Here is a 56,347-nt window from a genome sequence, read left to right as displayed (position 1 = left end):
TCGCAGTAAAAGCGCGTCATCGCGGCCATGTCCGTCACGCGCAGTACCACGTGATCGATCGCGCGGATGATCGGTTTCATGGGCAGGCACTCCTTCGCGGTCCACGAGCATCGAGTGTAGACGCATCGCGCCTGCGCCGCCGGCTGGAACGCGGCACAATCGACGGACGAAAAAAAGCCCGTTCACGCAGAGCGGAACGGGCTTAATCCATATCAGGAGGAGACATGGAGGAGACAGTTCCAACTATACACACGGCGATGGTGCGACGCAATATTCCGAATGCAAAAAAACGTCAGGACGGCGATTTGTCGCATCCGCAGTGCAGCAAAATGGTGACAGGACGATGACGAAAACCGCGCTGGAACAGCCGGCGCGCGGTTTGCCGAATCTATTTTTAGTCGATGCGTCCCCGATTATCCGGGGCGAATCACAGAGCAAGATTCAGGGCGCGACGGCACGTGCCGATGTCTAGAGTAGGCACCATCTACACTAGAGAGTGCGAGGTTCAGATGAAAACCGCCTATCCGACCGATGATGCCCGCTGGGGCGCCGTCACCGAGCGCGATCCGCATGCGGACGGCGCGTTCTTCTACGCCGTGAGCACGACCGGCGTGTTCTGCCGCCCGACCTGCGCGTCGCGGCTGCCGCGTCGCGAAAATGTGTCCTTCTTCGCCGATCCGGCCGCCGCGCGTGCGGCCGGCTTCCGGCCCTGCAAGCGCTGCCAGCCGGAGGGGCTGCCGCGCGAACTCGAGATCGTCAATCGCGCGTGTGCGGTGCTCGATGCGCATGCCGAGCGGCTCACGCTGCGGCAACTGAGCGATGCCGTGCACGTCAGCCCGTTTCATCTTCAGCGGCTTTTCAAGCGCGTGGTCGGCGTGTCGCCGCGGCAGTACCAGGCCGCGCAGCGCGGCGCCGCGCTGCGGCAGGCGCTGCAAAGCGGGCAGCCGGTCACGCAGGCGGCCGTCGACGCGGGCTTCAACTCGCCGTCGCGGCTCTATGCGTCGGTGCCGCGCGAGCTCGGGATGGCGCCGTCGGCGTTCCGCCGCCAGGGTGCTGGTTTGCGGATCGACTATGCGACCGCATCGACGTCGCTCGGCACGGTGCTCGTCGCGGCAACCGAGCAGGGCATCTGCCGGATCGCGTTCGGTGACGAACCGGCAGCGCTCGTCGGCGAGCTGAAGGACGCGTTCGCGCGCGCCGAGCTGGCCGAAGCGCCGGGACGACTCGCGCCGTTCGTCGCGCAGATTCGCGCGTACCTGGACGGCACACGGCACGCGTTCGACCTGCCGCTGGACATCGCGCCGACCGCATTCCAGCAGCGCGTGTGGGAGGCGCTGACGCATATTCCGTACGGCGAAACGCGCAGCTATTCGGAGATCGCCGAGGCGCTGGGTTCGCCGCGCGCGGTGCGCGCTGTCGCATCCGCGTGCGCATCGAACCCGGTCGCGCTCGCGATCCCGTGCCACCGTGTCGTGCAAAAGGGCGGCGCGCTTTCCGGGTATCGTTGGGGTGTGCGCCGCAAGGCGACGCTGCTCGCGTCTGAAGCGCGTCATGTGCACGACGATCAAACCGAATCCGTTGCGGAGGGCAGCGCAGTTTGAGCATCGCAAAAACAACGATCACATCCATCGTGAACGGCGGCCATGTGCCGCCGTCCGCGCAAATGGAACTGCGCTTCAATGCGCCTTACGACTGGGCGCGCGTGCTGCGCTTCTTCAGCGGACGCGCGATTCCGGGCGTCGAGCAGGTGGCGGACGGCGTGTATCGCCGCATCGTCGACCTGCACGGCGACGCCGGCCGGCTCACGGTCGCGAAACATCCGCGCAAGCATTGCCTGGTCGCGACGGTCGAAGGCGCGGTCGTGCGTCATGTCGATGACGCGTTCGCCACGCGCGTCGCGACGATGTTCGACCTCGGCGCGGATCCGGATGCAATCGGCAGCGGGCTGGCGCGCGATCCGTGGTTCGCGCCGCTCGTCGAGGCCGCGCCGGGGCTGCGCGTGCCGGGCGCCTGGTCGGGGTTCGAGCTGGCCGTGCGCGCGATCGTCGGCCAGCAGGTGAGCGTGAAGGCTGCGACGACGATCGTCGGCCGGCTCGTCGAGCGGGCCGGAGAGCGCGTGATTCATGAAGACGATGGCGCGCCCGCATGGCGTTTCCCGACGCCCGATGCGCTGGCCGCCTGCGATCTCGACAAGATCGGGATGCCCGGCAAGCGGGTGGCGGCGCTTACGGGCGTGGCACGCGCGGTGGCGGCCGGCGACGTGCCGGTCGATCGCGAGCACGCCGATCTCGCGACGCTGCGCAGTGCGTGGCTCGATCTGCCCGGTATCGGCCCGTGGACCGTCGAATACATCGCGATGCGCGCGTGGCGCGATCCGGACGCATGGCCGGCCTCCGATCTCGTGCTGATGCAGTCGATCGCCGCACGCGATCCGGCGCTCGACCGGCTCGCGACCCAGAAGCACCGCACCGAGGGCTGGCGGCCATGGCGCGCGTACGCGGCGCTGCATTTGTGGAACGAAGTGGCCGACCGGGCGGGCGGCGCGCGCGGCGGGTGAGGGCGGCGGCCCGCAGCCGCGTGCGATTTGACGAGGCCGCAATGCAACCCGTTGCGCCGATCGTGCCGACGCTCATCGGTTACCTGCCGGAGCGCGGCCATCACGGCCATTCCGTCAATCCGTCGCCCGCCGGATGCGTGGCGCGCACGTGTCCCGCTTTTCGCAGTCGGTTCGGCGGCAGGGTTGCACTTGCCGCCACCCGTCCGCGTGTCACGTTCCGTCGGACGAATTCGCGTAACCGGCGCGCCCGTTGCCGCCGCCTGGAACCGGTCGCAGAGGCGGCGACTGCCGCGGCCGGCCCGCCCGGCGGCCCGCTCCGGCCCGCGCACCGCGCCCGGAGCCACCTCAAGCGCGTGTTTCGGCGAGATGTTAAAGTGCCCGCTACCAACGAAGCGACCAACAATCCAGCCGGCCGCGCGCGGCGTTCTGCGCGCGGCCGTCACGCACTTGCGTCTCCATGTCGAACACCATGACTCACCGCCAGTCCGAACTGCTGCTGAATCGCCTCGAAGCGCTGAGCTCGGGCCCGACGCGGCAGCATCTGCCCGACGGCCTGCGCGGCATCGAAAAGGAAAGCCTGCGCGTGACGCGCGACGGGATGATCGCGTTCACGCCGCATCCGCGCGCGCTCGGTTCGGCGCTCACGCATCCGTCTCTGACGACCGACTATTCCGAAGCGCTGATCGAACTGATCACGCCGGCCGAAAGCGACGCTGCGATCACGCTCGAACGTCTCGACGATCTGCATCGCTACGTGTATGCATCGCTCGGCGACGAGATGCTGTGGAACGACTCGATGCCCGGCCTGCTGCCGGCCGACGACCAGATTCCGATCGCCAACTACGGCACGTCGAACATCGGCCGCCTGAAGACTGTGTACCGGCGCGGCCTCGCGTATCGCTACGGCCGCACGATGCAGTGCATCGCCGGCATCCACTACAACTACTCGCTGCACGAGGAAGTGTGGCGGCGCCTGCACGCGGAAGAAGGCTCGACGGCCACGCTCGTCGATTACCAGTCGGAGCGCTATCTTGCGCAGATCCGCAACTTCCGCCGCCGCAGCTGGCTGCTGATGTACCTGTTCGGCGCGTCGCCCGCGCTCGATACGAAGTTCCTGCGCGGCAAGCCGCACAAGCTCGACACGTTCGACGCCGATACGCTGTACCTGCCGCATGCGACGAGCCTGCGGATGAGCGATCTCGGCTACTCGAACACGACCGCGCAGGCTGCGCTGCACGTCGACTACAACACGCTGCCCGGCTATCTCGACGCGCTGTCGAAGGCCGTGAGCGAGCCGTATCCGGCCTACGAGGCGATCGGCACGCATCGCGACGGCGAGTGGATCCAGATCAACACGAACGTGCTGCAGATCGAGAACGAGTTCTACTCGACGATCCGGCCGAAGCGCGTCACGTATTCGGGCGAGCGGCCGCTGCATGCGCTCGCGTCGCGCGGCGTGCAGTACATCGAAGTGCGCTGTCTCGACATCGATCCGTTCGAGCCGACCGGCATCGCACTGGAAACCGCGCGCTTCATCGACGCCTTCCTGCTCGCGTGCGCGCTCGACGAGAGTCCGGCGCTCGACTGCCCCGCGTACCAGGAAGCGAACGCGAACTTCGGCAGCGTGACGATGGAAGGGCGCAAGCCGGGGCTCACCCTGCAACGCGACGGCCAGCCGGTCACGCTGCAGGCTTGGGCGGACGCGCTGATGGCCGATATCGAAACCGTCGGCCGCCGGCTCGACGAGATCCGCGGCGGCGACGAGCACGTGCGCGCGATCGCCGCGCAACGCGAGAAGCTCGCCGATCCGGAGCGCACGCCGTCCGCGCGCGTGCTGCGCACGATGCGCGAACGCGGTCAGTCGTTCCTCGGGTTCGCGCTGGCGCAGAGCGAAGCGCATGCCGCGCATTTCCGCGCGCGTCCGCCGTCGGCGGATACGCTGCGCGCCGAGCAGGCCCTTGCTGCGAAATCGCTGGCCGAGCAGGCCGAGCTCGAAGCGAAGGAGGCCGGATCGTTCGACGCGTTCGTCGCGGCCTATCGTGCCTATACGCTGAACCGCTTCAGCGTGTGATGCCGGCGCACGTGCGCCGCGTCGGCCGGCGCGGTGCGCGATGCGTATCTCCGTCGCCGGTCGGGGCGCACCGTGGTGCGCTCGATCCGGTTCGATCAGCCGTCAATGGTGTGCGTATGTGCCGCGATCGATTGCGTGCGGCAGCGCCGGCTTGCCCGATTCCACGTTTGCCCCGCCCTCGCTGCCGTAGCCGGCGTTGCCGCCGCGTGCCTGTGCGGCACGGTGCATGATCGCCTGCATGTTGCCCGGAAAGTCGGGACTGCTGGCGAGGCTCGTCCGGTAGCCGGCGGCCTGCAGCTCCGCGAGTTCCTGACGGACCTCGGCGCGCGTCAGCGTCGACGCGGCCTGCGCGTGAGCGGCGAAGGCCGCGCCGATCAGCACGCATGCGCATGCCGCCTGTTTCATCGTCTTCATCGTGCCCACTCCGAGGGGTTCCGGCGCCGTGCCGTGACCGGCGCGGGCGGAATCGATGCGGCCAGTCTAGGCTTCGGACGCCAAACGAAACATCCCGCCTGCCGTCAGGCACCTTTGCCGCATGTGCAACATTGCGCGGGTGGCGGTGCCGCGCTGCGCCGGCGAGCCGCGCGTGGCGGGCTTGCTGTCGAACGCGACAGCGGGCCGCCCGCTGCCGGTCAGCGTGCGGCGGCTGGTTCGAATCGGGTCGGCACGCATCGGGCTTGTCCCCCTTGTACAAGCGCCGTGCGCCTCCTAACCTCTTTCAAGCAACCGATCGGTTGGGCGTGAGACGTCGTTGCGTGCGCAAGCGCCTGATCGCGGTCATGACCGCAGGACATCGCCTTGTACCGAACCCGGGGCATCCCGATGCCAGCTCGGGTCGACTCTGGAGACACGATGAATCCGACCGACGCCCTACCGCGCGGCATCGTCTTCGCACAGCCGTTGACGCCAGTCGCCCACTCGCTGCTGCTGTCCTTCCTTGTCGCCGCGATCCCGATCGCGGTCGCGCTGATCGCACTCGGCGTGTTGCGCCGCCCCGCATGGCAGGCCTCGCTCGCCGGGCTCGTCGCCGGCCTCGCGGTCGCGATCGGCGCGTGGGGCATGCCGGCCGGGCTCGCGTTCAATGCGGTCGGCGCGGGCATGGCGCTCGCGGTCGTGCCGGTGATGTGGATCGTCTTCAACGCGCTGCTGCTGTACAACATCGCGGTGAAGTCGGGCCGCTTCGACCAGTTCCGGCAATGGATGCTCGACAACCTGCCCGACGATCGCCGCCTCGTGCTGCTCGTCGTCGCGTTCTCGTTCGGCTGCCTGCTCGAAGGGATCTCGGGATTCGGCACGCCGGTCGCGATCACGAGCGCGCTGCTGATCGCGCTCGGCTTCCCCGCGCTCGAAGCGCTCACCTACACGCTGCTGTTCAACACGGCGCCGGTCGCGTTCGGCGCGCTCGGCGTGCCGATCACCGTGCTCGGCGCGGTGACGTCGCTGCCGCCCGCGACCCTCGCGCAGATGGTCGGCCGCCAGTTGCCGTTCTTCGCGCTGCTGCTGCCGTTCTATGTGGTCGGCGCGTATGGCGGGCTGCGCTCGATCTCGAAGCTGTGGCCCGCGCTGCTCGTGTCGGGCGGCAGCTTCGCGATCGCGCAGTTCGTCACGTCGAACTTCCTCGGCTACCAGCTCACCGACGTGCTGTCGTCGCTCACGTCGCTGATCGTCACGATCGGCTTCCTGCAGGTGTGGAAGCCGCAGCCCGATCCGCAATACGCGCTCGCGCGCAGCGTGCCGGCAACGGCCGGCGCCGCGCGTGCGGGCTTCGGCGGCTGGCTGCCGTGGCTCGTCGTGTCGGTGGTCGTGATCGTGTGGGTGCACGCGAACATCGCGGCGATCGGCGACGTGAAGATCAAGTGGCCGGGCCTGCACAACGCGGTGTTCGTGTCGCTGTACCACAAGCCCTATGCGGCGATCTGGGATTTCCAGCCGCTCGGCACGGGCACCGCGATCCTGGTCTCGGCGATCATCACGGCCGCGTTGACGCGCACCGGCGCCGGCGCATTCCTCGAATGCGTGGTCAAGACCTGGCGGCAGACGTGGATCGCGATCGTCACGGTGATGATGATCGTCGGGCTCGCGTACCTGCTGAATTACTCGGGAATCAGCTACACGCTCGGCACCGGCGTCGCGTCGACGGGTGCGTTGTTCCCGCTGGTGTCCGCGTCGCTCGGCTGGATCGCCGTGTTCCTGTCCGGCAGCGACACGTCGGGCAACGCGCTGTTCGGCAACCTGCAGGTGGTCGCCGCGCGGCAGCTCGGCCTCGATCCGGTGCTGATGGCCGCGACCAATTCGTCGGGCGGCGTGATGGGCAAGATGATCTCGCCGCAGAACATCGCGACGGGCGTGTCGACGACGGATCTGAAAGGGCAGGAAGGTGTCGTGTTCGCGCGCACGTTTTGGCACAGCGTGATCCTCACGCTGCTGCTCGGTGTGCTGGTGTTCCTGCAGCAGCACGTGCTGACATGGATGATTCCGGTACTGCCGAAATGATGTGAGCGCAACGACAGAAGGAAGGCACGAGGAAAAACGAGGGAAGGCGCGGGAAAAGCGCCGCTAAAGTGCGGAACCGGCGAACGCGCGGCAGTTCAGCGCGCGTTCGCCCGCCGCGCCGTGTGTCCTGCTTCATCCGTCCCGGCCGCGTTGCTGCCGGCCGGCAGGATGCACGCGAGGAATGCGTCGATCGCCGGGCTCTGGCGGCGCGCCTTCAGGTAGTACACGTATTCGTCGATCGTCGTGTCGACGCCGCGCAGCGCGATCACGCGCAAATCGGGATGACGTTCGGCCTCGCCGAGCGGAAACAGGCTGCCGCCCACGCCATGCAGGATCGCCTCGCGAATCGCTTCGCGGCTGCCGATCTCGGCAACCGAGACGGCCGCGACACCTGCCGTTTCGAGGATCGTCTCCGCGCAGCGGCGCGTGACGGATCCTGCTTCGCGAATCAGCAGCCGCACATCGGCAAGCTGCGCCGGATCGATCGCGTCGAAACGCGCGAGCGGATGCGTGCGATGCACGACGAGCACGAGCGGGTCGGTCGAGATCACCTGGCGTTCGAGGCCGTCGGCATCGTTGCGCTGCGACGAGACGGCGAGGTCGATGCGGAATTCCTGCAGCGCCTGCAGGATTTCCTCGGAGTTGCCGATCCGGCACGTGAGCGCGATCGACGGATGCGCGTTCGAGAAGCGGCCGACCGCGTCCATGATGTAGTACGGCCCCGTCGCACCGATCCGCAAATGGCCTTCGAACAGGCCGCCGACGTTGCGCAGCATGATGTCGGCCTGCGCCTCGAGCGCGATCATCTGCTCGACGAGCGGCAGCAGCTCGATGCCCGTCTCGGTGACCTCGAGCTTGCGCCCGCTGCGGTAGAACAGCTCGACGCCGTATACCTGCTCGACCTGCCGAATCTGCGCGGCAATCGTCGGCTGGCTCACGCCCAGGTGGCGTGCGGCGCGCGTGATGCTGCCCTGCCGGACGGTCGCGTGGAACGCCTTCAGCTGATCGAACACGACTCGGCTTCTCCCCTCGGTATCGGGCGTCAGCGTAGCGCATGCGTATGTCGGCCGGATGAAAGGCGTGTCGTGCGCCGCTTCAAAAAAATCTTGTGGATAACCCAAAGAAACCTGCGGTAACCGGTCACGTCCGGGACACGCCGGTGCGGGGTAATAACGGCATCGCACCAGCGCCGGCCCCGCTCGACCGGCGCCCCACTCCTACCGACCACAGGGTTCTCTTCATGTCCTCGAACAATCGACGCGATTTCCTGCGCCTCGCCGCGCAGTCGGCCGGCGCGATGGCCGCCTACGCGGGCTTCCCGCCCGCGATCCGCAATGCGCTGGCGATGCCGGCCGCCTATCGCACGGGCACGATCCGCGACGTCGAACACGTCGTGATCTTCATGCAGGAAAACCGTTCGTTCGACCATTACTTCGGCGGGCTGCGCGGCGTGCGCGGCTTCAACGACCCGCGCCCGCACCTGCTGCCGAGCGGCGCACCGGTGTGGCAGCAGCCGCCGGCGTCGGTGTTCACGAAGAACTACCATTCGCGCGGCCTCGATCCGTCGGCGCCGTACGTGCTGCCGTTCTACCTCGATCCGAAGCAGACGACCGAATTCCAGCCGGGCACCAACCACGGCTGGAGCAGCGGCCACCTGTCCTGGAACAACGGTCAGTGGGACCAGTGGGTGAACCAGAAGCAGGACGTGCTGACGATGGGCTACCTGAAGCGCCAGGATCTGACGTATCACTACGCATTGGCCGACGCGTTCACGATCTGCGATTCGTACTTCTGCTCCGCGCACGCCGACACCGCGCCGAACCGCATCTACCTGTGGACCGGCACGGTCGACTCGCGCAACATCTACGGTAACCCGCCGAACGGCCCGGGCATCGGCGAGCGCGACGACGTGAACGGCTACACGTGGACGACCTACGCGGAGCGCCTCGAGAACGCGAAGATCAGCTGGAAGGTGTACCAGGGCGGCACCGGCATCCCGGGCGACCCGACCGACAACTACACCGACAACTCGCTGATGTTCTTCAAGCGCTTCCAGGTGAAGGAAGGCGCGAGCGGCCCGCTGGTCGACAAGGGCGCATCGGACCACACGCTCGCCGAGCTGAAGGCCGACGTGCAGGCGAACCGGTTGCCGCAGGTGTCGTGGATCGTCGCGCCGTACAAGTACAGCGAGCACCCGCAGGCATCGCCGACCGACGGCGCGTTCTACATCAACATGGTGCTCGAGGCGCTGACGTCGAACCCCGAGGTGTGGGCGAAGACGGTGTTCATCCTCAACTACGACGAGAACGACGGGCTGTTCGACCACGTCGTGCCGCCGGTGCCGCCGGTCACCAGCGGCGTGGGCGGCCAGGGCATCGTGTCGTCGAACCTGCTGTCGAACCTCGGTGACGAACTGCTCGACCTGAACAAGTACCCGGGTGAAATGAGCCCGCTCGTGCCGGGCGCGGACCCGGGCGGCATCCAGCCGATCGGCCTCGGGCCGCGCGTGCCGCTGATCATCATCTCGCCGTGGACGAAGGGTGGCTGGGTGTGCTCGGAGACGTTCGACCATACGTCGGTGCTGCGTTTCCTCGAAGCGCGTTTCGGCGTGAAGGAGCCGAACATCAGCGCATGGCGCCGCTCGATCTGTGGCGACCTCACGTCGGCGTTCGACTTCTCCGCACGCCCCGACACGCGCACGGTGAGCTTCACGGTGCCGCAGCACATCGCGACGGCCGGCCAGGCGTACCAGGTGCCCGCGCAGCAGTCGATGCCGGTGCAGGAGCCCGGCACGCGTCCGGCACGTGCGCTGCCGTACGAGCTGTTCGTGCACAGCCGCGTGAGCGGGCACGACGACTCCGTGTCGCTCGACTTTGCGAACACTGGTGACGCAGGCGCCGCGTTCTACGTGTACGACCGCCGCAACCCGACGACGCCGCCGCGCCGCTATGCGGTGTCCGCGCACGACCGCTTCGTCGACACGTGGAACACGTCGGCCGCGCGCGGCGACTACCATCTCGCGGCATATGGCCCGAACGGCTATCTGTGCGAGTTCCAGGGCAACACGCGGCTCGCGGCGGACGGCCGTCACGCGAATCCCGAAGCGCGGATCGGCTACGACGTGCGCAACCGCCACGTGTACCTGCAACTGCGCAACAGCGGGCGCGCGACGTGCCGCGTGACGGTCGACAACGCGTACAGCCACAAGCATGCGCGGACCTACACGCTGGAGCCGGGCGAGCGCATCGAGGATCATTTCGAGCTGTCGTCGAGCCACGGCTGGTACGATCTGACGATCACCGCGACGTCACTGCGCGGGGGTGACGACAAGGTCGTGCGCCGCTTCGCGGGCCACGTCGAGACGGGCCGGCCGAGCCACAGCGATCCGGGGCCGGTGAAGCACGTGACGGCCTGACGGCCGGCACGCGTCGCACGAGGCGGGCGAGGCGGGCGAGGTTGGCCCGCCGCGCGCCGGCTGCGTCCAGGTTGCATTCCGGCAGGCGGAATGGGTCTTTGGAAACTGAAAACTGTTGACAATGTGTCGGGCCGACGGTATAGAAGGATCATTCGCCGACATGGCGCCCTCGTTCTCTACCGCAGCCTTGCTGCCTGCCCGACCATGACAGCCCCGAACGCGCTCAGCGCCATCGAACTCCTGCAAAGCCAGTCGCTCGCGATGATCGTCCAGGACATGCTCGAGCGCGCGATCGTCTCCGGCGAATACGCTCCCGGCGAGAAGCTCAACGAAGTCGAGATCGCGACCAAGCTGAACGTGTCGCGCGGCCCCGTGCGCGAAGCATTCCGCGCGCTCGAACAGGCCGGCCTGCTGCACAACGAGAAGAACCGCGGCGTGACCGTGCGCATCGTGCCGCTGCGCGAGGCCGAGGAGATCTACGAAGTGCGCGCGATGCTCGACGAGTCGGTCGCGCGTGCACTCGCAAAGCGCATCTCGCCCGACACGCTGAAGGTGCTGAAGGGCATCGTCCAGTCGATGAAGGACGCCGCGAAGACGCACAACGTCACGCGCTACACCGAGCTGAACGTGCAGTTCCACGACGCGATGGTGGTTGGCGTCGGCAATACGCACCTCACCGATACCTACCGCCGGCTCGTGCGCCAGCTCGGCCTGCTGCGCCAGGCGGCGATCGAGGCCGAGGAGGATGCGATCGCCGTGTCCGCGGCCGAGCACGACAGGATCGTGCAGGCGCTCGCGGGTGGTGACGAGGAGCAGGCCGTCGCGCTGGTGCGCGAGCACGTCGCGCACGGACTCGCGCGGATGCGCCGCACGCATGAACAGGGGCTGCCGGCAGCAGGCAAGGCGGCGCGGGAGAAAACCGTGCGCGCGTAAGCGGCCGGCAATGCCCGCGCGGGTCGCCGCGCACCGCACAAAGCAAAGGGACGCTTTTCAGCGTCCCTTTGTCATTGCATCGTCAGGTCCTGCAGGTCAACGCGTCGTCACGCCTTGTCGGCCTTCCCGGCCGCGCTCGCGAGTTTTGCGAGCCATGTGTCGACCGCCGACGGCCGCCGGCTCTCGTCCTCCGCACGTTCCTTGCGGCGGATCGCATTGCGCACGACGTGCGCGCCGACATAGCGGATCGGCTCCGGCGGGAACGCTCCAAGCGGGCCGCGCACGAGCGGGCTGCGCGTCCACGCGTTGTCGAGGCCGAGGACAAGCGACGACAGGATTTGCCCGCCCATGTAGGTCGGCCCCACGCCGTTACCCGAGTAGCCGAAGCCGTAGAACACGTTCGGCGCGTCGTCGAGGCGGCCGAAGAACGGGAAGCCGGTGACCGAGCGATCCGACGGCCCGTTCCAGCTCGCCGTGACCGGTACGCCCGCGAGCGACGGAAAGAACGCGCGCAGGCTTTGCGTGAGCTGCGCCTCGTACGGCGAGCGCTGGTCGAACACAGGCGCGATGCGGTTGCGCCACGAGAACGTGTTGCCGCCCTTGCCGAGCATCAGCCGCCCGTCGGCGGTGGTGCGGTAGTAGTAGACGAAGATCCGTGAATCGAGCACCGACACGCCGTCCACGAGCCCGGTCTTCGCGAGCAGTTCCGGGCATTTCTCGGTGATGACCATGTCGCTCGACACGACCGCGATCGTGCGCTCGAACTGCGGGAAGCGGCTCGCCATCCACGCGTTGATCGCGAACACGAGCTTGCCCGCGCGCACGCTGCCGGACGGCGTGCGCACGACGGCCGGCTGCCCGGGCGTGAAGTCGAGCATCGGCGTGCGTTCGTAGATCCGGATACCCATCGCGAGCGCGACGCGGCGCAGCCCGCGCACGAGCTTGCCGGGATGCACGGTCGCGGCGATCGGCGAGTAGACGCCGTCGAGATTGCGCGCGGAACCCGAGCGGCGCGCGACTTCGGCGGGCGGCAGCGGCTCGTAGCTGTGGATGCCGCATGCGGCGAGCGCGTCGAGTACCGGCGTGAGCGTGCCGACCTGCGCGCGCGACGTCGCGGTGTACAGCGTACCGTCGAGCCGCAGCTCGGCATCGATGTCGTGCGTGCGGCAGAAATCGGCGATGTGCTGCACGGCCGCTTCGGATGCCTTGACGAGCCGGATCGCCTCGGCTTCGCCGAACAGCCGCCGCAGCGTCAGGAATTTTGCGGACCACGTGAGCAGGCAGCCGCCGTTGCGACCGCTCGCGCCGGCGCCGCACAGGTCGGCCTCGACGATCGCGATGTCGAGCGCGGGATGCTGCTGCTTCGCCTGGATCGCGGTCCAGAGCCCGGTGAAGCCGCCGCCGACGATGCACACGTCGGCCTGCGTCGCGCCTTGCAGTGCGGGGGCGAGATCGCCGTCGTTGAACAGCGCTTGTTCGATCCAGAAGGGTCGCATCGGGTGTTTCTTCAATAAGGGGCGAGCCGTGCGCACACGGCGGGAAAAGCGGGCCGCCGCGTGGCGACATACGGAGGTGTCGGCCGCGCATGGCCGCGCGGCCGGGTGCATTGCTTCATGTCACGTCACGTCGGGCCGGCGCTTCGGCCAACACCACGCGACGTACGCCCATCGCCCGCAACGTGTCGGCGATTGCCGCGACGGCGCCCGGGATGCCGGCGTCGCCGACATGGCCGATGCACCCGGCGCGCAACGTCCCGGTTTCGGTGAGCTTGCCTGGATACGGAACGTCGCCGCGCTTTCCGACCTCCCGATAAAACCGCTTGAAATCGTCGTTCGAATCATCTTCGCCCTTGTCCGTGACGCCGCGCCACGCGGTGGACGAGTGGAGACCCGCCCGCTTTCCGCTACGTCGTTTTGCTTTCTGTTCTCTGCATGTTGTTGACAATATACAAATCATCAATTGTAATGTCAAGCATGGAGAGCACCTCCTTCGGCGCGACGCGGGCGCCGACGGCTCTACCCTTCGAACTGAAAGGAATGAACGTCATGAATGAAACGCCTGTATCCGTGGAAGTGAACGGCCGCCGCTACAACTGGATGAGCCGGCCCGTGGTGGTCGTCTGCGTCGATGGCTGCGCATACGAATATCTGGAAGAAGCGGCGGAGGCTGGCGTCGCGCCGTTCCTGCGCACGCTGCTGAAGCCGGGCACGGCGCTCAAGGGCGAGTGCGTGGTGCCGAGCTTCACGAACCCGAACAACCTGTCGATCGTTACAGGCGTGCCGCCGTCGATCCACGGGATTAGCGGCAACTACTTCTACGATCGCGACACCGGTGCCGAGGTGTTGATGAACGATCCGAAGTACCTGGTCGCACCCACCGTGCTCGCGACCTTCGCGGAGCAAGGCGCGCGTGTCGCGGTCGTCACCGCGAAGGACAAGCTGCGCCGCCTGCTCGGCAAGGGGCTGACGGGCATCTGCTTCTCGTCGGAAAAGGCCGACGAGGCGAGCCTCGAGGAAAACGGCATCGACAACGTGCTCGAACTGGTCGGCAAGCCGGTGCCGAGCGTGTACAGCGCGGATCTGTCGGAATTCGTGTTCGCGGCCGGCGTGCGCCTGCTCGAGACGCGCCCGATCGACCTGATGTACCTGTCGACGACCGACTACGTGCAGCACAAGTGTGCGCCCGGCACGGAAGGCGCGAACGCGTTCTACGCGATGATGGACACGTACCTGCAGCGCCTCGACGCACTCGGTGCAATCGTCGCGATCACGGCCGACCACGGAATGAACGCGAAGCACGACGATGTAACCGGCGAGCCGAACGTGATCTACCTGCAGGAGCTGTTCGACGAGTGGCTCGGCGAGGAGGCGGCGCGCGTGATCCTGCCGATCACCGATCCGTACGTCGTGCATCACGGCGCGCTCGGTTCGTTTGCGACCGTCTACGTGCCGGCGACTGCCGATGCCGAGGCGCTGCGCGCACGGCTCGCCGCGGTCGACGGCATCGAGGTCGTGCTGACGGGCGCCGAGGGTTGCGCGCGCTTCGAGCTGCCGCCGGCGCGGATGGGCGACCTGATCGTGATCTCGAAGCAGGACGTCGTGCTCGGCACGCGCCGTATCAGGCACGACCTGTCGGGGCTCGACGTGCCGCTGCGCTCGCACGGCGGGATCTCCGAGCAGATCGTGCCGCTGATCTTCAGCAAGCCGGTCGCCGGCGACGTCTCGGGCCGCGCGCGGCTGCGCAACTTCGACATCATCGACATCGCGCTCAACCATCTGCAGTGATGCACACGCATCCGCAAGGGGACACACTCATGAACGCCATTGCGGCATCGACGGACGTCCGCGAGATTCGTCGCGAAGCACTGCGAATCGACGGCGAACGGATTCATCGGGATGCGGTAATCGAAGTGCGCAACCCGTACGACGGCTCGCTGGTCGGCACCGTGCCGAAGGCGACACTGGACGACGTGCGGCGTGCCTTCGCGGCCGCGCGTGCATACCGGCCGACGCTCACGCGTCACGATCGGGCCGCGATCCTGCGTCGCGCGGCCGACATCGTGCGTTCGCGCACCGCCGAGATTGCAGCGTTGATCACGGCCGAGTCCGGGCTGTGCGTCAAGGACACGACATACGAAGCCGGCCGCGTGGCCGACGTGCTGACGTTCGGCGCCGGTGAAGTGCTGAAGGACGACGGTCAGATCTTCTCGTGCGACCTGACCCCGCACGGCAAGAAGCGCCGCGTATACACGCAGCGCGACCCGCTGCTCGGCGTGATTTCGGCGATCACGCCGTTCAACCACCCGATGAACCAGGTCGCGCACAAGATCGTGCCGTCGGTCGCGACCAACAACCGGATCGTCGTGAAGCCGTCGGAAAAGGTGCCGCTGTCGTGCTACCTGTTCGCGGACATCCTGTACGAAGCCGGCCTGCCGCCGCAGATGCTGCAGGTCGTCACCGGCGACCCGCAGGAGATTGCCGACGAGCTGATCACGAACCCGGCGATCGACCTGATCACGTTCACGGGCGGCGTATCGATCGGCAAGTCGATTGCATCGCGGATGGGCTACCGGCGGGCGGTGCTCGAACTCGGCGGCAACGATCCGATCATCGTGATGGAGGACGCCGATCTCGACGAAGCGAGCACGCTCGCGGTGTCGGGTTCGTATAAAAACTCGGGCCAGCGCTGCACGGCGATCAAGCGGATGCTCGTGCACGAGTCGGTGGCCGATCGCTTCACGGCGCTCGTGGTCGAGAAAACCAAGGCGTGGTCGTACGGCAATCCCGCCGATCCGTCGGTCGACATGGGCACGGTGATCGACGAGGCGGCCGCGAAGTTCTGCGAGCAGCAGGTGAACGATGCGATCGCGCGCGGTGCACGGCTCCTGGTCGGCAACGTGCGCGACGGCGCGCTGTATTCGCCGACGGTGATCGACCGCGTGACGCCCGACATGCCGCTCGTGAAATACGAAACCTTCGGCCCGGTGTCGCCGATCATGCGCTTCAGCAACATCGACGAAGCGATCCGGATGTCGAACAGCACCGACTATGCGCTGTCGTCGTCGGTCTGCACGAACCGCTTCGACACCATCACGCGCTTCATCACCGAGCTGGAAGTCGGCAGCGTGAACGTGCGCGAAGTGCCGGGTTACCGGCTCGAACTGACGCCGTTCGGCGGCGTGAAGGATTCGGGGCTCGGCTACAAGGAGGGCGTGCAGGAAGCGATGAAGAGCTTCACGAATACGAAGACGTATTCGCTGCCGTGGTAAGTGGCGTGTCAGCCGCGCGCACCGGTTTCGCAGCCGGTGCGCGCGTTATTCGATCGGCTCATATCGATAGCCGATTTGCGTTTTTGCCGGGCCCCGGCGCGTCGGTAGAATTCGCGGACCTCTCGAACGGCATCCATGTGCCGCGGGAAAATTCCGTCCAATCATTCGGGGTCCGCACCATGAAATTCCTTCGCTCCATCCTGGTCGTTGCCATGCTGCAGGCCGTTTCGGTCACGGGCGCACTGGCTGCCGACGACCTGTCGCAGATCAAGTCTTCCGGCGTGTTCCGGGTCGGTACCGAAGGCACGTACGCGCCGTTCACGTACCACGACGAAACCGGCAAGCTGACGGGCTTCGATGTCGACATCGCGACCGCGATCGCGCAGCGCCTCGGCGTGAAGCCGCAGTTCGTCGAAGGAAAGTGGGACGGGCTGATCGCGGGCCTCGACGTGAACCGCTACGACGCGGTCGTCAATGAAGTGTCGATCACCGATGCACGCAAGGCGAAATACGATTTCTCGACGCCGTACATCACGTCGCGCGCGGTGCTGATCGTGCGCGCGGACAACACGACGATCCGCTCGTTCGACGATCTCAAGGGCAAGAAATCCGCGAACACGCTGACCAGCAATTTCGGCAAGCTCGCGGCCGCGCACGGCGCGGACGTCGTGCCCGTGCAGGGCTTCAACGAATCGATCGACCTGCTCAGCTCGGGGCGCGTCGACGCGACGATCAACGATTCGCTGTCGTACCTCGATTTCCGCAAGCACAAGCCCGACGCGAAACTGAAGATCGCGGCGACCGACACGGGGGGCGCGAGCGACGCATCGGGCGTGCTGCTGCGCAAGGGCAGCCCGGCGCTGGTGGCCGCGATCGACAAGGCGCTCGCGGACATCAAGGCCGACGGCACCTACGCGAAGATCTCGCAGAAGTATTTCGGCCGCGACGTGTCGCAGCCGTGACGCGAGGCTGAACGATGCCGGCCTGGCTTCACCTGATGGCGGAATCGCTGCGGCCCCTGCTCGTCGCGGGGCTCGTGTTCACGGTGCCGCTCACGCTCGCGTCGTTCGCGATCGGCCTGCTGCTCGCATTCGGCGCGGCGCTCACGCGGCTGTTCGGGCCGCGCTGGGCGCAAGCCGCCGTGCGCTTCTACATCTGGCTGTTTCGCGGTTCGCCGCTGCTCGTGCAGCTGTTCGTGATCTTCTACGGCCTGCCGAGCGTCGGCATCGTGCTCGATCCGCTGACGGCCGCGGTGATCGGCTTCTCGCTGAACGTCGGCGCGTACAACGCCGAGGTGATCCGCGGCGTGATCGAATCGATTCCGAAGGGGCAGTGGGAAGCCGCGTACTCGATGGCGATGACGCGGCCGCAGGCGCTGCGCCGCGCGATCCTGCCGCAGGCCGCGCGCGTCGCGCTGCCGGCGCTGTCGAATTCGTTCATTTCGCTCGTGAAGGACACATCGCTCGCGGCCGTGCTGACCGTGCCGGAGATCTTCCAGGCCGCGCAGCGGATCGCAGCCGTGACCTACGAGCCGATGATTCTCTATACGGAAGCCGCGCTGATCTATCTGCTGCTCAGTTCGGTGCTGTCGACGCTGCAGCGTCGCCTCGAAATTCGCTTCGGTCGTCACGCGCTGTTCCAGGCGGAGTGGCGATGATCCGGCTCGAACGCATCGACAAGTCGTTTGGCGCGCATCGTGTGTTGCACGGGATCGACCTCGCGTTGCAGCCCGGCAGCGTGACGGCGCTGATCGGGCCATCCGGTAGCGGCAAGAGCACGCTGCTGCGTTGCGTGAACCTGCTCGAAGTGCCCGAGGCTGGCACGCTGACGGTCGGCGATGCACGCATCGACTTCTCGCCGGCGTACCGCCTGGCGCGTGACGCCGTGTTCGCCGTGCGCCGCCAGACCGGCATGGTGTTTCAGAACTTCCAGCTGTTTCCGCACCTGAGTGTCGTGCAGAACGTGATGGAAGGGCTCGTCACCGTGCAGCGCTGGCCGCGAGAGCGAGCCCGCGAACGCGCGCTCGCGCTGCTCGAGAAGGTCGGCATCGCGGACAAGGCCGACGCCTGGCCCGGCACGCTGTCGGGCGGCCAGCAGCAGCGCGTTGCGATCGCACGTGCGCTCGCGCCGTCGCCGCAGGTGCTGTTGTGCGACGAGCCGACGTCGGCACTCGATCCGGAGTTGTCCGTCGAAGTGGTCGAGGTGCTGCGCCAGCTTGCACGCGAAGGCACGACGATGCTGATGGCCACCCACGACCTGCGCCTGGCCGCGTCGATCGCGCACGACGCGGTGTTTCTCGCGGAGGGGCGCGTCGTCGAAGCCGGTGCATCGCGCGACCTGTTCGGCGACCCGCGCGATCCGCGCACCGCGAAGTTCATCTCGACGCTTGCGCAGGGCGTGCCGGTGTTCTGACGCGACAGGCGAAAAGCGGCATGCGGTACGGCGGGCGTCAACCTTGCCCTGGCCTGTCGAGCACCGCCGCGACGATCGCCTCCGGCGCATCTTCCTGCACCAGGTGGCCTGCACCGGGCACCCTGATCAGCGTGCCGCTTGCGATGCGATCAGCCAGCGCCTGCCCCTGTTCAAGCGGAATCCACGCGTCGTCCTCGCCCCATACGATGCGCACCGGAAAGTCCGGCGGCGCGTAACGAGCCTCGGCTTCCTCGATGTAGCGCTGGCGCATCTGCGCGATCTGGCGATAGAACGCGGCCTGACCGGCAGGCGTGAGCCACGGCGCACGGTAGATCGACAGCGCCTCGTCGCTCAGCGGCCGGGCGACCGCATGGCCGAGATAGGCCGACACGAGCGCGTGATGCGCATACGCAGGCAATCCGGTGAATGCGGCTTCGTGCTGCGCGACGTGGCGCACGAACGGCGAACCCTGCGGCGCGATCGCGACCGGATTCACGAGCGTGAGGTCCGCATATGCGACCCCGTCGAGGAAGTGCGCACGCAGCACGGTTGCGCCGCCGTAGTCGTGCGCGAGCACGCGCGGGCGTGAGATTTTCCACGCGTCGAGCATCGAGGCGAACAGCCCGTTCTGGCGGCCGAGCGACACGTCCGCGTCCGGCATGTCGGATTGACCGTAGCCGAGCAGGTCGTAGAAGAACACGCGATGACGTCGCGCGAGCCACGGTGCGATCCGGCGCCACACCTGCGACGAAAACGGCGTGCCGTGCACGAGCACGAGCGGCGGGCCTTCGCCGAGCGTTCCCCAGGCAATCCGGTGGCCTTCGAAAATGAAGCGATTGGCGAGTTCGAGCATCGGCCTCTCCGTGCTAACCTGTTTTGGTTGTTAATAGGTTACTCCGGATTGCCCGGACGTGAAACCGACAGGTGCAAATAAATGGTTACTCGAAACGAACCCGCGCGACCCGCGCACGAATGGGGCGCAGCCGATTTCGTCGGCGGCCATCCGGCGCTCGACTTCCTCAACACGGTGGCCGACACGGGCAAGACCCGCGACGCGGACAAGCTCGTCGACTGGCCGGCCGTGCATGCGTGGGCGCAACGATCGGGGCTGGTGGCGCCAGCCGATCTGTCGCGGCTTCTGCGTCATGCGAGGCGGGACGACGCCGATGCGCTGGCGGCGCTGCATCGCTTTCGGGAGGATGCTTACAGCGCGATCGCACACCTGACGGCCGGAGGCGGCGGCATGGCCGGCGCGCGCGCGGTGGACCGGCTCGCTGTCGCGATTCGCGACGCGATCGGGCGCAGCGCGTTCGAGGCGGTCGACGGCCGGTTCGCGTGGCGGCCCGACGCGCGCGCGACGTCGCGCTGGGTCGATGCGGCCGCACTCGGCTTCGAGCAGCTGCTGCGCAGCGACGACTTCGCGCGCGTGCGTCAGTGCGGCCGGTGCACGTGGTTCTTCGTCGATCGCGGCCGCGGCGTCGGGCGCCGCTGGTGCGACATGCGCACGTGCGGGAACCGCGCGAAGGTGGAGGCGTTCAGGGAGCGGTGACGCGCGCGTCGTGACGGTGGTCGCGCCACACGATGCGCGGCCGGCGCGCGAGCGTCATGGGGCGGCTTCGTGCGCGGGGTGTTCCGGCCACAGCGTCACGGCGATGAACAGCCCGGCCGCGAGGAATGGTGCGCCGATCGCGAACAGGATGGCTGCGAGGCCCCAGCGATCCCAGAAGCGGTCGACGACCGCGCGCTCCGGTGTGACGGGGTCGTACAGCACGTTGACCGCTTCGCCTTCGCGCAGGCCCGGATGGGATGACGCCGAGCCCTGGGCGAACGTGATCTGGCGTCCACTGTCGGTCGTGAACGCGACGATCGCCGAATACAGCGACGTGCGCGATCGGGACGCGCGCGCGTTTTCCGCGATCTCGACGACATGGCCGGTCGAACGCGCGTAGTGATGGGCGATCTGCCACTGACGCAGGCCGGCCGCACCGGCGCCGGCGACGAAGCCCGTGCCGATCGCGATCGGAATCAGCGCGATTGCGATATCCCAGCGTCTTCGCGCGTGCTTGCGGGCGGGGCGGGCCGGTGGTGGTTCGGATGACCGGCGGCGGCGCCCGCCGACGATCAGGAGGCCGCCGATCGCGAACGATGCGACGGCGAGCAGCGCCGCCACGGCGGCCGGAAACCAGCGTTGCGCGAAATCGTCGATCAGTGCGGGGCGTTCGGGGTGGCTGGGGTCGAGCCATACCTCGACGTTCTCGCCGATGTCGTAGGCGGGGACGGTCGATGCGGTATTGCCGGCGATTTCGCGACGCTGGCCGTCGTTCGCGAGGTACGCGACGATCGGCCGGTACGCGCGCATCGCGTCGCTGTCCTGGACGATGCGCACGACCGTGCCCGGCGCACGGACCAGCTGGCCGGTCGCTTGGCCCGCCGTGACGGCAAGCATGCCGGCCAGCACGAGCAGCACGACGCCGAGCGCCATGGCGACGAGCGCGTCCTTACCCGCCATGACCGGATCCGGTTCGTGCGTCGCACTGCGGATGCCGGCGTGATCGTGGGAGTGGCGTGTCCCGACGGACTCGCCGATATCGGCGCAACCAGGCTCTCTGAATGGTCGCGTCTCGGTTACATGCTTCCATGTCTGACGTCCCATGTTCTCTCAGTGCCGGCGGGCAAACGGCAATGCCTGCGCCGGTCGTGTGATATTTGTCGGACGATTCTAGCGGAAACGATGCGGAACGGGCGGGCGGTGGCGTACTGCGACAGGTCGCGCGCGGCGAGTGCGGCGGCGGAAAAGGAAAAAGCCCGGTTAGCTTTCGCTAACCGGGCTTCGGAATTCCTGGTGGGGCGTGAGTGACTCGAACACTCGACCTACGGATTAAGAGTCCGCTGCTCTACCAACTGAGCTAACGCCCCCAACAGAAGAAAGATTATGCCTGGGTATTTCGGACCTTGCAAGCCCTTTCTGCGGATTTCCTGAAAATATTTCGTCACGACAACGGCGGCTGTCGGTCCGATAACGAGCGATCGGAGATTCCGCGCTCCCGGTATGATGACGCCACACGTGTTGCGCGGCGGTCGCGCAACGCTTTCTGGGCTTTCGAAGATGGACGAAAACGCAGTCCGCGAATTGCTGGATCGCCTGCTGGCCCCCTGGGTCCGCTCGCTCGGTCTGGTCCCCGTGTCGATCGGCGACGACAGCGTCACGCTGCGCCTGCCGTTTTCCGGCGAATTCCGTCATTCAGGCGGCGTGATCTGCGGCCAGGTGTTCACGGCGGCCGCCGACACCGCGATGGTGGTCGCGATCTCGGCCGCGCTCGGCGAGTTCCGGCCGATGACGACCGTGTCGTTGAACACGAACTTCATGCGGCCCGTGCGCAAGGGCGACGTGCTCGTCACCGCGCGCGTGCTGCGGATGGGCCGCAACCTCGTATTCGGCGAAGTCGAGCTGTTCGACGAAGACGGCAAGATGGCCGTCCACGCGACGTCGACCTACGCGCTCGTCAGCTGAGCGGCGCGATGTTCGACCAGATCGTCTTTGCGGGCGGCGGCAATCGCTGCTGGTGGCAGGCCGGCTTCTGGGACGTCGCCCAGCCGGCGCTCGACCTGCGCCCGCGCGTGATCACCGGCATCTCGGCCGGCGCGGCGACCGCGTGCATGCTGTATACGCGCGACGCCGCATGGGTGATGCGCTATTACGAAGAGGCGCTGCGCCACAACCGGAAGAACGCGTACTGGGGCAACCTGTTCGGGCGCGAGCCCGTGTTTCCGCATTACCGGATTTACCGTCAGGCGCTGCTCGACATCTACGGCGAGCCGTTCGCGAAGCTGGCCGCGGCACCGGAGATCCGCATCGGGGTGTCGCACGTGCCGCGCTGGCTCGGCGCGCGCAGCGCAGTGGCCGCCGGCCTCGTCGCGTACAACATCGAGAAGTATGTGCGCAAGACGCTGCACCCGACGCTCGGGCGCACGCTCGGTTTTCGGCCCGAATTCGTGCGCGCGCAGGCCTGCACGCGAGTCGACGAACTCGCCGACCTGATCCTGCAGTCATCCTGTACGCCGCCGTTCACGCCGGTGCTGCGCCGCGATGGCCGGCCCGTGCTCGACGGCGGGATGGTCGACAACGTGCCGGTCGACGCGCTCGACCCGACGCCGGGCGATGTGCTGGTGCTCGTCACGCGGCTGTACCCGCGCCCGCAGATGTTCACGGTCGCGCACGGCGAGCAGCGGCGGCAGTACGTCCAGCCGTCGAGCAAGGTGCCGATTTCGAGTTGGGATTACACGAGCCCGTCGCAGATGCGGCATGCGTACGACCTCGGGCGGCGCGACGGCGAGCATTTCCTCACGCGCGTCGGCGCGATGACGGGCGGCCGCGCGGCCGCCTGAAGACGGGAAGCAGGAAGCGGGGCCGCGCTCAGCGCACGCGGCGCGGCGTCAGTGCTTCCGGGTTGACGACGCTCGACATGTCGCCCTGGTCGAACGCCAGGATGTTCCTGAACGCCGCGCTGAAGTAGAGCTCGTAGCTTTCGCGCTCGACATAGCCGATGTGCGGCGTGCAGATCACGTTTTCCATCCGCAGCAGGCTGTAGCCCTGCAGGATCGGCTCGCTTTCGAACACGTCGATCGCGACCATCCCCGGACGGTTGTGCGACAGCGCGTTGACCAGTGCATTTTCCTCGAGCAGCTCGGCGCGGCTCGTGTTGACGAGCAGCGACGTCGGCTTCATCCGCATCAGGTCTTCCTGCTTCACGATCCCGCGCGTGTCGTCATGCATGCGCAGGTGCAGCGACAGCACGTCGCTCTGCTCGAACAGCGCTTCACGGCTTTCGGCAGCCGTGTAGCCGTCGGCCCGCGCGGCCTCGAGCGAATGCTCGCGGCCCCAGATCAGCACGTTCATCCCGAATGCCTTGCCGTAGCCGGCGACGAGCCGGCCAATCTTGCCGTAGCCCCAGATGCCGAGCGTCTGGCCGCGCAGCACCTGACCGAGGCCGAAGTTCGGCGGCATGGCCGACGTCTTCAGGCCCGACTGCTGCCAGGCGCCCTGCTTCAGGTTCGCGACGTACTGCGGAATGCGGCGCTGGGCGGCCATCACGAGCGCCCAGGTGAGCTCGGCGGGTGCGATCGGCGAACCCGTGCCTTCGAGTACCGCGATGCCGCGGTCGGTACAGGCTTCGAGATCGATGTGGCTCGAAATGCGGCCGGTCTGGCTGATCATTCGCAGGTTCGGCAGCTTGGCGAGCAGTTGCGATGAAATCGGGGTCCGTTCGCGAATCAGCACGAGCGCCTCGACTTCCGCCAGACGGCTCGCGAGTTGTCCCAATCCGCGCACCGTATTGTTGAAGACCTTCACGTCGTGGTCGGCAAGCAGCTCGAAGCAGTTCAGCTTGCGGACGGCGTCCTGGTAGTCGTCGAGGATGGCAATTTTCATGGTGAGCGGGTGTCGCGCGTTGAAAGCGGCAGTGGCGGCGGCGCACGTCGCGCACCCGTCCCGCCCGGCCGGGGCCGACATGATGCTACGTCGGCCGCCTTCATGGTGTCTTTTTAACAGGTTGTTACGCTCCGCCGCAATCGGCGTCAGCCTGACCCGGAGCCGCTCGCGTGACGGGCGCAAGGGTGCGCTGTTGTGTCGCATCAAACACGTCCTTCCTGATTCGGACGCTTACTCGACGAGGTTCACCCAATTGTTGCTCCAATCAGAATAATTGGATCAACTATCCGCATAGGGCGAGGATTTTTGACTATTTTTATCGTCAACAGGGGCCTTGTTGAGCAACTCTGCATCATTTCCGCTGTCGTAGGAGAATTACGCATTTGCTTCATCTTTTTGAAGTTGTACTAGCGGCAGGAGTCGTTTATGGATCACTTGCAGTCGATGCGCGTGTTCGTCAAGGTTGCAGATCTCGGCAGTTTCGCGCGGGCCGCGAGCGCAATGGATATCTCCAACGCGGTCGCGACGCGTCACGTCGCCGACCTCGAAGGTCGGCTCGGCACGCGCTTGCTGAACCGCACCACGCGCAGTCTCTCCCTGACGGAGTCAGGCCAGGTCTATCTGGAGCGTGCCCGCCAGATCCTCGATGAGCTCGAGGACGTCGAGCAGATGGTCGTCGCGCGCAATCACGAGCCGGTCGGCACGCTGCGCATCGTCGCGCCGGTCGTGTTCGGCCTGCACAACCTCGCGCCCGTGTTGCAGTCGTACACGGAGAATTTCCCGAAAGTGGTGCCGGATCTCACGCTGGTCGACCGGCAGGTCGATCTCGTCGAGGAAGGCTTCGACGTCGGCATCGTCGTCACGCGCCAGATGCGCAGCGCGAGCATCGTCACGCGGCGCCTGACCACGGGTTGCATGACCGTGTGCGCGACGCCGAGCTACCTGGAGAAGCACGGCGTGCCGACCCACCCGGAACATCTCGCCGAGCATCCGAGCCTGAGCCTGCCGACCGAATACTGGGGCGACGAGCGTGTGTTCACGGGGCCGGACGGCGAAGTGCGCGTGCGCCCGACCAACGTGATCGTCGCGAACAACACCGCGATGCTGCGCCAGTTCGCGCTGCTCGGGATGGGTGTCGCGATCCTGCCGAGCTACCTGATCGGCGGCGACATCGCGCGTGGCGCGCTCGTGCGGCTGCTGCCGGATTTCCGGCTGCCGCAGGTCGAGATCAACATCGCTTACCCGAGCCGGCGCCATCTGCCGGCGAAGGTGCGCACGTTCATCGACCACCTCGTCGAGCATTTCAGCCACTCGACCGACGCAACGATGGGCGAGCAATGGGCCGCGCAGGGTTCGGTGCTCGCGCCGATCGGTGTCGAGACGCGTGCGGAGCAGCCGGAATCGGCCGACCCGAACCTGTCGCCGCGCCTGCCGCGTTCGCCGCGTACGCGCGTCGCGGCGCCGTCGCCGCTGTAATAACGGCGCGACGGCCGGGCGGCGGTTGCCGCCGGCAAAAAGAAAAACGCGGATCGAGCGATCGATCCGCGTTTTTTATGGCTGCCTGCCGGCGTTCGGCCTGGCGGCCGGGAGAACCCCCGGCCGTCAGGCCGTTACGAGCCCGTCTTGCGCGCCGTCGTCTTGCGGGCGGCGGTCTTGCGAGCCGGTGCCGGTTTCTCCTCGGCGCCTTCCGTCACGGTTTCGGCATCTTTCGTCGCCGATTTTGCCGTCTTCTTCGCGGCAGCGGCTTTCGGCTCCTTCTTCTCGAACTCGAAACCGATCTTGCCGTCGGGCTGCTTCACGAGGAATGCCTTGAAGTTGCGGCCCGTGCGTGACGACTTGAAGTTCGGCAGCAGATCCGTGCGGCCGTCGGCAAGCAGCTTGCCCATCTGCTCGCGCGCGATTTCCTGCTGCAGGATCACCTTGCCCGAGCGGAAGTCGCAGGTCTTCGGGTTGGCCACCGAGTGCTCGCATACGTAGCTCATCCCGTGCTCGAACACGCGGCCCTTGCATTTCGGGCATGCGCCGACCGGCTCCTGCGCGGAGAAGTCGGGCGCCTCGCCTTCCTCACCGCCCGTGTCCTGGCCGAAGTCGAACTCGAGCTTGTAGTTCTTCGTCTCGTCGTCGAAGGACAGCTTGAGGATCGCCGAGAACGGGCGGCCCATCTTGCTGCGGAAACCGGACAGCGGGCCGATCGTCTTCTCGCGCAGCAGTTCCTCGACTTCCGCGATCTCGAACTGCCGGCTGCCCGGGATCTTCGAGATCGAGAACTCGCACTTCGTGCACGCGAAACGGCGGTAGTTTTCCTTTACCTGGCCGCCGCAGTTCGGGCACGGCGTCTCGAGCGTCGCGTAATCGCCGGGGATCGTGTCGGAATCGTATTCCTTCGCGCGCTTGACGATCTGCTGCGTCATGCGGGCGATTTCCTGCATGAACGCTTCGCGTCCGAGGTTGCCGCGCTCCATCTGCGACAGCTTGTATTCCCATTCGCCGGTGAGTTCGGGCGCGGTGAGTTCCTTCACGCCGAGCCCGCGCAGCAGCGTCATCAACTGGAATGCCTTCGCGGTCGGGATCAGTTCGCGTCCCTCGCGCACGAGGTACTTCTCGCCGAGCAGGCCTTCGATGATCGCCGCGCGCGTGGCCGGCGTGCCGAGCCCCTTCGCGGCCATCGCCTCGCGCAGTTCGTCATCCTCGACGAGCTTGCCCGCACCTTCCATTGCGGACAGCAGCGTCGCTTCCGAGTAGCGTGCGGGCGGCTTCGTGACGAGCGCGACGGCGGCGATTTCGTCCGTCTTCACCTTCTCGTCCTTCTGCACCGGCACCAGGTTCGCATCCGCGCCTTCGGCATCGCGGCCGTATACCTGCAGCCAGCCCGGCTCGACGAGCACCTTGCCTTCGGTCTTGAAGTGATGGCCCGCGACTTCGGTGATCCGCGTCGTGACACGGAATTCGGCGGCCGGGAAGAACACGGCGAGGAAGCGCTTCACGACCATGTCGTACAGCTTCTGCTCCGGCTCGGACAGCGACTTCGGCGCTTGCAGCGTCGGGATGATTGCAAAGTGGTCGCTGATCTTCGAGTTGTCGAAGATCCGCTTGTTCGGCTTCACCCAGCCCTTGTCGAGCACCTGCTTCGCATGCGGCAGGTAGTTGTTGCTCTCCTTGAGCATCTCGAGCGTGGACTGGACCGTCGAAAGATAGTCTTCCGGCAGCGCGCGCGCGTCGGTACGCGGGTAGGTCAGCACCTTGTGCTTTTCATACAGTGCCTGCGCGAGACCGAGCGTGTTCTTCGCGGAGAAGCCGAACCGGCTGTTCGCTTCGCGCTGCAGGCTCGTCAGGTCGAACAGCAGCGGCGACAGTTGCGTCGACGGCTTCGATTCCTCGGAGACCGTGCCGACCTGGTCGCGACACGCGGCGACGATCGTTTCGGCAGCCGGCAGGCTCCACAGGCGGGAGTCGCGCTTTTCCGGATCGAATTCGTCTCGCTTGAATTTCGGGTCGAACCACTTGCCCTCGTAGAAGCCGCCCGCGCATGCGAATTCGGCCTTCACTTCCCAGTAGTCGCGCGGGATGAAGCGGCGAATTTTCTCTTCGCGTTCGACGACGATCGACAACGTTGGCGTCTGAACGCGGCCAACTGTCGTCAGGAAGAAGCCGCCGCCCTTGCTGTTGAACGCGGTCATCGCGCGGGTGCCGTTGATCCCGACGAGCCAGTCGGCTTCCGAGCGGCAGCGCGCGGCGTCGGCGAGCGGCAGCATGTCCGCGTCGCTGCGCAGGTTCGCGAAGCCGTCGCGGATCGCTTGCGGGGTCATCGACTGCAGCCACAGGCGCTGGACCGGCTGCTTCGCCTTCGCGTGCTGCGCGATCAGGCGGAAAATCAGCTCGCCCTCGCGCCCCGCGTCGCATGCGTTGATCAGGCGGTCGACATCCTTGCGCTTCAACAGCTTGGTGAGCACCTTGAGGCGCGACTCGCTTTTTGCGATCGGGTTCAGGTCGAAATGCGGGGGGATGACGGGCAGATGCGCGAAGCTCCATTTCCCGCGCTTGACCTCGTACTCTTCCGGGGCGGCGATTTCCAGCAGGTGGCCGACAGCGGACGAAAGGACGAAATCGTCGCTCTCGTAATACTCGTCATGCTTGGTAAAGCCGCCCAAAGCGCGTGCGATGTCGTTCGCGACAGAAGGCTTTTCCGCAATGATCAGTGCTTTGGACATGACAGGTGTGTGTTGGTAGACCGGGTTCGCCGGTTGTGGGTGCCTTTTACGACCGCTTTATAGCACACGCCGCAGCGATGGCGGCTCGGCGTGCAAAAAGCGGCCCATCATAGAGGGGGGGGCGCAGCGGCGGCAAGCGCCCGGCGCGGCGGGGCGCGCAAATGCGCGTAAAACCGCCGGACCGGCTCACGAATTCAGGCTTCGACGGTCAGGACGTTGCGCAATTTCGGTGCGTGCGGCGCGCCGGGTACCGCGCTCAGGTCGGACAGCATCCGCTCGACGATCGCCGCATGCGGCAGCACCGTGCCGAAGAAGCGGGCGGTGTGGGTGTCTTCGATCAGGATCGTCGGGAAGTTCTCGACGTCGAGATCGTCGAGCTGGTCGGCATGCGTTTCGATGTCGATCCAGGCGAAGCAGGCGTCCGGATGCGCGTCGGCGAGCTGGTCGAAGGCCGTCCGGTAGTCGCGGCACGTGCCGCACCACTCGGCGCACAGGCAGGCGACGAGCAATGTGCCGGGATCGGCGAGGCGCTCGGCGATCCGATCCGCATCGGTGTCGAGATTCAGCGCGGGCATGGGTTTCCTTGGAGATCGTTGGCGGCCTGGCCGCCCCTATGCGGGGGAATGTAGCACGCCATGCACGGGCGAAGTGCGCGCCGCGTCAAGCCGTGCGAAGCGTCCGCCGGGCAGGCTGGCGACGCGACCGGCCAGTTCCAGCGCAAGCAGCGCGCGGTGCAGCACGTCGTCGGACAGGCCGCTGTGCTCGGCGAGCCATTCGTAGGTAACGGGGCCGTATCCCAATGCGGCAAGCACGGCCTGTTCGGATGGGGTGCCGGGCAGCGGTGGCGCCGGCGGCGGTGCCTCGTCCCGGGCGGGCGTGGCGGCCGGAACGGGGTCGCCAATTTGCATAAGCCCGGTAGCGGCACGCCGAGGGGCGGCTTCGGTTTCGCGGAGGCCCCCGGTGTCCGCGCACGGATGCCCGGAACACGCCGCACCGCCCGCCGCGCCGGCTTTCGATTCGCCCAGCCCGTATTCCTCGAGGACGTCGAGCGGCGCAGCCGTCAGCTTCGCGCCGTCGCGGATCAGTGCGTGACAGCCTTGCGCGAGCGGCGCATGGATCGAGCCCGGCATCGCGAACACGTCGCGCCCCAGTTCATTCGCGAGCCGTGCGGTGATCAGCGAGCCCGAGCGCGGCGCGGCCTCGACGACGAGTGCGCCGATCGCGAGCGCGGCGATCAGCCGGTTGCGCTGCGGGAAATGCGCGGCGCGGGCAGGCGTGCCGAGCGGCCATTCCGACACGATCGCGCCGTGTGCGGCGATCTCGTGGGCGAGTGCGCGGTGCCGCGCCGGATAGACGAGATCGGCGCCGGTCGCGATCACCGCGACCGTGCCCGACCGGCCGTCGAGCCCGCCACGATGCGCGGCGCCGTCGATCCCGAGCGCGAGGCCCGACACGATCGGAAGGCCCGCGTCTGACAGTTCGCGTGCGAAGCGCGTCGCGTCGGCGAGACCTTGCGGCGTTGCGTGACGGCTGCCGACCACGGCGAGACTGCGCGCGTGCAGCAGGTCGAGCCGGCCCTTTACATATAGCAGCAGCGGCGGATCGTGCAGGTCGCGCAGCCGCGGCGGGTAGGCCGGATCGTTCAGCGTGACGAGCGCATTGCCCGGCGCATCGAGCCATGCGAGCGCGGCGTCGGTGCGCGCGTCGAGATCGTCGCGCTCGCTCGCGCGCACGGCCAGGGCGGCGGCGGCGCTGGTTACGGCGGCGATGGCATGGTCGGACGCACGCAGCAGCGCGTCCGGCGCGCCGAACGCATCGAGCAGTGCCTGCAGCACGGCGGGGGCGAGGCCGGGCGCATGCGCGAGCTGCAGCCACGCGCGCACGGCGGAGGTGGTCAGCGCTTGCGGCGACATGAGGCGCCCCTCGAATGCGGTGGCCAGCGAACCGCGTGGCGCCATGATAAAATTTTCATCATCCGAAATACTCGACAGGGCCGCGCGCGCAGGCGCCCGGCCAATTGCAGGAGGCATGATCCGCGGCATTGATTCGCCGTGCGTCCGCCTCATCTTCATTGCATCCCGGCGGCAGCGCCAGCCGGCCGGATGGCCGATGCGGCACGCCGCCCCACCGATTACCGAACGCCATGGCTTTACTCAATATTCTTCATTACCCCGACAAGCGGCTGCACAAGGTCGCGAAGCCCGTCGACAAGGTCGACGACCGGATCCGCAAGCTCGTCGCCGACATGGCCGAGACCATGTATGCGGCGCCGGGCATCGGCCTTGCGGCCACGCAGGTCGACGTGCACGAGCGCGTGATCGTGATCGACGTCTCCGAGGAGAAGAACGAGCTGCGCGCGTTCATCAATCCCGAGATCGTGTGGTCGAGCGACGCAAAGCAGATCTATGAAGAGGGCTGCCTGTCGGTGCCCGGCATCTACGACGAAGTCGAGCGTCCCGATCACGTGCGCGTGCGTGCGCTCAACGAGCAGGGCGAGACCTTCGAACTCGACTGCGAGGGCCTGCTGGCCGTGTGCGTCCAGCACGAGATGGATCACCTGATGGGGCGCGTGTTCGTCGAGTACCTGTCGCCGCTCAAGCAGACGCGCATCAAGACGAAGATGAAGAAACTCGAACGCGCGATGTAACGCGCGTTCGCCCAGCTCGAACCCGAACGCTGTCATGACCCATACGTTGCGCGTAGTTTTTGCCGGCACGCCGGAATTCGCCGCGGCGGCCCTCGCCGCGATCCACGAGGCCGGTTTTCCGGTGCCGCTCGTGCTCACCCAGCCCGATCGCCCTGCCGGGCGCGGGATGAAACTGCAGGCGAGCGCGGTGAAGCGCTACGCCGTCGAGCACGGGATGCCCGTCGCGCAACCGCCGTCGCTGCGCCGCGCTGGCAAGTACCCGGCCGAGGCGGCCGACGCGATCGAGCTGCTGCGCTCGACCCCGCACGACGTGATGGTGGTCGCCGCATACGGCCTGCTGCTGCCGCAGGAAGTGCTAGACATTCCGCGCCACGGCTGCATCAACATTCATGCGTCGCTGCTGCCGCGCTGGCGCGGTGCCGCGCCGATCCACCGTGCGATCGAGGCCGGTGACGCGCAGACGGGCGTCACGCTGATGCAGATGGACATCGGCCTCGACACCGGCGCGATGATCGAGGAAGCGCGCATCGCGATCGCCCCCGACGAGACGACCGCGACGTTGCACGACCGGCTCGCCGCCGAAGGCGCGCGACTGATCGTCGACGCGCTCGTGCAGCTCGAGCGCGACGGCGTGCTGCCGGCGACGCCGCAACCGGCCGACGGCGTGACCTATGCGGAGAAGATCGGCAAGCACGAAGCGGCGCTCGATTGGCGCAAACCGGCCGACGTGCTCGCGCGCCAGGTGCGTGCGTTCGATCCGTTCCCGGGCGGCGTCGCGACGCTCGACGGCGCGGCGATCAAGCTGTGGGCGGCCGAGCCAGTGGCGGCGCGCGGCGACGCGGCGCCCGGCACGATTGTCGAAGTCGCACCGGAAGGCGTGCTCATCGCGTGCGGCAGCGGGGCGCTGCGCGTCACGCAGTTGCAGAAGCCGGGCGGCAAGCGGCTGCCCGCGCGCGAATTCCTGGCCGGCTCGCCGCTCGCCGCAGGCCAGCGTTTCGCGCTGACCGACGTTGCCTGAAGCGGCCTGACCGACATTCGACACGGTCTGCCGCGCGTGCGCAATCGGCCGGATGGCCGAGTCGCGCGGCGCGGCAGGCGCGCGTAGAATTTCCCTGCGCTCTCCGGTTTCGAGGTTTTCATGTTCGGCATCACCCATTTCGGCTTCTTCGTGCTGGCAGTCTTCCTGCTGAACGTCACGCCCGGTCCCGATACGGCCTATATCGTCGGCCGCAGCGTCGCGCAGGGTCGCGGCGCGGGGCTGATGTCGGCGTTCGGCATTTCGGCCGGCTGCTGCGTTCACGCGCTCGCCTGCGCATTCGGCCTGACCGCGCTGCTCGCGGCGTCGGCTGCTGCATTCACGGTAATCAAGCTGGTCGGCGCCGCCTACCTGATCTACCTCGGCGTGAGAATGTTCGTCGCGAAGCAGGCGGCCGCGCCGTCGGGCAACGTGGCCCCACAGGCCGCGAAGCCGCTGCGCCAGCTGTTCATGCAGGGTTTCTGGACCAACGTGCTGAACCCGAAGGTCGTGTTGTTCTTCGTGTCGTTCTTTCCGCAGTTCGTGTCGGCCGACAGCCCGCACAAGGCATGGGCGTTCCTGACCCTCGGCGGCGTGTTCGTCGCGATGAGCACGGTGTGGACCAGTCTCGTCGCGTGGGTCGCGGGCAGTGTCACGGAGCGCTTCTCCGGCAAGCCGGGCGTCAAGAAGTGGCTCGACCGCACGGTCGGCAGCGCTTTCGTCGGCCTCGGCCTTCGTCTTGCAACATCGCAACGCTGAGATTGAATTTTTCCGGCAAGACCTTATCTAACAAATCGCTTACAATTTTCCGCCGCGCCCTTTGATGCGCGGCGGGTCCCCTGACGGATAAGGAGTGGGTATGTTCAATTGGGTCAAAACGGCGATGCTGATGGCCGCGATCACGGCCCTGTTCATCGTGATCGGCGGGATGATCGGCGGCTCGCGGGGCATGACGATCGCGCTGCTGTTCGCGCTCGGCATGAATTTCTTCTCATACTGGTTCTCGGACAAGATGGTGCTGCGCATGTACAACGCGCAGGAAGTCGACGAGAACACGGCGCCGCAGTTCTACCGGATGGTGCGCGAGCTGGCCACGCGCGCGAACCTGCCGATGCCGCGCGTCTACCTGATCAACGAGGATGCGCCGAACGCGTTCGCAACGGGCCGCAACCCCGAGCACGCGGCAGTCGCCGCGACGACGGGCATCCTGCGCGTCCTGTCGGAGCGCGAGATGCGCGGGGTGATGGCGCACGAGCTCGCCCACGTGAAGCACCGCGACATCCTGATCTCGACGATTACCGCGACGATGGCGGGCGCGATCTCGGCAATCGCGAACTTCGCGATGTTTTTCGGCGGGCGCGACGAGAACGGCCGGCCGGCCAACCCGATCGCGGGTATCGCGGTCGCATTGCTCGCGCCGATCGCCGGCGCGCTGATCCAGATGGCGATTTCGCGGGCACGCGAGTTCGAGGCCGATCGCGGCGGCGCGCAGATTTCCGGTGATCCGCAGTCGCTCGCGACTGCGCTCGACAAGATCCATCGCTATGCGGCGGGTATCCCGTTCCAGGCAGCCGAGCAGCATCCGGCCACCGCGCAGATGATGATCATGAACCCGCTGCACGGCGGCGGCCTGCAGAATCTGTTCTCGACGCACCCGGCCACCGAGGAGCGCATCGCGCGCCTGATGGAGATGGCGCGTACCGGCCGCTTCGACTAAGCCACGGCGCACCGTGCGGCAGTTGCCGCGCAGGGGCCGCCACACCACCCCGCACGCCTCGCGCTGCGGGGTGTTTCATTTGCGCGTGCGGTAAAGGGGCCAAAGGGCCTGCAGCGTCGCACGCTACAATGCCCGGTTTGGGATCGCGGGGCTCGCGAGCCCGCCGTTTGCCGCGCTTGTTTGCCGAATTTGCTCCGATGACACGAACCCGTTCTACCGCTCCGTCTTCTTCCGGCCGCCCGGCGCGCCTGTCCGCGCTGCATCTCGCGCCTGATTCGCTCGGCTTCGCCCTCGATGCGGCCGCGCAGGCGGTCGATGCGGTGCGGCGCGGCACCGCGCTGCCGGCGGCGCTCTCGGCGGTATTTGCGCAGATGCCGTCCGATGCGCAGGCATTCGCGCGCGGGGCGACGCAGGACGTCGCATACCGGACGATGCGCCGCCTCGGCAGTGCGGACTGGTTGATCGGCCGGCTCATCGGCAAGGCGCCGCCCGCACACGTACAGGCGGTGCTCGCCGGTGCGTTGGCGCTGCTGCTCGACCCGGCGGAGGAGGCCGCGTATCCGGCGTTCACGGTGGTCGACCAGGCCGTGACCGTGATCGGTGCGCGCCGCGAATGCGCGTTCGCGAAGGGGATGGTCAACGCGGTGCTGCGCCGTTTCCTGCGCGAGCGCGACGCGCTCGTCGCAGCGCTGCAGGACGATGTCGTCGCGCGCTGGAACTACCGCGCGTGGTGGGTCGATTCGGTGAAGTGCGCATGGCCCGATGCATGGCAGGCGATCCTCGCGGCCGGCGAGCAGCAGGGGCCGTTGACGCTGCGCGTGAACGCGCGCCGCGCGGGCGTCGACGCGTATCTCGATACGCTGCGCGCCAACGGGATCGAAGCGACCGCGATCGGCCGGCATGCGGTGCGGCTCGCGTCGGCGCGACCGGTCGATCGCATTCCGGGGTTTGCCGACGGCGTCGTGTCCGTGCAGGACGCCGGCGCGCAGCTCGCAGCCGAATGGCTCGGTGCGCGCGACGGCATGCGCGTGCTCGACGCATGCGCGGCGCCCGGCGGCAAGACCGGCCATATTCTCGAACTGGCCGATGCGGAAGTCGTCGCGCTGGAAAGCGATGCCACGCGCGCGGCACGGATCGGCGAGAACCTCGTGCGGCTGTCGCTCGAAGCGGACGTGCGTGTCGGCGATGCGGGCGCACCCGACGCGTGGTACGACGGGCGCCCGTTCGACCGCATCCTCGCCGATGTGCCATGCTCGGCGTCCGGCATCGTGCGTCGGCACCCCGACATTCGCTGGCTGCGCCGCGAGGCTGACATCCCGGCGCTCGTCGCGGAACAGCGCCGCATCCTGTCGGCGTTGTGGCCGCTCGTGAAGCCGGGCGGCGAACTGCTTTACGTGACCTGTTCGGTCTTCCCCGAAGAAGGCGAATTGCAGGCCCGCTGGTTTGAAGCAGCCTGTGAAGATGCGGTACGATTGGACGCCCCCGGCCAGCTGCTGCCGGGCGGAGTGCAGGGAGGGGCGGCCGCCGGCGCGCTCGACCAGAACACCGATCACGACGGATTTTTCTACGCGCGGTTTCAGAAACGGTGACGATCAAACACCTTTTTCCACTTCGGCTCGCGGCCGCCCTGATGGTCGCGTTGACGCTGTGCCTGGCCGTCGTCCGGCCGGCGCAGGCCGAGTCGATCGCCGTGCAGCGCGCGTCGCTACAGTCCGACGGAAGCGGCTGGGCCCTCGACGCCCGCTTTGATTTCGAACTGAACCCGAGCCTCGAGGATGCCGTCAACAAAGGCATTCCGCTTTATTTCACGACCGACTTCGAGTTGAGCCGTGCGCGCTGGTACTGGTTCGACGAGCAGCCGGTGGCGGTGACGCAGACGATCCGCCTGTCGTTCCAGCCGCTCACGCGCGAGTATCGCGTGTCGACGGGCGGCCTGCAGCTCGGTTTCCCGTCGCTGAAGGATGCGCTCGCGGTCGTCAGGCACATCACGTCCTGGCACGTGATCGACCGCAACCAGGTGCGCGCCGGTGAAACCTACACGGCATCGGTGCGGATGCAGCTCGATACGGCGCTGATGCCGAAGCCGTTCCAGGTCGATGCCGTGAACAACCGCGACTGGACGCTCGGGTCGGACTGGAAGCGCTTCAACTTCACGGTGACCGAACGTGCTAAATAAAGTGCGCCGCTCGGCCAGCGGGAAGAGCTTCCTCGTTCGCGTGATCGTCTCGACCGTCGCGCTCACCGCGCTGTTGCTGCTCGTGCTGCTCGCGGCCGCGAGCGCGAATACCGAATTCTTCGACCGCTACTACTCGTGGCTGTACGCGACGAACATCGTCGTCGCGCTCGTGTTCCTGCTCGTGGTGCTCGGGCTGATCGGGATGATCGTCGTGCGCCTGAGGAAGGGCAAGTTCGGCACGCGGCTGCTCGCGAAGCTCGCGGTGTTCTTCGCGCTCGTCGGCGTGGTGCCTGGCGGGATCATCTACATCGTGTCGTACCAGTTCGTGTCGCGCAGTATCGAGTCGTGGTTCGACGTGAACGTCGAGACGGCGCTGACAGCCGGCCTGAATCTCGGCCGCGGGATGCTCGACGCGTCGTTGTCCGATCTGCAGACGAAGGCGCGGCTGATGTCCGACCAGCTCGCGAGCGTCGATGCGAACACGAACGGCACGACGCTCACGCTGCTGCGGATGCGCGACCAGTTCGGCGTTCAGGACGCGACGATCGTCGAGCCGAGCCGCGGCGGCTCGGGGGCGTCCCCCGACCTGCACATCGTTGCGCAGGCGTCGGGCAATTTCGCCGCGCTGATTCCGGACGACCTGCCGACACCGCTGATGCTGAACCAGGCGCGCGAACACGGCGCGTACGCGGCGATCGAGGGTGAAGTCGACGGCGACCCGCGCGCACACGGCGCGAAGGGTGCGCTGCGGTTGCGCGTCGTGCGGCCGATTCCCGATGCATCGACGTCGCTGCTGCAGCCGGCCGAGCGCTTCCTGCAGCTCACGCAGCCGGTGCCGCCCACGCTTGCCCACAACGCGGATGCCGTGCAGCGCGCGTATCGCGAGTACCAGGAAAAGTCGCTTGGCCGCACGGGGCTGCGCAAGATGTACATCGGCACGCTGACGCTCGCACTGTTCCTCGCGACCTTCATTGCGATGATGCTCGCGCTCGCGCTCGGCCAGCAGCTCGCGCGGCCGCTGTTCCTGCTCGCGCAGGGCACCAAGGAGATCACGGAAGGCGACTACACGCCGAAGCGCGAGATCAAGACGCGCGACGAGCTCGGCTTCCTCACGCAGTCGTTCAACGCGATGACGCGCCAGTTGTCCGAGGCGCGGCTCGCGGTCGAGAAGAACCGAGTCGCGCTCGAGCATTCGAAGACGTATCTCGAGAGCATCCTCGCGAACCTGACGGCCGGCGTGTTCGTGCTCGACCGCCAGTTCCGGCTGACGACGGCCAATCGCGGCGCCGAGCGGATCTTCCGGCAGCCGTTCAACGCGCTGATCGGCACGACGCTCGACCGGATCGGCGTGGCCGCCGGGTTCGGCGCGATGGTGCGCAAGGCCTTCGCCGATCGCGAGGCGGCGTCCGACGGCGCGAGCGGCGACGGCGGCCACTGGCAGCAGCAGTTCGCGATCGAGCTGCCCGGCGAAGCCGATCCGCTGACGCTGCTCGTGCGCGGTACGCGCCTCGTGTCGACGGTCGAGGGGCAGGCCGACGATCCGCAGACGTCCGGTTACGTCGTCGTGTTCGACGACATCTCCGACGTGATTTCCGCGCAGCGTTCGGTTGCATGGGGCGAGGTCGCGCGCCGGCTCGCGCACGAGATCAAGAATCCGCTGACGCCGATTCAGCTGTCGGCGGAGCGGCTGCAGATGAAGCTGTCGGACAAGCTCGCACCGTCCGACGCCGATGTGCTCAAGCGCGGCGCGACGATGATCGTCAACCAGGTGGCCGCGATGAAGCGGATGGTCGACGATTTCCGCGAATACGCGCGGACGCCGCCGGCGGTGCTCGCGAATCTGCAGTTGAACGAACTGGCGAGCGAGGTGCTCGGGCTGTACGGCGTGGGCGAAGGCAAGAGCGCGATCGTCGCCGAGCTCGCGCCGTCGCTGCCGGTGATACGCGGTGACGCGACGCAACTGCGCCAGGTGATTCACAACCTGCTGCAGAATGCGCAGGATTCGGTCGCGGAGTCGGCGCATCCGCGTGTGTTGATTGAAACCAAGACAGTAGAATATGGCGATCCCGACGCCGAGGGCAAAACGCGCGTCGCGGTACGTCTCACCGTGTCCGACAACGGGCCCGGTTTTCCGGCGCGCATCCTGACCCGCGCGTTCGAGCCTTATGTGACGACGAAGGCGAAGGGCACGGGTCTGGGGTTGGCCACGGTCAAGAAAATCGTCGATGAGCACGGTGCGCGGATCGATCTGCGCAATCGCATGCACGGCGAGACCGTCGAGGGTGCGCAGGTGTCGATCCTGTTCCTGCAGATGGCGAGCGATGCGCCAGGCGCCGAATCAGGCGTGCAGGACGGGACGACACCCGCCAAGACAAAAGCAAGTGAGCAGACAAAGGCAGCGTAAATGGCAACCATCCTGGTGGTAGATGATGAAATGGGCATCCGGGAATTGCTCTCGGAGATCCTCAGCGACGAAGGACATGTCGTCGAGGCGGCGGAGAACGCGCAGGCCGCGCGGGAATACCGGTTGAATCAGGCGCCCGATCTCGTGCTGCTCGATATCTGGATGCCCGATACCGACGGTGTGACGTTGCTCAAGGAGTGGGCAGCGCAGGGGCTGCTGACGATGCCCGTGATCATGATGTCCGGGCACGCGACGATCGATACGGCCGTCGAGGCGACGAAGATCGGCGCGCTCGATTTCCTCGAGAAGCCCATCGCGCTTCAGAAGCTGCTGAAGTCCGTCGAGCACGGACTCGCGCGCGGTGCGGCGCCGGTGTCCGCGAACGCGGCAGCGAGGGCCGGTGCGGGGCAGGCAGCGGGGCCCGCGGCGGTTGCGTCCGCGGCTGCGCTGCCGACGCTCGGCGACGACATGGCTTCGGCACTCGGCCTCGCAGGCCAGACGGCTGCGATTCCGTTCGACATCCCGCTGCGCGAAGCGCGCGATGCGTTCGAGCGCGCGTACTTCGAATATCACCTCGCCCGCGAAAACGGCAGCATGACGCGCGTCGCGGAGAAGACGGGCCTCGAGCGTACGCACCTGTATCGCAAGCTCAAGCAGCTTGGCGTCGAGCTCGGCAAGAAGCCGTCCGAAGGCGCTGTTTAAAATATTTTGCGAAAGTACTTGCGCAAGTGAAGAAGGGCCGATATACTTTCTCTTCTTCGTTGGCCCGGTAGCTCAGTTGGTAGAGCAGCGGATTGAAAATCCGCGTGTCGATGGTTCGATTCCGTCCCAGGCCACCAGAATTAAAACCCCAAGAATCGGAAGGTTCTTGGGGTTTTTCGTTTGTGGTGGGGTTTGCGTGACGAGAGGCGTGAGGTGGCGTGCCCGGCAGTATTCGTGAGGGCATGATAAAATCCGTGTCCGCTCAATAACTTAGCGCATCGCTTCATGCGCACGGCAGGCTGTCAGCGTGGCGCCGCCGTGGCGCGCGGCAACGATGCCGCGCGATGGGCGGTATAAGCGCTCCGCCGCGTTCGCGGCCGATTGCGCTGCCTATACTGGTCGAGCCGGCTCAGGCCGGCACGCGTCGGGCCGCCCGGCGGCAGCCGGCCCCGGGGCGCAGCGCGACGCGAGCCTACACATTCACGGAGTTTCACGGTGATTCGGACAGACGCTAAAGACGGCGCGCTCGTGTTGTTTTCCGGCGGCCAGGACTCGGCCACGTGCGTGGCATGGGCTCTCGAACGCTACCAGACGGTCGAGACGCTCGGCTTCGATTACGGCCAGCGCCACCGCGTCGAGCTCGAATGTCGCGAAGGCGTGCGCGAAGCGCTCAAGCGCAGGTTTCCCGCATGGTCGGACCGGCTCGGCGACGATCACATGATCGACCTGTCGGTGCTCGGCGCGATCAGCGATACCGCGATGACGCGCACGATCGAGATCGAGACGGCGGCGAACGGCCTGCCGAACACGTTCGTGCCGGGCCGCAACCTGATGTTCATGACGATCGCCGCGGCGATCGCCTATCGCCGCGGGCTGCGGGTGCTGGTCGGCGGGATGTGCGAGACGGATTTCTCGGGCTATCCCGACTGCCGCGACGACACGATGAAGGCGCTGCAGGTCGCGCTGAACCTCGGGATGGACACGCGCGTCGTGCTCGAGACGCCGCTGATGTGGCTCGACAAGGCGCAAACGTGGCAGCTCGCCGAACAGCTCGGCGGTGAAGCGCTCGTCGAACTGATCCGCGTCGAGACACACACGTGCTACGTGGGCGAGCATGCGGAACTGCACGACTGGGGCTTCGGCTGCGGCGAATGCCCGGCCTGCAAGCTGCGCAAGCGCGGCTACGAGGCCTACCTGAAGGGCGAGCGGGTGACCGAAGCGCCGCTGTGACGCGGGTGCGCCGGTAGCGCTGGATGGATAACGGATTCTGATCGACAACGAGCGGCGCGAGCCGGACCAAGGACGATGACTTACGCGGTCAAGGAAATTTTCTACACGTTGCAGGGCGAGGGCGCGAACGCCGGCCGGCCGGCCGTGTTCTGCCGGTTCGCCGGCTGCAACCTGTGGTCGGGCCGCGAAGAGGATCGTGCGGAGGCCGTGTGCCGCTTCTGCGATACCGACTTCGTCGGCACCGACGGCGAGAACGGCGGCAAGTTCAAGGACGCCGAAGCGCTCGTCGCGACGATCGCCGGCCTGTGGCCGGAGGGCGAGGCGCACCGCTTCGTCGTCTGCACGGGCGGTGAACCGATGCTGCAGCTCGACCAGGCGCTCGTCGATGCGCTGCACGCGGCCGGCTTCGAGATCGCGATCGAGACCAACGGCTCGCTGCCGGTGCTCGAATCGATCGACTGGATCTGCGTGAGCCCGAAGGCCGATGCGCCGCTCGTCGTCACGAAGGGCGACGAGCTGAAGGTCGTGATCCCGCAGGACAACCAGCGGCTGGCCGACTACGCGAAGCTCGACTTCGCGTATTTCCTCGTCCAGCCGATGGACGGCCCGTCGCGCGACCTCAATACGAAGCTCGCGATCGACTGGTGCAAGCGTCATCCGCAGTGGCGGTTGTCGATGCAGACCCACAAATATCTGAACATTCCCTGAGCTCCGGCTTTTGACATCGTGCTGATTACCCGAAAACTCGAATTCGACGCGGGCCACCGCATTCCCGACCACCGCAGCCAGTGCCGGAACCTGCATGGTCATCGCTACGTGCTCGAAGTCACGCTGCGCGGCGATCTCGTCGATACCGAGGGGGCGCCCGACCGCGGCATGGTGATGGATTTCGCCGACGTGAAGGCGCTCGCGATGGAGCACCTGGTCGGCAAGTGGGACCACGCGTTCCTGGTCTACGCGCGCGATGAGGTCGTGCGCTCGTTCCTCGAGCAGATGGCTGACCACAAGACCGTCGTGATCGACCGGATCCCGACCGTCGAGAATCTCGCGGCGCTCGCGTTCGACATCCTCGCGAACGTCTACGACGCGCACTACGGCGTGAACCTGCGGCTCGAGCGCGTGCGCCTGTACGAAACGCCGAACTGCTGGGCCGACGTCGAGCGCCAGTCCGACCGCTGATCCTGCCTTCCCGGCAGCCCCGCCAGCCGGCGCGGGCTGCCTGACGCCGCACCCGCGGCCTTGTCCCGCCTCGCTCCCCGACCGTTCCCACATTCCGCGTAACGCCGCGCTATGATCGTTGCGTGGCGCCGAAAACGCTGCCGTGCGCGATCGTGCGGCCGGCGCTGTCAGATCGGCCGCCTACGGCCGACCAACGTTCCAGGGCCCGGTCCCGGCGCCGCCGTGCATCGCTGCCCGGCGTGTCGCGCTCCGCGTTGCCCGTTGCTTGTCCCGTTCGATTGCCGTTCCGTCCTGGAGGCCGTATCGATGAGCACGCTCACCAATTCCCTCAAACAACGCCTGCACGACGGCGACGAGCCGCTGTACGGCCTGTGGCTGTCGCTCGGCAGCGACTCGGCCGCGGAAGCGCTCGCGCATGCCGGCTACGACTGGCTCTGCATCGACATGGAGCACGCGCCGAACGACAGCCGCGATGTTGCATCGCAACTGCGCGCGATCGCCGCCGCCCATCTGCCGAGCGAGCCCGTCGTGCGTGTGCCGGCGCGCGAGCCGTGGCTCGTGAAGCGCGCGCTCGATGCGGGCGCACGCACGCTGATGTTTCCAGGTATCGAGACACCGGACGAGGCCGCGCATGCGGTGCGGCTGACGCGCTATCCGTCGCCCGATTCGCCGGACGGGCTGCGCGGCGTCGCGGGCATGGTGCGCGCGGCGGCGTTCGGCATGCGCCGCGATTACGTGCAGACGGCGAACGCGCAGGTCGCGGTGATCGTGCAGATCGAATCGGCGCGCGGCGTCGATGAAGTCGAGCGGATTGCGGCGCTGCCCGGCGTCGATTGCCTGTTCGTCGGTCCGGCGGACCTCGCGGCGAGCCTCGGGCACCTTGGCGACATCCGTCACCCGGACGTCGAAACCGCGATGGCGCGCGTGCTCGCGGCCGGCCGGCAGGCTGGCGTCGCGGTCGGCATCTTCGCGGGCGATACGGCGGTCGCGCGCCAGTATCGCGAGGCCGGCTACCGGATGATCACGCTGTCGGCCGACGTAAGCTGGCTGTTGCGCGCAACGCGGCAGGCGCTGCAGGAGGTACGGTCATGAACGGTGGCGAGGGCGTGTGCCGTGGGCGCGCGCAGGGTGTGATCGGGAGGCGCGGGCAGGTCGGCGCGCTGCTCGGCCTGTGGGCCGTGTGTATCGCGGCGGCCGCACAGGGCGCGCCGCAAGCGAAGCCTGATCCGTCGCGCGAGACGCAATCGGCGGTCGCCGACTACAACGCCGGCGACTATCGTGCGGCGCTGGTGCAGTTCCACGACGCGGCCGAGCGCGGCGACCGTCTCGCACAATTCAACTACGCGATGATGCTGCTGACGGGCGAAGGCGTGACCGCGAACGTCGACGAAGGGCTGCGCTGGCTGAAGCGCGCGGCCGACGCGAACATGTCGCATGCGCAGTACGTGTATGGCCGGATGTTCGACGACGGCGAGTTCGTCACGCGCGATCCGGCCGAAGCGCACCGCTGGTTCCTGCGGGCGGCGAAGCAGGGGCATGTGCAGGCCGAGCTGTCGCTCGCGAACCAGTTCCTCGACGGGCGCGGCACGCCCCGCGACAACCGGCAGGCGTTCACGTGGTACAAGCAGGCCGCCGACGCCGGCGAGCCGACCGCGCAGTACGTGACCGCGTCGTTCTACGAGCGCGGCGGCGACGGCGTCGCGCAGAACCTCAACATCGCGCGGGCCTATTACGCGGCGGCGGCCGCGCAGGGCGACGAGACGGCCGGGCTGAAATTCAAGGAGCTGAGTGCGCGGCTGAAGGCGCAGGGGCCGGCATCGGGCGCCGGCGCGGGGCCGGGCGGGGCGCACGTACCGCCGCCGTGAGCGGGGGCGGCGCTGCGAAGTGCGGCCGCGTTCGCTAGGCACGGTCGAAAAAAAACGGCGCCGAGGCGCCGTTTTGCTTCGTGCGGTGCGTGTCGCGCGGTCAACTCTTCATCAACCGCCGCTGCCGCCCGACGCTCATGATCATCCCGATCGCGATGCCGAGCGTCGTGAGCGCGGTGCCGCCGTAACTCATGAACGGCAGCGGCACGCCGACGACCGGCAGCACGCCGCTCACCATCCCGATGTTGACGAACGCATAGACGAAGAACGCGAGCGTGAGCGAGCCCGCGAGCAGGCGACCGAACAGCGTCGCGCCCTGCGCGGCGATATAGAGCCCGCGCGCGATCAGCGCCATGTACAGCGTCAGCAGCACGAGCCCGCCGACGAGCCCCCACTCCTCCGAGAACACCGCGAAGATGAAGTCGGTGTGCTTTTCGGGAATGAATTCGAGGTGCGCCTGCGTGCCTTTCAGGTAACCCTTGCCGAGCACGCCGCCCGAGCCGATCGCGATCACGGCCTGGATCGTGTGGAAGCCCTTGCCGAGCGGGTCGGAAGTCGGGTCGAGCAGCGTACACACGCGGTGCTTCTGGTAATCGTGCATCAGCGGCCACTGCACTTCGGGCTGGCAGATGCGCTCTTCGAACACGGCGATCGAGCCGACCGCGATCACGCCCGCGACGAGCACCGGCACGATCAGCTTGAACGACAGGCCGGCGAGGTAGATCACGAAGAAGCCGGCCGCGAACACGAGCAGGCCCGTGCCGAGGTCGGGCTGCTTCGCGATCAGCCCGACCGGCACCAGCAGGATCCCGAACGCGGCGACGAAGTCGTACCAGCGCAGCCCGCCTTCACGGCGCTGGTAGTACCACGCGAGCATCAGCGGTGTCGCGATCTTGAGGATTTCCGACGGCTGGATCACGACGCCGACGTTCAGCCAGCGCTTCGCGCCCTTCTTGGTCATCCCGAACAGCGCGACCGCAACCAATAGCGCGACCCCGAACGTGTAGAGCGGAACCGCGAAGCGCATCAGCGTCGTTGGCGGGATGTTGGCGATCACCCACATCAGCACGAACGTCAGCAGGATGTTGCGCAACTGGTCCTCGACACGGCCCGGCATGTCGATCGCCGCGCTGTACAGCGTGACGATGCCGACGCACAGCAGCAGGAACACGATGAGGGCGAGCGGGCGGTCGAAGCCCGCGAACATCTGCTTGATCTTGTCGAGCCAGGCGCGCTTGTCGAATTGCATGCCTTTCTCCGTTAATGAGCGGTGCCGGCGTCCGCCGCCTTCGCGGGGGCCGTTGCACGGTGATTGTCGTCGCGCGGCGTGGCGACGAGCGGCTGCGCGTCGCTGGCGGGCCGGCGTGGCCGGTGCGGGCGCCGGATCGGCGGCAGGCTCGCGGCCATCGGCGCAGCGGCGCTGGCCGGCGGGGCGGCGCTGGCGCCGGCGGCAGCCGACGCTTCGGAGGCAGCTGCCGCCGATGCCGCTTCCGCCGCGCTGGCCGCGGTCGGCACGACCGGCTGCGGCAGCGCGGTGAAGCCGGCCGCGACGGCGGCGGGCTTGTTCGCGTCACCGATCACCGGCGCGTTGACGGGTTCGGTCGCCGACGCCGCGGCAGCCACGGCCGCGGCTTCGTTCTTCGGGTTCTGGCGGTCGACGAGGTAGAAGTCGAGCACGCGGCGCGCGATCGGGCCGGCGGCCTGCGCCCCCCAGCCGCCGTTCTCGACGACCAGCGCGACGGCGATCTGCGGATGGTCGACCGGCGCGTACGCGATGAACAGCGCGTGGTCGCGCAGGTGCTCGGCGAGCAGGTGGCCCTTGTAGTTGGAGCCTTGCAGCGAGAACACCTGCGCGGTACCGGTCTTGCCGGCCGCGAGGTACGGCGCGCCGCGGAACACCTTGTACGCGGTGCCGGACGGATTCTCGATCACGTTCTCCATCCCGCGCTTCACGACGTCGATGTCGGCCTGCTTGAGCGGGATCGTTTCGCTTTCCTTCGGCACGGTCAGGCGGCGCCCGCGCGTGATCGGATCCTCGATTTCCTTCACGAGGTGGGGTTTCATCACGACGCCGTTGTTCGCGAGCGTCGCGGTCGCGTGCGCGAGCTGCAGGATCGTGAACGAGTTGTAGCCCTGGCCGATCCCGAGGCTGATCGTCTCGCCGTCGAACCACTTCTGCTGCGCGGCCTTCTTGAACGCCTTCTTCTTCCAGTCGGTCGACGGCAGGATCCCGCGCGCCTCGCCCTGGATGTCGATGCCGGTGATCTGGCCGAAGCCGAACGGCTTCATGAAGTTCGCGATCGCGTTCACGCCGAGATCGCGCGCGAGCATGTAGAAGTAAGTGTCGTTCGACACCATGATCGCCTTGTTCATGTCGACCCAGCCCTGGCCCGAGCGCACGTCGTTGCGGAACGTGTGGCCGCCGAACGTGAAGTAGCCGGGATCCTGGAAGCCCCAGCCCGGCGTGCGCTTGCCGAGCGTCAGGCCGGCGAGCGCCATGAACGGCTTGTACGTCGAGCCGGGCGGGTAGGTGCCGTGCAGCGGGCGGTTCAGCAGCGGCTTGTCGGTCGAGTTGTTCAGCTCGTCCCAGGTCTGCTGGTCGATGCCGTCGACGAACGAGTTCGGGTCGAAGCTCGGCGACGACACGAACGCGAGCACGTCGCCCGTCTTCGGCTCGATCGCGACGAGCGCGCCGCGCTTGCCGGCGAACGCCTGCTCGGCGACCTGCTGCAGCCCGATGTCGAGCGACAGCACGAGGTTGTTGCCGGGCGTCGCCTGCGTGCGCGACAGCGTGCGCACCGGCCGGCCGCCGGCCGTCACCTCGACTTCCTCGAAGCCCGTCAGCCCGTGCAGCTCGGTCTCGTAGCTCTGCTCGACGCCGATCTTGCCGATGTAGTCGGTGCCCTTATAGTTGTTCGCGTCGCGGCGCGGATCGTAGTTTTCCTGATCGCTGTCGTTGTCGTCGCTCATCGCGTCGATGCGATCCTGGTCGCGCTTCGAGATCCGGCCGATGTAGCCGATCACGTGCGCGGCCGTCGTGCCGAGCGGATATTGCCGGAACAGCCGCGCGCGCACGTCGACGCCGGGGAAGCGAAAGCGCTGCGCGGTGAAGCGCGCGACTTCCTCGTCGGTGAGCCGGGTGCGGATCGGCAGGCTCTCGAAGTTCTTCGAGTCTTCCTGCAGCTTCTTGAAGCGGCGGCGATCGCGCGCGTCGATCGGGATGATCTCGGACAGCTTGTCGATCGTGTTCTCGAGCGTGTCGTCGAGCTTCGACGGCGTGATCTCGAGCGTATAGGCCGAATAGTTCTTCGCGAGGATCACGCCGTTGCGGTCGGTGATGATCCCGCGGTTCGGCACGATCGGCGCGACGGAGATGCGGTTTTCCTCGGCCTGCAGCGCGTATTTGCCGTGCTGCATCAACTGCAGGTAGAAGAAGCGGCTCGCGAGCAGCCCGAAGCAGACGAACACGAACACGCCCGCCGCCGCGACGCGCAGGCGGAACTTCGAGAGCTGCTGTTGGGTGTCGTTGAATTCGGTCATGCGGCTAGGATCGGTCTGACCCGCGTGCGGGCGGGCGAGGTGCCGCCCCTGAGCGCGGCGCGCGGCGGGTTTGGGGGCGGCGGGTATTCAAAGGTCGGTCCGGCTCAGATGGGGCGCGTATCGTCCGGATCGACCGGACGGCGTTGCGGCATCAGCAGCAGGTGGCTCGCGATCGGCCACAGCGCGGCCTCGACGAAGCCGTCGACCAGATAGCGCCAGCCCGGGAACGCGGCGCCCATCACGAGGCGGATCACGAACGGCACGAGCTGCGCGACGACCAGCAACGGCGTGACGTACAGCACCTGCACGCCGATCGGCATCCACAGCACGCGGCGGTGGATCGTGATCGCGCCGTAGGACAGCAGCGTATAGGCGAGCGCGTGCTCGCCGAGCAACCCTGCGTCATGCACGTCCATCAGGATGCCGAGTGCGAAGGCGACGCCCATCCCGACCTTGCGCGGCTGGTGGATGTTCCAGAACAGCAGCACGAGCGCGACGAAGTCGGGCACGCCGGGCAGGCGGCCCCACGGCATCAGGTTCAGCAGGAACGCGGCGGCGAGGCTGAAGACGATGAAGTACGGATTGACCGGCTGCAGGATGTATTGCGGGCGATTCATCGCTGGGCTCCTGATTGCCCGGCCGCGGGCTTCGCGGGTGCGGCGGCGGGCGTGGCCGGAGCGGCCGGTGCCGCAGGCTTCGCGCCGGGCTGGGCCGCGGCGGCCGGCTTCGCATTCGCGTCAGCCTTGTCGGCCTTCTCGCCCTTGGCGGCGGCTTTCGCGCCCTTCTTGCCCTTCGCGTTCTTATCGGCGGCCGGATCGGGCTCGGCCGGACGCGGCGGGATATCGTTCCGGTAATGCAGCACGAGCATCTGGCGCGCGCCGCGCACGGCGGCGATCGGCGCGCAGGTCACGCGGGCGAACGCCGTGTCGGCGAGCTTGTCGACGCGCACGACCTTCGCGACCGGCAGGCCGGGCGGGTAGACGCCGTCGAGGCCGCTCGTGACGAGTTCGTCGCCGACGACGAGATCCGCGCTCGTCGGCACGAAGCGCAGGTCGAGCGAATCGCCCTTCGGCGTGCCGTAGATCACGCTGCGCAGGCCGGTGCGCAGCACCTGCACGGGAATCGCGAGATCGCGGTCGGTGACCAGCGTGACTTCGGATTGCAGCGGGAACACGCGCGTGACCTGGCCGACCACGCCGTTCTCGCTGACGACGGGCGCGCCGTTCTGGATGCCCTGCTGCGAACCCTGGCCGATCACGATCTTCTGCGTAAACGGATCGCTCGTGTCGTACTGGATCTCGGCCGGCGTCGATTGCGTCGCGATGTGCTGGCGCAGCTCGAGCACCGCGCGCAGGTGCGCGTTCTCCTGCGCGAGCACGGCGGCCTGGTTGGCCTGCGTGGACAACTGCAGGTTGCGCTTGCGCAGGTCGTCGTTTTCGTGGCGCAGCGACGCGCCGGTGACGGCGATGTCGGCCGCGCCCATGAACAGGTCGCGCGGCACCAGCGCGGCGCGCTGCAGCGGATAGAGCACGGTGCCGAGCACGCCGCGGACGATTTCGAGCGTGCTGAAGCGCGCGTCCGATACGAGGAGCGCGATGGCGAGGGCAACGAAGAAGATGAGCCGCGCGAGCGCGGGCGGACCTTGCTTGAAGAGGGGCGGCGGACTGTATTCCATGGTCGGCGCCGGGCGCGAACGATCGGTTAAATGATGCTCAGACGCGCAAACGGCGCGGCGGTTCGTTCTAAACGAGCGAGCCGGCCACGCCGCGGTTGCGTCATGTCAGGAAGACTGCCTGGACGATCACTCGTACGAGAAGATGCTGCCCAGCTTGTCCATGCGCTCGAGCGCCATGCCCGAACCGCGCACGACGCAGGTGAGCGGATCTTCCGCGACGAGCACCGGCAGGCCGGTTTCTTCCGCCAGCAGGCGATCGAGGTCGCGCAGCAGTGCGCCGCCGCCCGTCAGCATCATCCCGCGTTCGGCGATGTCGGCGCCGAGTTCCGGCGGCGTCTGTTCGAGCGCGATCTTCACCGACGACACGATCTGGTTCAGCGGATCGGTCAGCGCTTCGAGGATTTCGTTGCTGGAGATCGTGAAGCTGCGCGGAATGCCTTCCGACAGGTTGCGGCCCTTCACTTCCATTTCCTTGACTTCGGAGCCCGGGAACGCGGAGCCGATTTCCTTCTTGATCGCCTCGGCGGTCTGTTCGCCGATCAGCATCCCGTAGTTGCGGCGGATGTAGTTGACGATCGCCTCGTCGAACTTGTCGCCGCCGACGCGCACCGAACCCTTGTACACGATGCCGCCGAGCGAGATCACGCCGACTTCCGTCGTGCCGCCGCCGATGTCGACGACCATCGAGCCGGTGGCTTCCGACACCGGCAGGCCCGCGCCGATCGCGGCTGCCATCGGTTCTTCGATCAGGTAGACCTGCGAGGCGCCGGCGCCGTGCGCGGCTTCCTTGATCGCGCGGCGCTCGACCTGGGTCGAACCGCACGGCACGCAGATGATGATGCGCGGCGACGGCGAGAACATGCGCGACTCGTGGGCCGTCTTGATGAACTGCTTGATCATCTGCTCGGTGACGGTGAAGTCGGCGATCACGCCGTCCTTCATCGGGCGGATCGCCTCGATGTTGCCCGGCACCTTGCCGAGCATCTGCTTGGCTTCCTTGCCGACCGCCTGGATCGTCTTCTTGCCGTTGGGGCCGCCTTCCTGGCGAATCGACACGACGGAAGGCTCATCGAGCACGATGCCCTTGCCGCGCATGTAGATCAGGGTGTTTGCGGTGCCGAGGTCGATCGCGAGATCGTTGGAGAAGTAGCTGCGCAAAAAACCGAACATTCAGAATCCTGTTTCGCTCTGAGCCGGCCCTGCGTGGCGTGCAACGCTGAGGGCGGCAGCGGAAAAAATAACAGCCTCGGGAAGCGTGGCGGAAGCGGCCGCCGCGGCGCACGAAGCTGCGAGTGATGTCTACCGGGGATCGCACGAAGCACGCACGGCTTGCCGAGGCGGGGCGAAACGGTGCGGGAAAAGGCTGCCGGGTTTGGGTCGAACGCGTAATGATACCTTATAATTTCACCGTATTTGAATCGAAACGGGCGGTATTTTTGCCGCTTCAGTCCCGATTTTTGAGGGTGGGATCGCACCCTCCAACCCCCCGCCGCAGTGCTGCTTTCGATGCGCTGCGCAGCCTTGTTTTTCCGGTGATCGCATGGCCCTGACCCTGACCGATGTGAAACGCATCGCGCACCTGGCGCGACTCGAAATGGCCGACGCCGACGCCGAGCACATGCTCGGCCAGCTCAATGAATTCTTCGGCCTCGTCGAGCAGATGCAGGCGGTCGACACCGCCGGCATCGCACCGCTCGCCCACCCGATCGAACAGATCCAGGAAGTCGCGCAGCGCCTGCGCGACGACGCCGTGACGGAAGTCGTCAATCGCGACGACAACCAGCGTCCGGCGCCGGCCGTCCAGGACGGCCTCTATCTCGTGCCGAAGGTGATCGAGTAAGCATTCGACGACAAGCGCGCGGCTGCCTTCGCGCCGCGCGCGACCCAGAATTCCCAGGAAAACCACTCAATGCACGCAAAAAGCCTGACCGAACTGCGCGCCGCGCTCGCCGCCAAGGAATGCTCGGCCGTCGAGCTCGCGCAGCTCTACCTGAAACGGATCGACGCCGCGCGCGACCTGAACGCGTTCGTCCACGTCGACGCCGATCTGACCCTCGCGCAGGCGAAAGCCGCCGACGCGGCGCTCGCGCGCGGCGCGGGCGGCGCGCTCACCGGCCTGCCGATCGCGCACAAGGATGTCTTCGTCACGCGCGGCTGGCGCTCGACCGCCGGCTCGAAGATGCTCGCGAATTATGAGAGCCCGTTCGACGCGACCGTCGTCGCCCGCCTGCAGGCGGCCGGCATGGTCACGCTCGGCAAGACCAACATGGACGAGTTCGCGATGGGCTCGTCGAACGAGAATTCGGCGTTCGGCGCGGTGAAGAACCCGTGGGACACGAACGCGGTGCCTGGCGGCAGCTCGGGCGGCAGCTCGGCCGCGGTCGCCGCGCGCCTCGCGCCGGCCGCGACCGGCACCGACACCGGCGGCTCGATCCGCCAGCCCGCGTCGTTCGCGGGCGTGACGGGCATCAAGCCGACCTACGGCCGCGTGTCGCGCTACGGGATGATCGCGTTCGCGTCGTCGCTCGACCAGGGCGGCCCGATGGCGCAGAGCGCGTCCGACTGCGCGCTGCTGCTGAACGCGATGGCCGGCTTCGACGAGCGCGACTCGACGAGCCTCGAGCGCGACGATGAAGACTTCACGCGCCACCTCGGCCAGCCGTGGGCGGCCGGCAACGATGCGGGCAAGCCGCTCGCGGGCCTGCGCATCGGCCTGCCGAACGAGTATTTCGGCGACGGCCTCGCCGACGACGTGCGCGCGACGATCGACGCCGCGCTTAAAGCATACGAAGCGCTCGGCGCGACGCTCGTGCCCGTGTCGCTGCCGAAGACGGAACTGTCGATCCCCGTGTACTACGTGATCGCGCCGGCCGAGGCGTCGTCGAACCTGTCGCGTTTCGACGGCGTGCGCTTCGGCCACCGCGCCGCGCAGTACGGCGACCTGCTCGACATGTACAAGAAGTCGCGCGCGGAAGGCTTCGGCCCCGAGGTGAAGCGCCGGATTCTGGTCGGCGCGTACGTGCTGTCGCACGGCTACTACGACGCGTACTACCTGCAGGCGCAGAAGATCCGCCGCATCATCGCGCAGGATTTCCAGGAAGCGTTCAAGTCCTGCGACGTGATCATGGGCCCGGCCTCGCCGACGGTCGCATGGGATCTCGGCGCGAAGGGCGACGATCCGGTGCAGATGTATCTCGCGGATATCTACACGCTGTCGGTGAGCCTCGCCGGCCTGCCCGGCATGAGCGTGCCGTGCGGCTTCGGCGCGGGCGCGAACGCGAAGCGTCCGGTCGGCCTGCAGATCATCGGCAACTATTTCAACGAAGCCCGGATGCTGCAGGTCGCCGACGCGTTCCAGCGCGCGACCGACTGGCACAAGCAAGTTCCGGCAGGGGTGTAAGCACATGACTACTCAATGGGAAGTCGTTATCGGTCTCGAGACGCACGCGCAGCTGTCGACCGTCTCGAAGATTTTCTCGGGCGCGTCGACGCAGTTCGGCGCCGAGCCGAACACGCAGGCCTGCCCGGTCGACCTGGCGCTGCCGGGCGTGCTGCCGGTGCTGAACCGCGGCGCGGTCGAACGCGCGATCCGCTTCGGCCTCGCGATCGGCTCGACCATCGCGCCGCGCAGCATCTTCGCGCGCAAGAATTATTTCTACCCCGATCTGCCGAAGGGCTATCAGATCAGCCAGTACGAGATTCCGGTCGTGCAGGGCGGCTCGATCACGATCCAGGTGCCCGCCAACGAAAAGGCCGGCAAGGAAGCGTACGAGAAGACGGTCAACCTGACCCGTGCGCACCTCGAGGAAGATGCCGGCAAGTCGCTGCATGAAGACTTCGCCGGGATGACGGGGATCGACCTGAACCGCGCGGGTACGCCGCTGCTCGAGATCGTCACCGAGCCGGAAATGCGCAGCGCGGCCGAGGCCGTGGCCTACGCGAAGGCGCTGCACGGGCTCGTCGTGTGGCTCGGCATCTGCGACGGCAACATGCAGGAAGGCTCGTTCCGCTGCGACGCGAACGTGTCGGTGCGCCCGGTCGGCCAGGAGAAGTTCGGCACGCGAGCGGAAATCAAGAACCTGAACTCGTTCCGGTTCCTCGAGGAAGCGATCAACTACGAAGTGCGTCGCCAGATCGAGCTGATCGAGGACGGCGGCGAAGTCGTGCAGGAAACGCGCCTCTACGATCCGGACAAGCGCGAGACGCGCTCGATGCGCAGCAAGGAAGACGCGCACGATTACCGCTACTTCCCCGATCCCGACCTGATGCCGCTCGTGATCGGCCAGGACTGGATCGAGCGCGTGCAGTCCGGGATGCCCGAGCTGCCGGCCGCGATGCAGCAGCGCTTCGTCGAGCAGTACGGCGTGTCCGCGTACGACGCGGGCGTGCTGACGTCGAGCAAGGCGATGGCCGCGTATTTCGAGGCCGTGGTCGCGAAGGCGGGCGCCGCGAACGCGAAGATCGCCGCGAACTGGCTGATGGGCGACGTGTCGTCGCAACTGAACCGCGACGGCATCGAGATCGACGCGATTCCGGTTTCGGCGGCGCAGCTTGCACTCGTGCTGCAGCGCATCGCCGACGGCACGATCTCGAACAAGATCGCGAAGGAAATCTTCGCGACGATCTGGGACGAGAAGGCGGACGACGAAGGGGCGGCCGACCGAATCATCGACGCGAAGGGGCTGAAGCAGATCTCCGACACCGGCGCGCTGGAAGCGATCATCGACGAGGTGCTCGCGGCGAACGCGAAGTCGGTCGAGGAATTCCGCGCGGGCAAGGAGAAGGCGTTCAACGCGCTGATCGGCCAGGCGATGAAGGCGACCAAGGGCAAGGCCAATCCGCAGCAGGTCAACGAACTGCTGAAGAAGAAGCTCGGCTGAGCATGACCGCGCGCCTGAACCGCGCTTGACGACGGGCCGCTCCGAACCAGTTCGGGGCGGCCCGTTGCGTTTGGTGGATGCGTTATCGTATGCACCCTAGCGTCCAACGGAGGAACGAATGGCGAAACAACCGTCGCTCGACGATTTCCGCGTGCCGTACAGCACGCGCGAGAAGGAAGCCGCAGCATTCAAGCTCGATGCGTTCGACCCGGCCGCGAAGCCGTTCTCGTCCGGTTCGAAGGACGACGACCGCGCACGGCTGTCGGCCGTGTCGACCGAGCTCGACGTACAGCAGGAGCGCCTGCACACGCAGCAGAAGAAGCGCGTGCTGCTGGTGCTGCAGGGAATGGATACCAGCGGCAAGGACGGTACCGTGCGCGCGGTGTTCCGCGAGGTCGATCCGCTCGGCCTGCGCGTCGTGTCGTTCAAGGCGCCCACGCCGATCGAGGCCGCGCACGACTTCCTGTGGCGCGTGCATGCGCAGGTGCCGGCCGCGGGCGAGCTCGCGATCTTCAATCGCAGCCACTATGAAGACGTGCTCGTGCCGCGCGTGCTCGACCTGATCGACGCGAAGGAGTGCGAGCGCCGCTACCGGCAGATCCGCGATTTCGAGACGATGCTGGTCGAGAACGGCACGACGATCGTCAAGTGCTTCCTGCACATCTCGAAGGACGAGCAGCGCGAGCGGCTGCAGGCGCGCATCGACGATCCGACCAAGCACTGGAAGTTCGACATCTCCGATCTCGACGCGCGCAAGCACTGGGATGCGTACCAGGCCGCCTACCGCGACGCGCTTGCCGCGACGTCCGACGAGCATGCGCCGTGGTATGTGATCCCGGCGAACTCGAAGACGCACCGCAACGTGATGATCGCCGAGCTGCTGCTGCGCACGATGACCGACATGAAGCTGGAATTCCCGCCGCCGAAGCCCGAGCTCGAAGGCGTGAAGATCCGCTAAGCTGCCCCCTGAAAAACATCGAACTGAACGGAATCCGACATGATGCGAGTGATTACCGCCAACCTGAACGGCATCCGCTCCGCCGCGAAGAAGGGCTTCTTCGAATGGCTCGGCGAACAGAACGCCGATTGCGTGTGCGTGCAGGAAATCAAGGTCTCGGCCGACGACCTGCCGGCCGAATTCGTCGAGCCGCACGGCTTCAAGAGTTATTTCCACCACGCCGAGAAGAAGGGCTACAGCGGCGCGGGTGTGTACAGCCGCCGCGAGCCCGATGACGTGATCATCGGCTTCGGCAGCAGCGAATTCGATGCCGAAGGTCGCTACGTCGAGGCGCGCTACGGCAAGCTGTCGGTCGTGTCGGTGTACGTGCCGTCCGGCTCGAGCGGTGAAGAACGCCAGCAGGCGAAGTACCGCTTCATGGACGAGTTCATGCCGCACCTCGCCGCGCTGAAGAAGAAGCGCGAAGTGATCCTGTGCGGCGACGTGAACATCGTCCACAAGGAAATCGACATCAAGAACTGGAAGAGCAACCAGAAGAACTCGGGCTGCCTGCCGGAAGAACGCGAGTGGCTCACGAAGCTGTTCGACGATGTCGGCTATGTCGACGTGTTCCGCACGCTCGACCCGCGCCCCGAGCAGTACACGTGGTGGAGCAACCGCGGCCAGGCGTATGCGAAGAACGTCGGGTGGCGGATCGACTACCAGATCGCGACGCCGGGCGTGGCCGGCACCGCGAAAAGCACGTCGATCTTCAAGGACATCAAGTTCAGCGACCATGCGCCGCTGACGGTGGACTACGACTACAAGTGACGTCCCGCGCTGCGCTGCGCGCGTAGCCGTCGGATCATCCGGCCGCCGGATGCAGAAACGGGCCGCATGTCGAGCATGCGGCCCGTTTCGTTTGGGGCGGCGATCGGGCGTGCCGCCCGGCCGCGCTCAATGCTTGATCGACGCCATGTCGATCACGAACCGGTACTTCACGTCGCTCTTCAGCATCCGCTCGTAGGCCGCATTGATCTGCTGCATCGGAATCGTTTCGATATCCGACGTGATGCCGTGCTCCGCGCAGAAGTCGAGCATTTCCTGCGTTTCCGCGATCCCGCCGATCAGCGAGCCAGCAAGGCGGCGGCGCTTGAAGATCAGGTTGAACACCTGCGGCGACGGATGGTCGTGCTCCGGCGCGCCGACCAGCGTCATCGTGCCGTCGCGCTTCAGCAGGTTCAGGAACGGGTTCAGGTCGTGCTGCGCGGCGACCGTGTTCAGGATGAAGTCGAAGCTGTTCAGGTGCGCGTTCATCTGCGCTTCGTCCTTCGAGATCACGACTTCGTGCGCGCCGACACGCTTGCCGTCCTCGATCTTCGACGGCGACGTGGTGAACAGCACGACGTGCGCCCCCATCGCGCGCGCCAGCTTCACGCCCATGTGGCCGAGGCCGCCGAGCCCGACGATGCCGACCTTCTTGCCGGGGCCGACGTTCCACTGCCGCAGCGGCGAGTAGGTCGTGATTCCCGCGCACAGGAGCGGCGCGGCGCCGGCCGGGTCGAGCGTCTCGGGCACGCGCAGCACGAACGCCTCGTCGACGACCAACTGCGTCGAATAGCCGCCGAACGTGATGTCGCCCGTCACGCGGTCCTGGCCGTTGTAGGTGCCGACGAAGCCGTTCTCGCAATATTGCTCGAGGCCGTCGGCGCAGCTCGGGCAGGTGCGGCACGAATCGACGAGGCAGCCGACACCGACCAGCTCGCCGACCTTGAAGCGCGAGACCTGCGGGCCGGTCGCGGTCACGCGGCCGACGATTTCATGGCCCGGCACGACCGGATAGATCGTGTTGCGCCATTCGTTGCGGGCCTGGTGCAGGTCCGAGTGGCAGACGCCGCAGTAGAGGACGTCGATCTGGACGTCGAGGTCGCGCAGCGCACGACGCTGGAATTCGAACGGGGCGAGCGGCGACTGCGAATCGGTCGCTGCGTAGGCATAGGTAGTGCTCATGCGATGGGCTCCTTGTCCGGATAGCATCCGGCGAAACAGACTGCCGTCGCATCATGTGGCGATGCGGCGAGGCAGGACGTCATCG

The 56,347-nt window shown here is 67.1% G+C and carries 49 protein-coding genes, 2 tRNA genes and 1 pseudogene (1 of these 52 only partly in view); 34 read left to right on the top strand and 18 right to left on the bottom strand.

What is annotated here, in order from left to right; translation table 11 throughout:
• Nucleotides 1–80 carry the start of a VOC family protein gene (locus HWX39_RS28900; RefSeq protein ID WP_175971118.1) on the bottom strand. Its footprint begins 334 nt before the window's first position, so the window shows 80 of its 414 coding nt (coding positions 1–80); it begins with the start codon at nucleotides 78–80; its stop codon lies beyond the left edge, outside the window.
• A 429-nt stretch (nucleotides 81–509) separates the two neighbouring features.
• Here HWX39_RS28900 and ada point away from each other — a divergent pair, with 429 nt between their 5' ends.
• The 3 genes from ada to gshA all read left to right on the top strand — a co-directional run bounded on the left by ada (nucleotide 510) and on the right by gshA (nucleotide 4,628).
• Nucleotides 510–1,601, top strand: coding sequence for a bifunctional DNA-binding transcriptional regulator/O6-methylguanine-DNA methyltransferase Ada (gene ada, locus HWX39_RS28895; protein ID WP_175971161.1), 1,092 nt, complete (start codon nucleotides 510–512; stop codon nucleotides 1,599–1,601).
• A complete protein-coding gene (locus HWX39_RS28890) occupies nucleotides 1,598–2,557 on the top strand; it encodes an AlkA N-terminal domain-containing protein (RefSeq protein WP_175971116.1) in 960 nt (319 codons plus the stop codon). Before ada ends, HWX39_RS28890 begins: the two co-directional genes overlap by 4 nt.
• Nucleotides 2,558–3,014: 457 nt before the next feature.
• Nucleotides 3,015–4,628: a glutamate--cysteine ligase gene (gene gshA, locus HWX39_RS28885; RefSeq protein ID WP_175971114.1), complete on the top strand. Its 1,614-nt coding sequence runs from the start codon at nucleotides 3,015–3,017 to the stop codon at nucleotides 4,626–4,628.
• Nucleotides 4,629–4,730: 102 nt separating this feature from the next.
• Here gshA and HWX39_RS28880 read toward each other — a convergent pair whose 3' ends face one another.
• A complete protein-coding gene (locus HWX39_RS28880) occupies nucleotides 4,731–5,042 on the bottom strand; it encodes a DUF4148 domain-containing protein (protein WP_175971113.1) in 312 nt (103 codons plus the stop codon).
• Between the two features lie 438 nt (nucleotides 5,043–5,480).
• On the opposite strand from HWX39_RS28880, the gene HWX39_RS28875 reads away from it, so the two are divergent.
• Nucleotides 5,481–7,121 (top strand): L-lactate permease, encoded by a 1,641-nt coding sequence (locus tag HWX39_RS28875; protein ID WP_175971111.1) that lies wholly within the window; start codon nucleotides 5,481–5,483, stop codon nucleotides 7,119–7,121.
• Between the two features lie 95 nt (nucleotides 7,122–7,216).
• On the opposite strand, the gene HWX39_RS28870 is transcribed toward HWX39_RS28875, so the two are convergent.
• Nucleotides 7,217–8,134: a LysR family transcriptional regulator gene (locus HWX39_RS28870; RefSeq protein WP_175971109.1), complete on the bottom strand. Its 918-nt coding sequence runs from the start codon at nucleotides 8,132–8,134 to the stop codon at nucleotides 7,217–7,219.
• Nucleotides 8,135–8,361: 227 nt separating this feature from the next.
• Between HWX39_RS28870 and HWX39_RS28865 the strand changes: the two genes are divergently transcribed.
• A complete protein-coding gene (locus HWX39_RS28865) occupies nucleotides 8,362–10,536 on the top strand; it encodes a phospholipase C, phosphocholine-specific (protein ID WP_175971107.1) in 2,175 nt (724 codons plus the stop codon).
• Between the two features lie 204 nt (nucleotides 10,537–10,740).
• Nucleotides 10,741–11,469, top strand: a complete 729-nt coding sequence (locus HWX39_RS28860; protein ID WP_175971106.1) for a phosphonate utilization associated transcriptional regulator — start codon at nucleotides 10,741–10,743, stop codon at nucleotides 11,467–11,469.
• Between the two features lie 107 nt (nucleotides 11,470–11,576).
• On the opposite strand, the gene HWX39_RS28855 is transcribed toward HWX39_RS28860, so the two are convergent.
• Together HWX39_RS28855 and HWX39_RS28850 are read right to left on the bottom strand one after the other, a co-directional pair.
• Entirely contained in the window at nucleotides 11,577–12,965 is a 1,389-nt protein-coding gene (locus HWX39_RS28855) for an FAD-dependent oxidoreductase (protein ID WP_175971104.1), read from the bottom strand.
• A gap of 115 nt (nucleotides 12,966–13,080) precedes the next feature.
• Nucleotides 13,081–13,311: pseudogene (locus HWX39_RS28850) on the bottom strand (2-aminoethylphosphonate--pyruvate transaminase); the annotation flags it as partial.
• 203 nt (nucleotides 13,312–13,514) lie between these two features.
• On the opposite strand from HWX39_RS28850, the gene phnA reads away from it, so the two are divergent.
• From phnA to HWX39_RS28825, 5 genes are all read left to right on the top strand, one after another.
• Complete coding sequence (gene phnA, locus HWX39_RS28845; RefSeq protein WP_175971103.1) at nucleotides 13,515–14,753, top strand: phosphonoacetate hydrolase; 1,239 nt, start codon at nucleotides 13,515–13,517, stop codon at nucleotides 14,751–14,753.
• Nucleotides 14,754–14,782: 29 nt separating this feature from the next.
• A complete protein-coding gene (phnY, locus tag HWX39_RS28840; RefSeq protein WP_175971101.1) occupies nucleotides 14,783–16,237 on the top strand; it encodes a phosphonoacetaldehyde dehydrogenase in 1,455 nt (484 codons plus the stop codon).
• Nucleotides 16,238–16,416: 179 nt separating this feature from the next.
• Nucleotides 16,417–17,199 (top strand): amino acid ABC transporter substrate-binding protein, encoded by a 783-nt coding sequence (locus HWX39_RS28835; protein WP_175971099.1) that lies wholly within the window; start codon nucleotides 16,417–16,419, stop codon nucleotides 17,197–17,199.
• Nucleotides 17,200–17,213: 14 nt separating this feature from the next.
• Complete coding sequence (locus tag HWX39_RS28830) at nucleotides 17,214–17,894, top strand: amino acid ABC transporter permease (RefSeq protein WP_069249162.1); 681 nt, start codon at nucleotides 17,214–17,216, stop codon at nucleotides 17,892–17,894.
• Nucleotides 17,891–18,649: an amino acid ABC transporter ATP-binding protein gene (locus HWX39_RS28825; protein ID WP_175971097.1), complete on the top strand. Its 759-nt coding sequence runs from the start codon at nucleotides 17,891–17,893 to the stop codon at nucleotides 18,647–18,649. The genes HWX39_RS28830 and HWX39_RS28825 overlap by 4 nt, the downstream gene beginning before the upstream one ends.
• A 37-nt stretch (nucleotides 18,650–18,686) precedes the next feature.
• Here HWX39_RS28825 and HWX39_RS28820 read toward each other — a convergent pair whose 3' ends face one another.
• Nucleotides 18,687–19,502 carry an alpha/beta fold hydrolase gene (locus tag HWX39_RS28820; RefSeq protein WP_175971096.1) on the bottom strand — a complete coding sequence of 272 codons (816 nt, stop codon included), beginning with the start codon at nucleotides 19,500–19,502 and terminating at the stop codon, nucleotides 18,687–18,689.
• 81 nt (nucleotides 19,503–19,583) lie between these two features.
• Between HWX39_RS28820 and HWX39_RS28815 the strand changes: the two genes are divergently transcribed.
• The gene (locus tag HWX39_RS28815; protein WP_175971094.1) at nucleotides 19,584–20,198 is read left to right on the top strand and encodes a CGNR zinc finger domain-containing protein; all 615 of its coding nucleotides are present in this window, start codon (nucleotides 19,584–19,586) and stop codon (nucleotides 20,196–20,198) included.
• A 54-nt stretch (nucleotides 20,199–20,252) separates the two neighbouring features.
• Here the strand turns inward: HWX39_RS28815 and HWX39_RS28810 are convergent, their stop codons facing one another.
• Together HWX39_RS28810 and HWX39_RS28805 are read right to left on the bottom strand one after the other, a co-directional pair.
• Nucleotides 20,253–21,302, bottom strand: a complete 1,050-nt coding sequence (locus HWX39_RS28810) for a DUF3592 domain-containing protein (RefSeq protein WP_175971093.1) — start codon at nucleotides 21,300–21,302, stop codon at nucleotides 20,253–20,255.
• A gap of 187 nt (nucleotides 21,303–21,489) precedes the next feature.
• Nucleotides 21,490–21,565 (bottom strand) — tRNA-Lys (locus HWX39_RS28805).
• 190 nt (nucleotides 21,566–21,755) lie between these two features.
• Between HWX39_RS28805 and HWX39_RS28800 the strand changes: the two genes are divergently transcribed.
• Together HWX39_RS28800 and HWX39_RS28795 are read left to right on the top strand one after the other, a co-directional pair.
• Complete coding sequence (locus HWX39_RS28800) at nucleotides 21,756–22,160, top strand: PaaI family thioesterase (RefSeq protein ID WP_027785770.1); 405 nt, start codon at nucleotides 21,756–21,758, stop codon at nucleotides 22,158–22,160.
• Nucleotides 22,161–22,168: 8 nt separating this feature from the next.
• Nucleotides 22,169–23,035: a patatin-like phospholipase family protein gene (locus tag HWX39_RS28795; RefSeq protein WP_175971091.1), complete on the top strand. Its 867-nt coding sequence runs from the start codon at nucleotides 22,169–22,171 to the stop codon at nucleotides 23,033–23,035.
• 28 nt (nucleotides 23,036–23,063) lie between these two features.
• On the opposite strand, the gene HWX39_RS28790 is transcribed toward HWX39_RS28795, so the two are convergent.
• A complete protein-coding gene (locus tag HWX39_RS28790; protein ID WP_175971090.1) occupies nucleotides 23,064–24,077 on the bottom strand; it encodes a D-2-hydroxyacid dehydrogenase family protein in 1,014 nt (337 codons plus the stop codon).
• A 426-nt stretch (nucleotides 24,078–24,503) separates the two neighbouring features.
• Between HWX39_RS28790 and HWX39_RS28785 the strand changes: the two genes are divergently transcribed.
• Entirely contained in the window at nucleotides 24,504–25,553 is a 1,050-nt protein-coding gene (locus HWX39_RS28785) for a LysR family transcriptional regulator (protein ID WP_175971088.1), read from the top strand.
• A gap of 134 nt (nucleotides 25,554–25,687) precedes the next feature.
• On the opposite strand, the gene HWX39_RS28780 is transcribed toward HWX39_RS28785, so the two are convergent.
• The 3 genes from HWX39_RS28780 to dprA form a co-directional block, all read right to left on the bottom strand.
• Nucleotides 25,688–28,285 carry a DNA topoisomerase III gene (locus tag HWX39_RS28780; protein WP_175951222.1) on the bottom strand — a complete coding sequence of 866 codons (2,598 nt, stop codon included), beginning with the start codon at nucleotides 28,283–28,285 and terminating at the stop codon, nucleotides 25,688–25,690.
• A gap of 194 nt (nucleotides 28,286–28,479) precedes the next feature.
• Nucleotides 28,480–28,860, bottom strand: coding sequence for a thioredoxin family protein (locus HWX39_RS28775; RefSeq protein ID WP_021159864.1), 381 nt, complete (start codon nucleotides 28,858–28,860; stop codon nucleotides 28,480–28,482).
• A gap of 36 nt (nucleotides 28,861–28,896) precedes the next feature.
• Nucleotides 28,897–30,243, bottom strand: a complete 1,347-nt coding sequence (gene dprA / locus HWX39_RS28770; RefSeq protein ID WP_244135117.1) for a DNA-processing protein DprA — start codon at nucleotides 30,241–30,243, stop codon at nucleotides 28,897–28,899.
• A 185-nt stretch (nucleotides 30,244–30,428) separates the two neighbouring features.
• Between dprA and def the strand changes: the two genes are divergently transcribed.
• The 14 genes from def to HWX39_RS28700 all read left to right on the top strand — a co-directional run bounded on the left by def (nucleotide 30,429) and on the right by HWX39_RS28700 (nucleotide 43,220).
• On the top strand, nucleotides 30,429–30,932 hold the full coding sequence (gene def, locus HWX39_RS28765; protein WP_006477461.1) for a peptide deformylase: 504 nt from the start codon (nucleotides 30,429–30,431) through the stop codon (nucleotides 30,930–30,932).
• Nucleotides 30,933–30,966: 34 nt separating this feature from the next.
• On the top strand, nucleotides 30,967–31,950 hold the full coding sequence (fmt, locus tag HWX39_RS28760) for a methionyl-tRNA formyltransferase (RefSeq protein WP_175971086.1): 984 nt from the start codon (nucleotides 30,967–30,969) through the stop codon (nucleotides 31,948–31,950).
• A 120-nt stretch (nucleotides 31,951–32,070) separates the two neighbouring features.
• Nucleotides 32,071–32,706, top strand: coding sequence for a LysE family translocator (locus HWX39_RS28755; protein WP_175971085.1), 636 nt, complete (start codon nucleotides 32,071–32,073; stop codon nucleotides 32,704–32,706).
• A 100-nt stretch (nucleotides 32,707–32,806) separates the two neighbouring features.
• A complete protein-coding gene (gene htpX, locus HWX39_RS28750) occupies nucleotides 32,807–33,664 on the top strand; it encodes a zinc metalloprotease HtpX (protein WP_011353570.1) in 858 nt (285 codons plus the stop codon).
• 197 nt (nucleotides 33,665–33,861) lie between these two features.
• Nucleotides 33,862–35,253 carry a 16S rRNA (cytosine(967)-C(5))-methyltransferase RsmB gene (rsmB, locus tag HWX39_RS28745; protein WP_175971084.1) on the top strand — a complete coding sequence of 464 codons (1,392 nt, stop codon included), beginning with the start codon at nucleotides 33,862–33,864 and terminating at the stop codon, nucleotides 35,251–35,253.
• Nucleotides 35,250–35,840: a DUF4390 domain-containing protein gene (locus tag HWX39_RS28740; RefSeq protein ID WP_175971083.1), complete on the top strand. Its 591-nt coding sequence runs from the start codon at nucleotides 35,250–35,252 to the stop codon at nucleotides 35,838–35,840. The genes rsmB and HWX39_RS28740 overlap by 4 nt, the downstream gene beginning before the upstream one ends.
• Complete coding sequence (gene esaS / locus HWX39_RS28735; protein WP_175971082.1) at nucleotides 35,830–38,244, top strand: sensor histidine kinase EsaS; 2,415 nt, start codon at nucleotides 35,830–35,832, stop codon at nucleotides 38,242–38,244. The genes HWX39_RS28740 and esaS overlap by 11 nt, the downstream gene beginning before the upstream one ends.
• Nucleotides 38,245–38,946 (top strand): response regulator transcription factor EsaR, encoded by a 702-nt coding sequence (gene esaR / locus HWX39_RS28730; RefSeq protein ID WP_175971081.1) that lies wholly within the window; start codon nucleotides 38,245–38,247, stop codon nucleotides 38,944–38,946.
• Nucleotides 38,947–39,007: 61 nt separating this feature from the next.
• A tRNA-Phe gene (locus HWX39_RS28725) sits at nucleotides 39,008–39,083 on the top strand.
• 358 nt (nucleotides 39,084–39,441) lie between these two features.
• The gene (queC, locus tag HWX39_RS28720; RefSeq protein WP_175971080.1) at nucleotides 39,442–40,176 is read left to right on the top strand and encodes a 7-cyano-7-deazaguanine synthase QueC; all 735 of its coding nucleotides are present in this window, start codon (nucleotides 39,442–39,444) and stop codon (nucleotides 40,174–40,176) included.
• A gap of 75 nt (nucleotides 40,177–40,251) precedes the next feature.
• Entirely contained in the window at nucleotides 40,252–40,884 is a 633-nt protein-coding gene (gene queE, locus HWX39_RS28715; protein ID WP_175951230.1) for a 7-carboxy-7-deazaguanine synthase, read from the top strand.
• 18 nt (nucleotides 40,885–40,902) lie between these two features.
• Nucleotides 40,903–41,355 (top strand): 6-carboxytetrahydropterin synthase QueD, encoded by a 453-nt coding sequence (gene queD / locus HWX39_RS28710; protein WP_175971078.1) that lies wholly within the window; start codon nucleotides 40,903–40,905, stop codon nucleotides 41,353–41,355.
• A 306-nt stretch (nucleotides 41,356–41,661) separates the two neighbouring features.
• Nucleotides 41,662–42,447 (top strand): aldolase/citrate lyase family protein, encoded by a 786-nt coding sequence (locus HWX39_RS28705; RefSeq protein WP_175971077.1) that lies wholly within the window; start codon nucleotides 41,662–41,664, stop codon nucleotides 42,445–42,447.
• Complete coding sequence (locus HWX39_RS28700) at nucleotides 42,444–43,220, top strand: tetratricopeptide repeat protein (protein WP_175971075.1); 777 nt, start codon at nucleotides 42,444–42,446, stop codon at nucleotides 43,218–43,220. The genes HWX39_RS28705 and HWX39_RS28700 overlap by 4 nt, the downstream gene beginning before the upstream one ends.
• Before the next feature lie 100 nt (nucleotides 43,221–43,320).
• Here the strand turns inward: HWX39_RS28700 and rodA are convergent, their stop codons facing one another.
• The 5 genes from rodA to HWX39_RS28675 all read right to left on the bottom strand — a co-directional run bounded on the left by rodA (nucleotide 43,321) and on the right by HWX39_RS28675 (nucleotide 49,605).
• Nucleotides 43,321–44,469 carry a rod shape-determining protein RodA gene (gene rodA, locus HWX39_RS28695; protein WP_175951234.1) on the bottom strand — a complete coding sequence of 383 codons (1,149 nt, stop codon included), beginning with the start codon at nucleotides 44,467–44,469 and terminating at the stop codon, nucleotides 43,321–43,323.
• A gap of 11 nt (nucleotides 44,470–44,480) precedes the next feature.
• Nucleotides 44,481–46,760 (bottom strand): penicillin-binding protein 2, encoded by a 2,280-nt coding sequence (gene mrdA / locus HWX39_RS28690; protein ID WP_175971072.1) that lies wholly within the window; start codon nucleotides 46,758–46,760, stop codon nucleotides 44,481–44,483.
• Between the two features lie 104 nt (nucleotides 46,761–46,864).
• Nucleotides 46,865–47,377, bottom strand: a complete 513-nt coding sequence (gene mreD, locus HWX39_RS28685; protein WP_009687274.1) for a rod shape-determining protein MreD — start codon at nucleotides 47,375–47,377, stop codon at nucleotides 46,865–46,867.
• Nucleotides 47,374–48,435: a rod shape-determining protein MreC gene (gene mreC, locus HWX39_RS28680; RefSeq protein ID WP_175971071.1), complete on the bottom strand. Its 1,062-nt coding sequence runs from the start codon at nucleotides 48,433–48,435 to the stop codon at nucleotides 47,374–47,376. Before mreC ends, mreD begins: the two co-directional genes overlap by 4 nt.
• A gap of 126 nt (nucleotides 48,436–48,561) precedes the next feature.
• Nucleotides 48,562–49,605 carry a rod shape-determining protein gene (locus HWX39_RS28675; protein ID WP_004189550.1) on the bottom strand — a complete coding sequence of 348 codons (1,044 nt, stop codon included), beginning with the start codon at nucleotides 49,603–49,605 and terminating at the stop codon, nucleotides 48,562–48,564.
• A gap of 370 nt (nucleotides 49,606–49,975) precedes the next feature.
• Between HWX39_RS28675 and gatC the strand changes: the two genes are divergently transcribed.
• From gatC to HWX39_RS28650, 5 genes are all read left to right on the top strand, one after another.
• Nucleotides 49,976–50,275 (top strand): Asp-tRNA(Asn)/Glu-tRNA(Gln) amidotransferase subunit GatC, encoded by a 300-nt coding sequence (gene gatC, locus HWX39_RS28670; RefSeq protein WP_006477478.1) that lies wholly within the window; start codon nucleotides 49,976–49,978, stop codon nucleotides 50,273–50,275.
• Between the two features lie 69 nt (nucleotides 50,276–50,344).
• Nucleotides 50,345–51,835, top strand: a complete 1,491-nt coding sequence (gene gatA / locus HWX39_RS28665; protein WP_175971069.1) for an Asp-tRNA(Asn)/Glu-tRNA(Gln) amidotransferase subunit GatA — start codon at nucleotides 50,345–50,347, stop codon at nucleotides 51,833–51,835.
• A gap of 4 nt (nucleotides 51,836–51,839) precedes the next feature.
• A complete protein-coding gene (gatB, locus tag HWX39_RS28660) occupies nucleotides 51,840–53,315 on the top strand; it encodes an Asp-tRNA(Asn)/Glu-tRNA(Gln) amidotransferase subunit GatB (protein WP_175971068.1) in 1,476 nt (491 codons plus the stop codon).
• 118 nt (nucleotides 53,316–53,433) lie between these two features.
• Nucleotides 53,434–54,273: a polyphosphate kinase 2 family protein gene (locus HWX39_RS28655; RefSeq protein WP_175971067.1), complete on the top strand. Its 840-nt coding sequence runs from the start codon at nucleotides 53,434–53,436 to the stop codon at nucleotides 54,271–54,273.
• Between the two features lie 39 nt (nucleotides 54,274–54,312).
• Nucleotides 54,313–55,083, top strand: coding sequence for an exodeoxyribonuclease III (locus HWX39_RS28650; protein ID WP_175971066.1), 771 nt, complete (start codon nucleotides 54,313–54,315; stop codon nucleotides 55,081–55,083).
• A 126-nt stretch (nucleotides 55,084–55,209) separates the two neighbouring features.
• On the opposite strand, the gene HWX39_RS28645 is transcribed toward HWX39_RS28650, so the two are convergent.
• Nucleotides 55,210–56,262 (bottom strand): NAD(P)-dependent alcohol dehydrogenase, encoded by a 1,053-nt coding sequence (locus HWX39_RS28645; protein WP_175971065.1) that lies wholly within the window; start codon nucleotides 56,260–56,262, stop codon nucleotides 55,210–55,212.
• Nucleotides 56,263–56,347: the final 85 nt, after the last annotated feature.

It is taken from the genome of Burkholderia sp. BCC0322 (assembly GCF_902833045.1).
GTDB lineage: Bacteria > Pseudomonadota > Gammaproteobacteria > Burkholderiales > Burkholderiaceae > Burkholderia.
This window is presented reverse-complemented; position numbering and strand designations above follow the sequence as displayed.

Excerpts from the sequence above, each read along its gene's own strand:
- ada (WP_175971161.1), top strand. The coding sequence starts at position 510 with ATGAAAACCGCCTATCCGACCGATGATGCCCGCTGGGGCGCCGTCACC.
- gshA (WP_175971114.1), top strand. The coding sequence starts at position 3,015 with ATGTCGAACACCATGACTCACCGCCAGTCCGAACTGCTGCTGAATCGC.
- HWX39_RS28880 (WP_175971113.1), bottom strand. The coding sequence starts at position 5,042 with ATGAAGACGATGAAACAGGCGGCATGCGCATGCGTGCTGATCGGCGCG.
- HWX39_RS28875 (WP_175971111.1), top strand. The coding sequence starts at position 5,481 with ATGAATCCGACCGACGCCCTACCGCGCGGCATCGTCTTCGCACAGCCG.
- HWX39_RS28865 (WP_175971107.1), top strand. The coding sequence starts at position 8,362 with ATGTCCTCGAACAATCGACGCGATTTCCTGCGCCTCGCCGCGCAGTCG.
- HWX39_RS28860 (WP_175971106.1), top strand. The coding sequence starts at position 10,741 with ATGACAGCCCCGAACGCGCTCAGCGCCATCGAACTCCTGCAAAGCCAG.
- HWX39_RS28855 (WP_175971104.1), bottom strand. The coding sequence starts at position 12,965 with ATGCGACCCTTCTGGATCGAACAAGCGCTGTTCAACGACGGCGATCTC.
- phnA (WP_175971103.1), top strand. The coding sequence starts at position 13,515 with ATGAATGAAACGCCTGTATCCGTGGAAGTGAACGGCCGCCGCTACAAC.
- phnY (WP_175971101.1), top strand. The coding sequence starts at position 14,783 with ATGAACGCCATTGCGGCATCGACGGACGTCCGCGAGATTCGTCGCGAA.
- HWX39_RS28835 (WP_175971099.1), top strand. The coding sequence starts at position 16,417 with ATGAAATTCCTTCGCTCCATCCTGGTCGTTGCCATGCTGCAGGCCGTT.
- HWX39_RS28830 (WP_069249162.1), top strand. The coding sequence starts at position 17,214 with ATGCCGGCCTGGCTTCACCTGATGGCGGAATCGCTGCGGCCCCTGCTC.
- HWX39_RS28825 (WP_175971097.1), top strand. The coding sequence starts at position 17,891 with ATGATCCGGCTCGAACGCATCGACAAGTCGTTTGGCGCGCATCGTGTG.
- HWX39_RS28820 (WP_175971096.1), bottom strand. The coding sequence starts at position 19,502 with ATGCTCGAACTCGCCAATCGCTTCATTTTCGAAGGCCACCGGATTGCC.
- HWX39_RS28815 (WP_175971094.1), top strand. The coding sequence starts at position 19,584 with ATGGTTACTCGAAACGAACCCGCGCGACCCGCGCACGAATGGGGCGCA.
- HWX39_RS28810 (WP_175971093.1), bottom strand. The coding sequence starts at position 21,302 with ATGGGACGTCAGACATGGAAGCATGTAACCGAGACGCGACCATTCAGA.
- HWX39_RS28800 (WP_027785770.1), top strand. The coding sequence starts at position 21,756 with ATGGACGAAAACGCAGTCCGCGAATTGCTGGATCGCCTGCTGGCCCCC.
- HWX39_RS28795 (WP_175971091.1), top strand. The coding sequence starts at position 22,169 with ATGTTCGACCAGATCGTCTTTGCGGGCGGCGGCAATCGCTGCTGGTGG.
- HWX39_RS28790 (WP_175971090.1), bottom strand. The coding sequence starts at position 24,077 with ATGAAAATTGCCATCCTCGACGACTACCAGGACGCCGTCCGCAAGCTG.
- HWX39_RS28785 (WP_175971088.1), top strand. The coding sequence starts at position 24,504 with ATGGATCACTTGCAGTCGATGCGCGTGTTCGTCAAGGTTGCAGATCTC.
- HWX39_RS28780 (WP_175951222.1), bottom strand. The coding sequence starts at position 28,285 with ATGTCCAAAGCACTGATCATTGCGGAAAAGCCTTCTGTCGCGAACGAC.
- HWX39_RS28775 (WP_021159864.1), bottom strand. The coding sequence starts at position 28,860 with ATGCCCGCGCTGAATCTCGACACCGATGCGGATCGGATCGCCGAGCGC.
- dprA (WP_244135117.1), bottom strand. The coding sequence starts at position 30,243 with ATGGCGCCACGCGGTTCGCTGGCCACCGCATTCGAGGGGCGCCTCATG.
- def (WP_006477461.1), top strand. The coding sequence starts at position 30,429 with ATGGCTTTACTCAATATTCTTCATTACCCCGACAAGCGGCTGCACAAG.
- fmt (WP_175971086.1), top strand. The coding sequence starts at position 30,967 with ATGACCCATACGTTGCGCGTAGTTTTTGCCGGCACGCCGGAATTCGCC.
- HWX39_RS28755 (WP_175971085.1), top strand. The coding sequence starts at position 32,071 with ATGTTCGGCATCACCCATTTCGGCTTCTTCGTGCTGGCAGTCTTCCTG.
- htpX (WP_011353570.1), top strand. The coding sequence starts at position 32,807 with ATGTTCAATTGGGTCAAAACGGCGATGCTGATGGCCGCGATCACGGCC.
- rsmB (WP_175971084.1), top strand. The coding sequence starts at position 33,862 with ATGACACGAACCCGTTCTACCGCTCCGTCTTCTTCCGGCCGCCCGGCG.
- esaR (WP_175971081.1), top strand. The coding sequence starts at position 38,245 with ATGGCAACCATCCTGGTGGTAGATGATGAAATGGGCATCCGGGAATTG.
- queE (WP_175951230.1), top strand. The coding sequence starts at position 40,252 with ATGACTTACGCGGTCAAGGAAATTTTCTACACGTTGCAGGGCGAGGGC.
- HWX39_RS28705 (WP_175971077.1), top strand. The coding sequence starts at position 41,662 with ATGAGCACGCTCACCAATTCCCTCAAACAACGCCTGCACGACGGCGAC.
- HWX39_RS28700 (WP_175971075.1), top strand. The coding sequence starts at position 42,444 with ATGAACGGTGGCGAGGGCGTGTGCCGTGGGCGCGCGCAGGGTGTGATC.
- rodA (WP_175951234.1), bottom strand. The coding sequence starts at position 44,469 with ATGCAATTCGACAAGCGCGCCTGGCTCGACAAGATCAAGCAGATGTTC.
- mrdA (WP_175971072.1), bottom strand. The coding sequence starts at position 46,760 with ATGACCGAATTCAACGACACCCAACAGCAGCTCTCGAAGTTCCGCCTG.
- mreD (WP_009687274.1), bottom strand. The coding sequence starts at position 47,377 with ATGAATCGCCCGCAATACATCCTGCAGCCGGTCAATCCGTACTTCATC.
- mreC (WP_175971071.1), bottom strand. The coding sequence starts at position 48,435 with ATGGAATACAGTCCGCCGCCCCTCTTCAAGCAAGGTCCGCCCGCGCTC.
- HWX39_RS28675 (WP_004189550.1), bottom strand. The coding sequence starts at position 49,605 with ATGTTCGGTTTTTTGCGCAGCTACTTCTCCAACGATCTCGCGATCGAC.
- gatC (WP_006477478.1), top strand. The coding sequence starts at position 49,976 with ATGGCCCTGACCCTGACCGATGTGAAACGCATCGCGCACCTGGCGCGA.
- gatA (WP_175971069.1), top strand. The coding sequence starts at position 50,345 with ATGCACGCAAAAAGCCTGACCGAACTGCGCGCCGCGCTCGCCGCCAAG.
- gatB (WP_175971068.1), top strand. The coding sequence starts at position 51,840 with ATGACTACTCAATGGGAAGTCGTTATCGGTCTCGAGACGCACGCGCAG.
- HWX39_RS28655 (WP_175971067.1), top strand. The coding sequence starts at position 53,434 with ATGGCGAAACAACCGTCGCTCGACGATTTCCGCGTGCCGTACAGCACG.
- HWX39_RS28650 (WP_175971066.1), top strand. The coding sequence starts at position 54,313 with ATGATGCGAGTGATTACCGCCAACCTGAACGGCATCCGCTCCGCCGCG.
- HWX39_RS28645 (WP_175971065.1), bottom strand. The coding sequence starts at position 56,262 with ATGAGCACTACCTATGCCTACGCAGCGACCGATTCGCAGTCGCCGCTC.